Annotated in this window: 55 protein-coding genes, 4 pseudogenes and 1 other annotated feature (1 of these 60 running past the window's edge); of the genes and pseudogenes, 11 read left to right on the forward strand and 48 right to left on the reverse strand. The window is 28.7% G+C overall.

The window, feature by feature from the left end; all coding sequences use genetic code 11:
* Nucleotides 1–237: 237 nt before the first annotated feature.
* From KQI30_RS07735 to aspS, 5 genes are all read right to left on the reverse strand, one after another.
* Nucleotides 238–786 carry an NADH peroxidase gene (locus tag KQI30_RS07735; RefSeq protein ID WP_216462731.1) on the reverse strand — a complete coding sequence of 183 codons (549 nt, stop codon included), beginning with the start codon at nt 784–786 and terminating at the stop codon, nt 238–240.
* A gap of 1024 nt (nt 787–1810) precedes the next feature.
* Entirely contained in the window at nt 1811–3250 is a 1440-nt protein-coding gene (gatB, locus tag KQI30_RS07740; RefSeq protein WP_216462732.1) for an Asp-tRNA(Asn)/Glu-tRNA(Gln) amidotransferase subunit GatB, read from the reverse strand.
* A 14-nt stretch (nt 3251–3264) separates the two neighbouring features.
* Nucleotides 3265–4698, reverse strand: coding sequence for an Asp-tRNA(Asn)/Glu-tRNA(Gln) amidotransferase subunit GatA (gene gatA, locus KQI30_RS07745; protein WP_216462733.1), 1434 nt, complete (start codon nt 4696–4698; stop codon nt 3265–3267).
* A gap of 12 nt (nt 4699–4710) precedes the next feature.
* Nucleotides 4711–4992, reverse strand: a complete 282-nt coding sequence (gene gatC, locus KQI30_RS07750; RefSeq protein WP_216462734.1) for an Asp-tRNA(Asn)/Glu-tRNA(Gln) amidotransferase subunit GatC — start codon at nt 4990–4992, stop codon at nt 4711–4713.
* 23 nt (nt 4993–5015) lie between these two features.
* Nucleotides 5016–6302 carry an aspartate--tRNA(Asn) ligase gene (gene aspS, locus KQI30_RS07755; protein WP_216462735.1) on the reverse strand — a complete coding sequence of 429 codons (1287 nt, stop codon included), beginning with the start codon at nt 6300–6302 and terminating at the stop codon, nt 5016–5018.
* A gap of 74 nt (nt 6303–6376) precedes the next feature.
* Nucleotides 6377–6631: a binding site (T-box leader), on the reverse strand.
* Between the two features lie 157 nt (nt 6632–6788).
* On the opposite strand from aspS, the gene KQI30_RS07760 reads away from it, so the two are divergent.
* On the forward strand, nt 6789–7250 hold the full coding sequence (locus tag KQI30_RS07760; protein ID WP_216462736.1) for a UPF0158 family protein: 462 nt from the start codon (nt 6789–6791) through the stop codon (nt 7248–7250).
* 50 nt (nt 7251–7300) lie between these two features.
* Here KQI30_RS07760 and KQI30_RS07765 read toward each other — a convergent pair whose 3' ends face one another.
* Complete coding sequence (locus KQI30_RS07765) at nt 7301–9382, reverse strand: methyl-accepting chemotaxis protein (protein WP_216462737.1); 2082 nt, start codon at nt 9380–9382, stop codon at nt 7301–7303.
* A 652-nt stretch (nt 9383–10034) separates the two neighbouring features.
* Here KQI30_RS07765 and speD point away from each other — a divergent pair.
* Together speD and speE are read left to right on the forward strand one after the other, a co-directional pair.
* The gene (gene speD / locus KQI30_RS07770; RefSeq protein WP_216462787.1) at nt 10035–10448 is read left to right on the forward strand and encodes an adenosylmethionine decarboxylase; all 414 of its coding nucleotides are present in this window, start codon (nt 10035–10037) and stop codon (nt 10446–10448) included.
* 16 nt (nt 10449–10464) lie between these two features.
* Nucleotides 10465–11307: a polyamine aminopropyltransferase gene (gene speE, locus KQI30_RS07775; protein ID WP_216462788.1), complete on the forward strand. Its 843-nt coding sequence runs from the start codon at nt 10465–10467 to the stop codon at nt 11305–11307.
* Nucleotides 11308–11357: 50 nt separating this feature from the next.
* On the opposite strand, the gene KQI30_RS07780 is transcribed toward speE, so the two are convergent.
* On the reverse strand, nt 11358–12335 hold the full coding sequence (locus KQI30_RS07780; protein WP_216462738.1) for an Rpn family recombination-promoting nuclease/putative transposase: 978 nt from the start codon (nt 12333–12335) through the stop codon (nt 11358–11360).
* 299 nt (nt 12336–12634) lie between these two features.
* On the opposite strand from KQI30_RS07780, the gene cplR reads away from it, so the two are divergent.
* The gene (gene cplR / locus KQI30_RS07785; protein ID WP_216462739.1) at nt 12635–14278 is read left to right on the forward strand and encodes an ABC-F type ribosomal protection protein CplR; all 1644 of its coding nucleotides are present in this window, start codon (nt 12635–12637) and stop codon (nt 14276–14278) included.
* 86 nt (nt 14279–14364) lie between these two features.
* Here the strand turns inward: cplR and KQI30_RS07790 are convergent, their stop codons facing one another.
* From KQI30_RS07790 to KQI30_RS07800, 3 genes are all read right to left on the reverse strand, one after another.
* Nucleotides 14365–14907, reverse strand: a complete 543-nt coding sequence (locus KQI30_RS07790; protein WP_216462740.1) for a tRNA (mnm(5)s(2)U34)-methyltransferase — start codon at nt 14905–14907, stop codon at nt 14365–14367.
* A 15-nt stretch (nt 14908–14922) separates the two neighbouring features.
* Nucleotides 14923–15711 carry an HAD family hydrolase gene (locus KQI30_RS07795; protein WP_216462741.1) on the reverse strand — a complete coding sequence of 263 codons (789 nt, stop codon included), beginning with the start codon at nt 15709–15711 and terminating at the stop codon, nt 14923–14925.
* A 167-nt stretch (nt 15712–15878) separates the two neighbouring features.
* A complete protein-coding gene (locus KQI30_RS07800; protein ID WP_216462742.1) occupies nt 15879–16607 on the reverse strand; it encodes a hypothetical protein in 729 nt (242 codons plus the stop codon).
* A gap of 198 nt (nt 16608–16805) precedes the next feature.
* Here KQI30_RS07800 and KQI30_RS07805 point away from each other — a divergent pair, with 198 nt between their 5' ends.
* Nucleotides 16806–18548 carry an ATP-dependent metallopeptidase FtsH/Yme1/Tma family protein gene (locus KQI30_RS07805; RefSeq protein WP_216462743.1) on the forward strand — a complete coding sequence of 581 codons (1743 nt, stop codon included), beginning with the start codon at nt 16806–16808 and terminating at the stop codon, nt 18546–18548.
* 43 nt (nt 18549–18591) lie between these two features.
* Here the strand turns inward: KQI30_RS07805 and KQI30_RS07810 are convergent, their stop codons facing one another.
* The 9 genes from KQI30_RS07810 to KQI30_RS07850 form a co-directional block, all read right to left on the reverse strand.
* Complete coding sequence (locus KQI30_RS07810) at nt 18592–19587, reverse strand: DUF4003 family protein (RefSeq protein ID WP_216462744.1); 996 nt, start codon at nt 19585–19587, stop codon at nt 18592–18594.
* A gap of 153 nt (nt 19588–19740) precedes the next feature.
* On the reverse strand, nt 19741–20643 hold the full coding sequence (locus KQI30_RS07815) for an ATP-binding cassette domain-containing protein (RefSeq protein ID WP_216462745.1): 903 nt from the start codon (nt 20641–20643) through the stop codon (nt 19741–19743).
* A gap of 225 nt (nt 20644–20868) precedes the next feature.
* On the reverse strand, nt 20869–20988 hold the full coding sequence (locus KQI30_RS07820; RefSeq protein ID WP_253287435.1) for an HTH domain-containing protein: 120 nt from the start codon (nt 20986–20988) through the stop codon (nt 20869–20871).
* A gap of 10 nt (nt 20989–20998) precedes the next feature.
* Nucleotides 20999–21862 carry an EamA family transporter gene (locus KQI30_RS07825; protein ID WP_216462747.1) on the reverse strand — a complete coding sequence of 288 codons (864 nt, stop codon included), beginning with the start codon at nt 21860–21862 and terminating at the stop codon, nt 20999–21001.
* Nucleotides 21863–22173: 311 nt separating this feature from the next.
* Nucleotides 22174–22569, reverse strand: coding sequence for a YbaN family protein (locus KQI30_RS07830; protein ID WP_216462748.1), 396 nt, complete (start codon nt 22567–22569; stop codon nt 22174–22176).
* Nucleotides 22570–22580: 11 nt separating this feature from the next.
* Nucleotides 22581–22880, reverse strand: a complete 300-nt coding sequence (locus tag KQI30_RS07835) for a nitrous oxide-stimulated promoter family protein (RefSeq protein ID WP_216462749.1) — start codon at nt 22878–22880, stop codon at nt 22581–22583.
* 13 nt (nt 22881–22893) lie between these two features.
* Nucleotides 22894–24564 (reverse strand): amino acid ABC transporter ATP-binding/permease protein, encoded by a 1671-nt coding sequence (locus KQI30_RS07840; protein ID WP_216462750.1) that lies wholly within the window; start codon nt 24562–24564, stop codon nt 22894–22896.
* Nucleotides 24565–24568: 4 nt separating this feature from the next.
* A complete protein-coding gene (locus KQI30_RS07845; protein WP_216462751.1) occupies nt 24569–26368 on the reverse strand; it encodes an ABC transporter ATP-binding protein/permease in 1800 nt (599 codons plus the stop codon).
* Between the two features lie 41 nt (nt 26369–26409).
* Entirely contained in the window at nt 26410–26850 is a 441-nt protein-coding gene (locus KQI30_RS07850; protein WP_216462752.1) for a DUF4405 domain-containing protein, read from the reverse strand.
* Between the two features lie 205 nt (nt 26851–27055).
* On the opposite strand from KQI30_RS07850, the gene KQI30_RS07855 reads away from it, so the two are divergent.
* Nucleotides 27056–28168: a hypothetical protein gene (locus tag KQI30_RS07855; protein ID WP_216462753.1), complete on the forward strand. Its 1113-nt coding sequence runs from the start codon at nt 27056–27058 to the stop codon at nt 28166–28168.
* Between the two features lie 250 nt (nt 28169–28418).
* Complete coding sequence (locus KQI30_RS07860; RefSeq protein WP_216462754.1) at nt 28419–29678, forward strand: hypothetical protein; 1260 nt, start codon at nt 28419–28421, stop codon at nt 29676–29678.
* 284 nt (nt 29679–29962) lie between these two features.
* Here KQI30_RS07860 and KQI30_RS07865 read toward each other — a convergent pair whose 3' ends face one another.
* The 5 genes from KQI30_RS07865 to KQI30_RS07885 all read right to left on the reverse strand — a co-directional run bounded on the left by KQI30_RS07865 (nt 29963) and on the right by KQI30_RS07885 (nt 35327).
* Nucleotides 29963–30742, reverse strand: coding sequence for an ABC transporter ATP-binding protein (locus KQI30_RS07865; RefSeq protein WP_216462755.1), 780 nt, complete (start codon nt 30740–30742; stop codon nt 29963–29965).
* On the reverse strand, nt 30739–31719 hold the full coding sequence (locus KQI30_RS07870) for a FecCD family ABC transporter permease (protein WP_216462756.1): 981 nt from the start codon (nt 31717–31719) through the stop codon (nt 30739–30741). Before KQI30_RS07870 ends, KQI30_RS07865 begins: the two co-directional genes overlap by 4 nt.
* A 2-nt stretch (nt 31720–31721) precedes the next feature.
* Entirely contained in the window at nt 31722–32588 is an 867-nt protein-coding gene (gene isdE, locus KQI30_RS07875) for a heme ABC transporter substrate-binding protein IsdE (RefSeq protein WP_216462757.1), read from the reverse strand.
* Nucleotides 32589–32604: 16 nt separating this feature from the next.
* Nucleotides 32605–33279, reverse strand: a complete 675-nt coding sequence (locus tag KQI30_RS07880; protein ID WP_253287436.1) for an NEAT domain-containing protein — start codon at nt 33277–33279, stop codon at nt 32605–32607.
* A gap of 98 nt (nt 33280–33377) precedes the next feature.
* Complete coding sequence (locus KQI30_RS07885) at nt 33378–35327, reverse strand: NEAT domain-containing protein (RefSeq protein ID WP_216462758.1); 1950 nt, start codon at nt 35325–35327, stop codon at nt 33378–33380.
* A 239-nt stretch (nt 35328–35566) separates the two neighbouring features.
* Here KQI30_RS07885 and KQI30_RS07890 point away from each other — a divergent pair, with 239 nt between their 5' ends.
* Nucleotides 35567–36262, forward strand: a complete 696-nt coding sequence (locus KQI30_RS07890) for a helix-turn-helix transcriptional regulator (protein ID WP_216462759.1) — start codon at nt 35567–35569, stop codon at nt 36260–36262.
* A 206-nt stretch (nt 36263–36468) separates the two neighbouring features.
* Here the strand turns inward: KQI30_RS07890 and KQI30_RS07895 are convergent, their stop codons facing one another.
* Complete coding sequence (locus KQI30_RS07895; RefSeq protein ID WP_216462760.1) at nt 36469–37167, reverse strand: hypothetical protein; 699 nt, start codon at nt 37165–37167, stop codon at nt 36469–36471.
* A gap of 351 nt (nt 37168–37518) precedes the next feature.
* On the opposite strand from KQI30_RS07895, the gene KQI30_RS07900 reads away from it, so the two are divergent.
* The gene (locus KQI30_RS07900) at nt 37519–38418 is read left to right on the forward strand and encodes a metallophosphoesterase (protein WP_216462761.1); all 900 of its coding nucleotides are present in this window, start codon (nt 37519–37521) and stop codon (nt 38416–38418) included.
* A 207-nt stretch (nt 38419–38625) separates the two neighbouring features.
* Complete coding sequence (locus tag KQI30_RS07905; RefSeq protein WP_216462762.1) at nt 38626–38892, forward strand: hypothetical protein; 267 nt, start codon at nt 38626–38628, stop codon at nt 38890–38892.
* Here KQI30_RS07905 and KQI30_RS07910 read toward each other — a convergent pair.
* From KQI30_RS07910 to KQI30_RS07925, 4 genes are all read right to left on the reverse strand, one after another.
* Nucleotides 38882–40234: a hypothetical protein gene (locus KQI30_RS07910; RefSeq protein ID WP_216462763.1), complete on the reverse strand. Its 1353-nt coding sequence runs from the start codon at nt 40232–40234 to the stop codon at nt 38882–38884. The genes KQI30_RS07905 and KQI30_RS07910 overlap by 11 nt on opposite strands.
* Nucleotides 40231–40755 (reverse strand): RNA polymerase sigma factor, encoded by a 525-nt coding sequence (locus tag KQI30_RS07915; protein WP_216462764.1) that lies wholly within the window; start codon nt 40753–40755, stop codon nt 40231–40233. The genes KQI30_RS07910 and KQI30_RS07915 overlap by 4 nt, the downstream gene beginning before the upstream one ends.
* A 140-nt stretch (nt 40756–40895) precedes the next feature.
* Nucleotides 40896–41528: a FlxA-like family protein gene (locus KQI30_RS07920; RefSeq protein WP_216462765.1), complete on the reverse strand. Its 633-nt coding sequence runs from the start codon at nt 41526–41528 to the stop codon at nt 40896–40898.
* Between the two features lie 121 nt (nt 41529–41649).
* Nucleotides 41650–41976, reverse strand: coding sequence for a thioredoxin family protein (locus tag KQI30_RS07925; RefSeq protein ID WP_253287437.1), 327 nt, complete (start codon nt 41974–41976; stop codon nt 41650–41652).
* A 94-nt stretch (nt 41977–42070) separates the two neighbouring features.
* On the opposite strand from KQI30_RS07925, the gene KQI30_RS07930 reads away from it, so the two are divergent.
* Nucleotides 42071–43006, forward strand: coding sequence for a M28 family peptidase (locus tag KQI30_RS07930; RefSeq protein ID WP_216462766.1), 936 nt, complete (start codon nt 42071–42073; stop codon nt 43004–43006).
* 311 nt (nt 43007–43317) lie between these two features.
* Here KQI30_RS07930 and queF read toward each other — a convergent pair whose 3' ends face one another.
* From queF to KQI30_RS08025, 19 genes and pseudogenes are all read right to left on the reverse strand, one after another.
* On the reverse strand, nt 43318–43821 hold the full coding sequence (gene queF, locus KQI30_RS07935) for a preQ(1) synthase (protein ID WP_216462767.1): 504 nt from the start codon (nt 43819–43821) through the stop codon (nt 43318–43320).
* Nucleotides 43822–43825: 4 nt separating this feature from the next.
* On the reverse strand, nt 43826–44482 hold the full coding sequence (gene queC, locus KQI30_RS07940) for a 7-cyano-7-deazaguanine synthase QueC (RefSeq protein ID WP_216462768.1): 657 nt from the start codon (nt 44480–44482) through the stop codon (nt 43826–43828).
* Between the two features lie 11 nt (nt 44483–44493).
* Nucleotides 44494–45087 (reverse strand): GTP cyclohydrolase I FolE, encoded by a 594-nt coding sequence (gene folE / locus KQI30_RS07945; RefSeq protein ID WP_216462769.1) that lies wholly within the window; start codon nt 45085–45087, stop codon nt 44494–44496.
* A gap of 6 nt (nt 45088–45093) precedes the next feature.
* Nucleotides 45094–45762 carry a putative 7-carboxy-7-deazaguanine synthase QueE gene (queE, locus tag KQI30_RS07950; RefSeq protein WP_216462770.1) on the reverse strand — a complete coding sequence of 223 codons (669 nt, stop codon included), beginning with the start codon at nt 45760–45762 and terminating at the stop codon, nt 45094–45096.
* 1 nt (nt 45763) lies between these two features.
* Nucleotides 45764–46192, reverse strand: coding sequence for a 6-pyruvoyl trahydropterin synthase family protein (locus KQI30_RS07955; protein ID WP_216462771.1), 429 nt, complete (start codon nt 46190–46192; stop codon nt 45764–45766).
* Nucleotides 46193–46395: 203 nt separating this feature from the next.
* The gene (locus KQI30_RS07960) at nt 46396–47046 is read right to left on the reverse strand and encodes a DUF5105 domain-containing protein (protein WP_216462772.1); all 651 of its coding nucleotides are present in this window, start codon (nt 47044–47046) and stop codon (nt 46396–46398) included.
* A gap of 138 nt (nt 47047–47184) precedes the next feature.
* Nucleotides 47185–47901 carry a DUF5105 domain-containing protein gene (locus KQI30_RS07965; RefSeq protein ID WP_216462773.1) on the reverse strand — a complete coding sequence of 239 codons (717 nt, stop codon included), beginning with the start codon at nt 47899–47901 and terminating at the stop codon, nt 47185–47187.
* Nucleotides 47902–47933: 32 nt separating this feature from the next.
* Nucleotides 47934–48605 (reverse strand): DUF5105 domain-containing protein, encoded by a 672-nt coding sequence (locus tag KQI30_RS07970; protein ID WP_216462774.1) that lies wholly within the window; start codon nt 48603–48605, stop codon nt 47934–47936.
* Between the two features lie 318 nt (nt 48606–48923).
* On the reverse strand, nt 48924–49604 hold the full coding sequence (locus KQI30_RS07975) for an SMI1/KNR4 family protein (RefSeq protein WP_216462775.1): 681 nt from the start codon (nt 49602–49604) through the stop codon (nt 48924–48926).
* A 14-nt stretch (nt 49605–49618) separates the two neighbouring features.
* A pseudogene (locus KQI30_RS07980) lies at nt 49619–49981 on the reverse strand (HNH endonuclease); the annotation flags it as partial.
* A 133-nt stretch (nt 49982–50114) separates the two neighbouring features.
* Entirely contained in the window at nt 50115–50657 is a 543-nt protein-coding gene (locus KQI30_RS07985) for an SMI1/KNR4 family protein (protein WP_216462776.1), read from the reverse strand.
* 14 nt (nt 50658–50671) lie between these two features.
* Nucleotides 50672–50839, reverse strand: a pseudogene (locus tag KQI30_RS17525) (HNH endonuclease); the annotation flags it as partial.
* Between the two features lie 135 nt (nt 50840–50974).
* A complete protein-coding gene (locus KQI30_RS07995) occupies nt 50975–51517 on the reverse strand; it encodes an SMI1/KNR4 family protein (RefSeq protein WP_216462777.1) in 543 nt (180 codons plus the stop codon).
* A 14-nt stretch (nt 51518–51531) separates the two neighbouring features.
* Nucleotides 51532–51696, reverse strand: a pseudogene (locus KQI30_RS17530) (HNH endonuclease); the annotation flags it as partial.
* A gap of 129 nt (nt 51697–51825) precedes the next feature.
* Nucleotides 51826–52371, reverse strand: a complete 546-nt coding sequence (locus KQI30_RS08005; protein ID WP_216462778.1) for an SMI1/KNR4 family protein — start codon at nt 52369–52371, stop codon at nt 51826–51828.
* Between the two features lie 14 nt (nt 52372–52385).
* Nucleotides 52386–52550 (reverse strand): annotated as a pseudogene (locus KQI30_RS17535) (HNH endonuclease); the annotation flags it as partial.
* Nucleotides 52551–52688: 138 nt separating this feature from the next.
* Nucleotides 52689–53231, reverse strand: coding sequence for an SMI1/KNR4 family protein (locus KQI30_RS08015; protein ID WP_216462779.1), 543 nt, complete (start codon nt 53229–53231; stop codon nt 52689–52691).
* Between the two features lie 14 nt (nt 53232–53245).
* Complete coding sequence (locus KQI30_RS08020) at nt 53246–57391, reverse strand: transglutaminase domain-containing protein (RefSeq protein WP_216462780.1); 4146 nt, start codon at nt 57389–57391, stop codon at nt 53246–53248.
* Nucleotides 57392–57462: 71 nt separating this feature from the next.
* On the reverse strand, nt 57463–57671 hold the final stretch of the coding sequence (locus tag KQI30_RS08025; RefSeq protein ID WP_216462781.1) for a lectin-like domain-containing protein. Its footprint extends 5809 nt past the window's final position; only the last 209 of its 6018 coding nucleotides appear in the window; the start codon falls outside the window, past its right edge — the gene reads right to left on this strand; its stop codon occupies nt 57463–57465.

The raw sequence follows: 57671 nt of genomic DNA on the forward strand, positions 1-57671 counted from the left end.
ACCACCGCGAGTATTACCATACTTAATTCCAAGATCTAAACATATTTGACGACAACTTCTAGTTCCTGAAATATAATCTTTTGATGCCTTGATTTTATCTTCAAAAGAATATTTATATTTTTTTCCCATAAAAAATACCTCCAAAGTAGATTTTGGTTATTTACCATGTCTACTTTAGAGGTATCATATCATATTGCGAGAGCCTCATCTTTTTTAATAGGTTATATAATATTAAAACTATTTGTTAGTGAAGTATCTTTCTAATAATCCCTTGAATGCCATTCCATGTCTAGCTTCATCTTTGCACATTTCATGAACTGTATCATGTATAGCATCTAAATTTTGTTGTTTTGCAAGTGTTGCTAATTGCTTCTTACCTTCTGTTGCTCCGTATTCAGCTGCAACTCTAGCTTCTAAGTTTGCTTTTGTATCTGCTACTACTACTTCCCCTAATAATTCTGCGAACTTAGCTGCATGTTCTGCTTCTTCAAAAGCAATTCTCTTATATGCTTCTGCTACTTCTGGATATCCTTCTCTGTCAGCTTGTCTACTCATTGCTAAGTACATACCAACTTCTGTACATTCTCCAGTAAAGTTAGCTCTTAATCCTTCTAATATTTCTGGATCTACACCTGCAGCCACTCCGATTCTGTGTTCATCAGCCCATTTTAATTCTCCAGCTTGTTCTTGGAACTTATCAGCAGTTGCATTACAAATTGGGCAAAATTCTGGAGCTGCATCTCCCTCATGAATATATCCACATACTGTACAAATAAACTTTTTCATAACTAAATTCCCTCCATAACATTTTATTTAACTTTTTATATCTCAATTAAATTATTTACTTTTTTCCTTTGTGTTTGAAATTCTTTTGTTTACATTAACTATTATATAATAATTATTATCCGCTATCAATAGTTTTTATAATATTTTTATATTTTTTTTAATTTATTTAGTTTATTTTCTTTATATAAATATCGTCATCCTCATTATGATACGCAGTCAAATAATGTATTAAAGTTAAAAAAAATTATTGTTCTCTACTATAATTATACATCTATATAATTACACTCTCTTATATATATTTTACCCTTCACTAATTATACACAGTATATAAGCTTTAATTATATATGATATCCAAGGAGGTGTTGCCTTAACAAATGAAAAGTTGTTAACGATACCTCATTTTATTATGGCACAAGGTAGGGCACAGGTTAGATGGCACAAGGCACAAGTAAGGTTAATTTTCCCCTGTGGTCAAAATATCATATATTCAATTCGCAATTCAGACAGTTCTCAATTCACAATGAATGTTAATTTTCCCCTGTAGGGAAAATATTATAGTCCTGCAGACGGCCAGTTACAATTGTATTTATAGATATATCTAGTGCATATGTAAAACTATTATACTTAAGTGTGTTCAAATTATAAGTTCCTAGTACAAGCTATATGAAGGTGCAACCTTCATTAGCCCCCCGTAATAGTTATATATCAAATATAAATATCTTAAGGAAACTATCTTATTCTATACACAAAATTGTGCCAATTAAAATCTCAGAAATTCCTCAAAGGGAATTTCCTCCACCACTGTGCCTTGTGCCCTCATACCTGTGCCCTGATATCTACCTGTGCCTTGTGCCTTCATACTTGTGCCCTGCACTTCTATTTTGCTGAAAAAACTGCCGTACTCTGATCTCTGACTCCTTTGTGCGACAGCCCCCACTACAATTGTGAATTTTAAAAAAGGCTCTCGCCTACAAATTTTTATTTGTTATTGCGACAGCCTAAACCTTCTAACACCATACTATCATTACATTTCTTGAAGCTTTTTATCAATCATTTCCTTAGCCACTTTAGGATTTGCTTTTCCTTTACTCATTTTCATCACTTGTCCCATTAGGAATGATGCAGCTTGAGTTTTTCCAGCCTTGAAATCTTCCACTGACTTAGGATTATTAGCAATTACCTCTAACACCATTTTTTCTAACTCATCAGAAGAACTTATTTGCATAAGACCTTTCTTTTCAATTATATCCATGACATCATCATCAGTAACAAATAATTCATCTAATACTTCCTTACCAGCTGTAGTACTTATCTTACCAGCTTCTATAACCTTAATAAGCTCTGCTAATTTTTCTGGTAAAACAGCTATATCTTTTGATTCTAATTTCTTTTCTTTTAATATTCTTAGGATATCTCCTAAAATCCAGTTTACTGCTATCTTTGGTGTTGCTCCTTTACCTACAACCGCCTCAAAGTAAGTAGCAAGACCCTTATCCCCTATAAGAATATCTACTTCTTTTTCACTTAATGAATATTCTTTTAAAAATCTTTCTCTCTTTTCATCTGGCATTTCTGGAAGACTATTTTTTATAGCTTCAACTTGTTCACTACTTATTATAATAGGTGCAAGATCTGGCTCTCTGAAATATCTATAATCATGAGCCTCTTCCTTAGTTCTCATTGGAATAGTTTTTCCTTTTCCACTATCCCATCTTCTAGTTTCTTGAACTACTTTATGACCTTCATTAAATTGATATAATTCTCTTTGTCTTTTTTCTTCCTTTTCTAACGCCTTTTGAAGTTCCCTAAAAGAGTTAATATTTTTAAGTTCTACTCTTGTTCCAAACTCTTCTTGTCCTACTGGTCTAAGTGATATATTAGCATCACATCTTAATGACCCTTCTTCCATACGACAGTCAGATACATCAGCATATTCTAATATTCCTTTTAAAGTCTTCATAAATGCAACAGCTTCACCAACTGATCTTATATCTGGTTCTGTTACTATTTCCGCAAGTGGTACACCAACTCTGTTATAATCTATTAATGAAACTGGTTCTCCTTCAACGTGAACAAGTTTTCCAGCATCTTCTTCAATATGAATTCTATTTAATCTAACCTTTACATCTTTACCTTCATAATTAAATTCTACTAATCCATTTGAGCATATTGGAATATCATATTGTGATGTTTGATATGCCTTTGGTAAGTCAGGATAAAAATAATTTTTTCTATCCATTTTATTATATAAATTTATATCACATCCAAGTGCCTTTCCTGCCTTGATTGCTAAATTAACTACTTCTTCATTTAATACAGGCAATGTTCCCGGTAACCCCATACATATTGGACAAGTATTTGCATTAGGCTCTGCTCCAAACTCTGTAGAACAAGAACAAAATATCTTTGTCTTAGTTTTTAATTCTGCGTGGATTTCTAATCCTATAACTGTTTCAAAATTCATAACCCTGTCCCCTCCTATAAATCTAGAGCTAATGCTTTTTCCAAGCTATAAGCTACCTTAAATATTTTTTCCTCTGAGAAATGATCCCCAATCAATTGAAGTCCTATTGGTAATCCTTCTTTACTTACTCCACATGGAAGTGATATAGCAGGATTTCCTCCTAAATTAACATTGATAGTATATATATCTGCTAAATACATAGCTACAGGATCATTATTCTTTTCACCTATCTTAAATGGTAATACTGGAGATGTTGGTGATAATATTAAATCGTATTTTTCATATACTTTCTTTAATTCATATCTTAATTTTTTTCTAAACTTTTCTGCCTTATTATAATAAGCATCATAGTATCCTGAAGATAAAGTATAAGTTCCAAGCATAATTCTTCTCTTTACTTCATCTCCAAATCCTTCAGTTCTACTTTTCTCCATAAGTTCATCTACAGAATCAAATTCACTAGTTCTATATCCATATCTTATTCCATCATATCTTGATAAATTTGAACTTGCTTCTGATGAAGAAATAATATAATATGCAGCAAGTCCATCCTTAGATATAGGAAGAGAAAATTCTTCTACTTCTGCTCCTAATGATTTTAAAACCTCTATACTGTTATACATACAAGCCTTTATTTCTTCATCTAGTCCTTCTGCTAAAAATTCCTTCGGAACTCCTATCTTCATTCCCTTTATACTATCTTCTAATGCCTTAGTATAATCTTTCTTCTCTAATCCCTTAGTTGTAGTAGAATCAAAATCATCTTCTCCTGCTAATATATTTAGCATATAAGCACTGTCTTCTACAGAAGTCGTAAATGGTCCTATTTGATCTAAAGATGATCCAAAAGCAATTAATCCAAATCTTGATACTAATCCATAAGTTGGCTTAAGCCCTACAACACCACAATAAGCTGCTGGTTGTCTTATAGATCCACCAGTATCTGATCCTAATGAAACAGGTGCCATCCCTGCTGCAACTGCTGCTGCTGAACCACCAGATGATCCACCTGGAACTCTAGTGATATCTCTAGGATTCAAAGTTTTCTTAAAAGCTGATGTTTCTGTAGATGAACCCATTGCAAACTCATCCATATTTGTCTTACCTATAATAATTCCGTCCTCTTTAATTATCTTTTTTATTATAGTTGCATCATATGGCGGTACAAAATCTCCAAGCATTTTTGATGCACAAGTAGTTTTAACACCTTCTGTACAAATATTATCCTTTATTGCAATAGGTATTCCTGCTAAAGCTCCTGTAGCTTCACCTTTCTTTATCTTTTCATCTATAGCTCTAGCCCTTTCTAACGCCTCATCAGTACAAAGAGTTATAAAAGCACCTATAGTATCTTCTTTCTCTTTAATTGTATCTATATACTCTTTAACTAGTGCTTCACTAGTTATTTCACCAGACTTTATTTTTTCAACAGTTTCCGCTATACCCATAACTTCTGCCCCCTATTCAATAATTTTAGGAACTCTAATATAAGTGTCCTGCATATCCTTAACATTTCTAAATAAATCCTTACAATCAAATTCTTTAACTTCATCTTTTCTTACAATTGGTTCTAATTTTTCTTTTTCTAATTCACCATCTATATCTAAATCCATATCACTTAGATATTGAAATTGATCTAATATACTTTCAAATTCACCTGCAAATTCTTTTGCTTCATCATCTGAAAAACTTAATTTAGCTAACTTAGCTATATACTTAACTTCATCTATACTAACCTTCATTTTATTCACCTCTAACAATTATTTTAAGGAGTCAATCTCTTTATATCTCTTGGGAATAATGCCGCTTCTCTTATATTTGATAATTCCAATACCTTCATTGTAATTCTCTCAAGACCTATAGCAAATCCACCATGAGGAGGCATTCCATACTTAAATGTATCTAAATAGAATGCAAAGTCTTCTAACTTCATTTTTGCTCCTACAATTCTTTCCTTTAACATTTCATAATCATGAATTCTTTGACCACCAGTAGTTATTTCTAGGCCTTTATAAATTAAGTCAAAACTCTTTGTAAATCCTGGATTTTTTTCATCTTCCATAGTATACATTGGACGTTTACTTACTGGATATTCTGTTAAAAATACAAAATCACTATTATACTTTTCTTTTATATATTTATGAAGTAATGCTTCTCCTTCATGGTCAATATTACCTACTGGAGATTTCTTGCCGTACTTTTCAAGTAACATCTTTTGAGCTTCTGCTAGTGGAATTCTTGGAATCTTAAGTTCTTCTGGAACTTCAACACCATAAAGTTTTAACTCTTCACTACATGTTTCTTTTAGATGCTTAAACATATATCTTAAAAAGTCTTCTTCTACATCCATTAAGTCACTTTCATCTTTAATAAATCCCATTTCCACATCTAAACTTACATATTCATTTAAATGTCTCCATGTGTTATGAAGTTCTGCTCTATAAGCATGTCCAACTTCAAACACCTTCTCAAAACCTGCCCCCACCATCATTTGCTTATAAAATTGAGGACTCTGTGCAAGAAAAGCTCTCCTGTTAAAATAATTTACAGTAAACATTTCAGATCCACCTTCTGTACCTGAGTTTATAATTTTAGGTGTATGAATTTGCTCAAAATCATGACTTTTAAAGTAATCTTTAAATGCTTCTTCTATTTCTCCTTGAACCTTAAATATTGCTTTAACCTTAGGAATTCTAAGACTTATTGTTCTATAATCAAGTTGAGTTTCAAGACCTGTTTTATTTTTATAACCTTGAATCTCAAAAGGCAATTTATCATAATAAGTTTTACCAACTATTTCTATAGATGAAACTTCTATTTCAATTCCTTTTAAAGCCTTTTCATTTTCCTTAACTACCCCAACAACTTCAATGGAATTTTCTAATCTTAATCCTTTTATTTGTTCCTTTTCACATACTAATTGTATTATCCCTGATTTATCTCTAAGCATTATAAATGCAATATGACCAAAATCTCTTATTTTGTGTACCCAACCTCTAAGTAACACTTCTTCCTCTGACACTTTTAAATCTTTAATATACACTCTTTCCATATATAATTAGCCCCCTTTTTTATTTTTGTTATATAATAAAAAAATCTCATCCCTGTATATACCATATAGATATATACAGGGACGAGATTTTAAAATACCGCGGTGCCACCCCATTTGACTTATTAAAGTCCAGCTCAAAGGTACAGATTTTACTCGATACCCTTCACTTGTAACGGCGTGATCCCGTCTAAGTCTACTCTTCCCATCATATAAGAATTTCGGTTAGCTACTCCAAAGTGTTCTTCCATTCATGACTTGTACAGATATCCCACCATCATCTGCTCTCTACAACTTATCAACGAATTTACTCTCTTTATCATAGTATTTATAAAATTACGATTTCTTTACTATATTGATTATTATATGCTTATTATTTTAATAAATCAATATATTTTCTTATTTTTTATTGAATTTTTATTATATTATTGATAGTTTGAAAATATATGTTTATTATATTAAATATACATAAAATATTGAGGTGAATATATGAAAATTAACTTAAATGAATTAATAGAAGCTATAGAAGATATATCTGATGAAATAGAATCATTTTATAATAAAAAAACAGAAACTATAGTTACATTATTTAATGATAATCTTCCTTTTGATGTTTTTGAAGCTATGGAAAACTTAGAAAACTATCCGGATTGGATTCAAGATGGCATAAAATCCAAATATGATATCGAATGTAATCCAGAGAACTACATATCTCTTCCTGAAAAATATGATATTAATGATTATAGTATCATGGAAAACTTTATTTATTCTATTGAAGATAAATCTACTAAAGAAAAATTACTTTCATTAATATCAGGTAAAGGTGCCTTTAGACGTTTTAGAGATTTTGTAGAAAATAATGATTTAATTGATAATTGGTATAAATTCAAAGAAGAATCTTATAAACAAATTGCTATAGAATGGTGCAAATCTAATAATATATCTTATTAAAACAAAACTGGCAAAACTTTGTATTATTTAAGTTTTGCCAGTGATTATATTTATTCAATAATAAATTTTTCTATAGTCTCTTCTAAATTTTTAACTACTTCACTTAAATCATCTGCAACTGATTTAACATTTTTTACATGATATAACTGTTCACTTACTGTCGTTGATGTTTCTTCTGTTGCCGCTGCTGATTCTTCACACACCGCAATAACCCCATGAATTGATGCTGTTACATCTTCTTTAATTTCATCAATATAATTAATATCTTCAATTAAACTTTCAACTTCGCTAGTTAATTTAATAAATGACGTTTCAATATTTTCAAAAACCTCTTTTGATTCATTCATTGAATTACTCATATTATCAATAGTACTTGTTGATTTTTCCATATTAATTTTAGTATTGTTAATTTCTTTAACTATCTCATTAATTATATTTGCTATCTGCTTTGTAGCATCTGCTGTCTGTTCAGATAACTTTCTTATTTGATCAGCAACAACACCAAAGCCTTTTCCTGCATCTCCAGCTCTTGCTGCTTCTATTGCGGCATTCAATGCTAATAAATTAGTTTCTTCAGATATACTATTAATAGTTGAAACTATTTCACCAATCATATCTGATTTTTTAGCTAATTCATTTATACTCTTATTAGTGTTATTTCCTATTTCTATAGTAGCTTCGATATCACTAACTAATCTAGTAATTGAACTACTACATTTTTTATTATTTTCTTTAGATTCATTAAATTCTCTCTTTACACCCTCTGTTACTTCAATTATTTCTTCTATCTTACCTGTTAAATTTTCTAGCTTCTCTGCTCCACTTTGAGCATCATTAGATTGCTCCTCTGCTGCTTTAGCTAACTCTATCATAACTTCATTTATACCATTAGCAGTATCTGATAATACTTCTGTTGCACTATATAAATTATCACATTGTTTAGTTGTATTATTAGAACACTCTTTAATCTCGATAAGTGATGTTCTTATAGCTGTAGTTAACTCTACTAACGCATTATTCATAATAGCAACTTCACCTTCAAAAATATTTCCAGTATTCTCTTCATCACTTTCTGCAAAATTTAAATTTTCAGCCTTTTCTTTTAATAAATTTGTTAAAAATTCAACAGGTCTACTTATCTTTCTTACTATTACTATTGCTAAAATAGAAACAAGTATACACAATATAGTAGTTATAGCAACACAAACTAAGATTCCCCTATTAATTATTTTAAGAACATCTTTTTCTTCTGCTATTACTCCCATTATATTTCCATTGTATAATTTCGAAAAGGCAACAATGCATTTTTTGCCATCTTGTTTTACTTTTATAGCTTCTTCATTAACTTCTAACAAGTCTACATTACTTGAGTACACATTTTTTATATTTTCTTTTTCATTATAATTTTTATTTACAATAAAATTTCCTTCATTATTCATTAAAAATGCATATCCATTATTAAATACAGTAACTTCATTTATCATATCTTTATAGTCATCAAAAAATAAATCCACCGCTACTACTGCAATAAGAGTATCTCCAATATATACAGGCTTTGTATATGCCATTCTCATACTATCAGAACTGTCATCAGTATGTGGATCACTCCATATCGCTTCCTTCCTATTAACAGGATTATAATACCAACTCATATTCTTTTCTTTGTTACTTTCATTAAAATCTGTTTTTGAAAATTTATTTAATTTGCTTACTTTATTGCTATCCTTATCTTTTTCATAGATTAATTGGATAGCTTCTGATGTAAGTTCTGGATTTATTATAATAGCTGTTCCTAAGAAACCTTTGTTATCTTCTACAATATTTTTTACATAAGTATCTAATGAACCTATATATTTCTTTATATATTCATCACTACTATCTAATTGATTTAAATCCATTGTACTTCTTACAATATTTTCAATATTATTAACTACCGTCTCTGTATTACTTAATACTTCATTTACTTCTTTTGTTTTATTTATAGATATCTGTAATAAATACTTTTCAGCCTCTTGAGCTATTATATCCTTGCTAACATAACTCATAAATAAAGTAATTATTGTTGCTGTAAATACACAACATCCTACTATTGATAAAAATATTTTTTTTGATATACTTTCAATTTTTTTCATTTTTCATTCTCCCCCTCAATATTATTTCTCGTTTTTTTTTACTTTTTTCTTTAGCTCTTTACATTTTTTCGCGTAAAAATTCCATAATATTCCACATACTCTTGCTTACATAAACTTTAACGCAAAATAAAAAAATTAGGCTTATACTGCTATAACCTAGTTTCTTATTATTATTAAATTTCTAACTTAAATGGTACTGTAGTAATCGCTATATGATTTCTACGAAGTAACCCTTTTTCTATAAGGTGAATATCTTATTTCAAGCTTGATATCTTCATTTAGAAGCTTCCATTTCTTTTTTATCTTCTCTAATCGACTTGCTTTGTAATGTTTTTCCTATTAACTATCTTTTCAAAGCCCCATATATGTTATTTAATACCATATTTATTATTTTTTTTTGCATTATCATCTTATCATTTAAACTTTTATGCAGAAAAACAATATATTATAAACATTTAAAATCATTGACTAGTAATAATTTTCCTGTTAAAATATTATACGGTAATTATTTAATATTTATTAACAATAAGTTTATTTATACTAAACTTTTATTAATTTTTAGGAGGTTTTATGAGTAGTGGTTTTTTACTTTTAAAATATTTATCTGTTGCATAGAAATAATTTTAATTTACGGGGGGATTTATTAATGAAAATTGAACAATTAGGTAGACACATTTTAGTGGAATATTATAATTGCGATAAGGAGATTCTAAAAGATCATGAACTTATCGAAAAACATATGAAGCAAGCGGCGATTGAAGCTAAAGCAACAATTGTACAAAGTTGTTTTCATAAATTTAATCCCTGGGGTGTCAGCGGTGCTGTAATAATCCAGGAATCACATCTTACTATTCACACTTGGCCTGAATTTGGCTTTGCATCTGTAGATTTATTTACTTGTGGAGATAAAGTTAATCCATGGGATGGGTTTAAATATCTTGAAAAAGCTCTTAAATCTGAGCGAAGTGAATCTACAGAAGTTGCTAGAGGGTTGATAGATAAAATAAAAACTTTTGGCAATGGATCTTATGATAACATTGAAATGAATTACAAAATGGAAGGATAAGGTGAATATTATGAATATGGAATTATGGTATACAGAAAATCAAACTGACAACGTAAAATTTTCTATGAAGGTTAAAGAGCATATCTACTCTGGACAAAGTGCCTTTCAAAAAATAGATGTATTAGACACTTATGAATTTGGAAAAGTCCTTGTTATAGACAACTGGACAATGATAACAGAAAAAGATGAATTTATTTATCATGAAATGATCACTCATGTTCCTATGTCTGTTAATCCTAATATAAAGAATGTTCTCGTTATCGGTGCTGGTGATGGTGGTACTGTAAGAGAGCTTACAAGATATAATACAATTGAAAAAATTGATATGGTTGAAATAGATAAAATGGTAGTTGATGTTGCTAAAGAATATCTACCATTTACATCAAATAAATTAGATGATCCAAGAGTAAATTTATTCTTTGAAGATGGAATAAAATTTGTAGAAGGAAAAGAAAATCTATATGATTTAATTATTGTAGATTCTACAGACCCTATCGGTCCTGGAGAAGGCTTATTTACAAAAGAATTTTATACCGACTGCTATAATGCATTAACTGAAAAAGGTATATTAATTAATCAATGTGAAAGTCCATATTATCCAAACAACGCTAGAGAGATGACTAGATCATTCTCTAAACTAAATGAAATCTTCAATATTTGTGAAGCCTACCAATATCATATGCCAACTTATGCATCTGGCCATTGGATTTTCTGCTTTGCATCAAAAGCATTACATCCAACTAAAGATTTCGATGCTACAAAATGGAATGAACTTGAACTAGCTACTAAATACTATAATACAGACTTACATCTAGGTGCTTTTGCTTTACCTAACTATGTAAAAGATTTATTAAAATAATAAAAAGTTGCTAAGGAATACTTTAATTCTTTAGCAACTTTATTTATATTTTACTGATTTCTTAAATTACGTACTTCTTCTATACTTAATCCAGTTTTAATAGCAATTATTTCATCTTCTAAAACATCCAAAAGATTTTTTGCTATGTGTACCCTACTATTTTTTTCTCCTTGCTCTATTCCTTGTTTTATTCCCTCTTCTATACCTATTTTTAAGCCCCTTTTCTCTGCTTCTTCTTTCATCTCCTCAAGAATAAATGCGTTACTAGATACCATTGACTCCACATCCCTTCTATCTGCTTCTAATATTTTTATAGCTGATTCTGCCAACTGATCTGATACAGTATTTCTAATCCAATTCTTTATTGCTAAAATCTCTGTCTTACTTAATCCATCAAAAAATAATGCTATTGCCTTTATTCTTTGTAGAAATTCTAATGCATCTATTTTTTGGTCTAAAAGAAAAATAGCTGAAGTAACATTTTTACTTTTAACTAATTCTTCTTTTGTAAAACCATTATTAACATCTACTACATCATATGTAAAATTTAACAAAGAAGATTTGAATAAATTTTCATTATAAATTATTTTTCTAAATTCATTTGGTACATCCCAAATTTCTGAACCATTATATAAAACAATAGGAATCACTGCTGGAATTTTTAAATTTCTATCATGTTTACTATGTTTCGCATTTTTAGCATCATCTCTTAAAATTTCACACATATAAAATAGTAATCTTAATGGCATCCTATAATCTACCGTTGATTGAAATTCTATTAATATATAAAATATTATATCAACATCGTTTAATGTAGCTTTATATACTACATCACATTCTGTTTCTTCATAATCTGCTGTAACAAAAGACTTAGTAACAAAAGATAATTTGTCTGCTGTTAACTCTTCTGCCCATTCTTCTTTTAATAGTCTCTTAAATAAATCAGCTGCTACTTCTTTCTTTGAATATAAATCTTTATAACTCTTATCATGAATATGGTGTATACTTTTCTTTATATCATTTGACATTAAATTCATTCCTATCTTTATCTTTAGTAAAATTATTGTCACTAATTATAAAAATTATACCATATTTTATTAAGCAGAATAATATGGTATAATAAAGAAAAATATTATGAAAGTTACGAGGTATTTGGAACAATGAGAATGTAATTTCTTTTTAGATTTAAACACAATAAATTTTTTTAAGCCTTTATTAAAAGGTATTATTGTTGTGTTTGTTTTTAGAGAGTAAATTGCACATTGTACTACTATACCATTTTTTTTGCGCAATTTTACTCTCTCCTAAATATTAAGGAGGGATTTTTTTGTTATTAATTAAAATAGATAAACTAAAAAAATATTATGAAGATAAATTAATTTTAGATATAAATGACTTTGAGATTTCATCTGGAGATAGAATAGGTTTAATTGGAGAAAACGGTTGTGGAAAAACAACTCTTATAAAATCAATTTTAGGATTAATTACTATTGATGATGGTAGTATTTTCTTAACTGATAGTTATTCATATATAATCCAAAATGAAGATTCCATTGATACGTTATCTAAAAATGAACTTAATAAAAATATAAATGCACCTAAAGAATATAGAAATTATCTTTCTGGTGGTGAAAAAGTCAAAATCAGAATAAGCAATGCTTTAAAAGAAAATAAAGAATTACTTATAGCTGATGAACCAACATCTAACTTAGATAGAGACAGTATATGTAATCTTGAAAATACACTAAAGAATTATAATGGGGCTTTACTCTTAGTGTCTCATGATAGAGATTTTTTAGATAGTCTTTGTAATACAATTGCAGAAATTGAAAATGGGAAGATTAATATCTATCCAGGAAATTACACAAATTATTTAAGCCTTAAAAAATCGGATTTTGCAAGAAAAGAAAAAGAATATAATTCTTATATCAAGGAAAAAAATAGATTAGAAAATGCCATTACCGTTAAGGAACATTTAGAAAATAGAATTCAAAAAACTCCGAAACGTATGGGAAACTCTGAAGCAAGACTTCATCGTAAAATGGGTGGTCAAAAAGGAAAAAAGAAAATTGATAATGCAATAAAAAATATTCAGAAAAGAATAGATCATTTAGAAATTGTAGAGAAACCTACTACTTCAAAAGAAATTAAAATAACTGTTCAAGAAAACTTAGATTTAGTTACTAAGACACCTATTTCAATAAAAAATTATAATTTATATGCTTCGTCTAAACTACTTATAAAAGATATAAATTTCTCTATAAAAAAAGGTGATAAGGTCGGTATTCTTGGTAATAATGGTTGTGGAAAAACACTTCTATTAAAAGAAATTATTAAAAACGCTGATGAAAATATCAAAATAAATAGCAAAGTTAAAATAGGATACTTTGACCAAAATCAAAAAATTTTGAATGATGATACAAATATTTTAAACAATATAAAAGTAGATTCTTCTTATGATGAAAGCTTTATAAGAATTAATTTAGATAGATTTGGTTTTAAAGGTGATGTGGTTTATAAAAATGTATCATCATTAAGCGGTGGAGAAAAAGTTAAAGTAGCACTTTGTAAGATCCTTCTCAGTGATAATAATTTACTGATCCTTGATGAACCAACAAATTATTTAGATATAAAATCTATTGAAAGCCTTGAAACTGCACTTTCTAATATGAATAAAACATTAATACTAGTTTCTCACGATATAAAATTTGTTGAAAACATCTGTAACCATCTTATATTTATAGAAGATAAAAAAATCAAAGACTTCCGTGGTTCTTATAAAGAATATATTGAATCATCTACTAAAAATATTGATATATCAGTACGAAAATCTCTAGAAGAAAAAATGCTTTTAGAAAATAAAATGTCCGAAGTATTATCTCTTCTTTCTCTAGAAAAAGATTTATCAAAAAAAGAAATCTTAAATAATAAATATCTTCAATTAATAGCTGAAATAAAAAAGTTTAACTAATCAAAAATAAGGGACTAAAGTTTTATTACCTAATAACCTTAGTCCCTTTCTATTACCATCTATAAAAAATGTATGCATTTCTATTATTACTTTTTCTCAATTACTAAAAGCATAGGTGCTACTTCACTTCTATTTAAAAAACAATGCTCCATTACGCCATATTTATTTTTAGGTAGTGATTTAAGATACGGTATAATACAACCTTCTTCTTCTTTACCTTCAGCATGTCCTCTATATAAACAGATAGTCATAATCCCACCAGAACTTAAAATTTCTAATCCTGCTTTTATACTTTCTAACGAAGTTTCATGTAATGTAGTAACTTTCTTATCGCCTCCAGGCAAAAATCCTAGATTATACATTATACAATCAACAGGTTCTTTTATATATTGTTTTAATAAGTGATGTGAATCATTTATTACTTCAACATTTTCTATATTTTTATTCATATAAGTTTTGCATGGTTCTTCTTGTATTTCAAAACTATATACTTTTTTAAAATTGTCTTTAAGAAAATCTGTATCATGTCCATTTCCTAAAGTACCATCAACAGCTACATTTTTCTCTTTTAAAAACTCTGTAATTATATAATGAGATATTGTACTTATATCTCCAACATAATTAAACAAACTTATCACCTCAAATTATCTTATAAGTTCTTTTATAGCTTCTACTACCCCATTTTCATCATTACTTTTTGCTATAAATCTTGCAACCTTTTTCAAATCTTCATGAGCATTTTTCATGGCATAACTATAGTATCCACTACTCATCATTTCTAAATCATTTAAATAATCACCAAATACTGCTGTCTCTTCATATTTAATTCCTAATAGATCTTGTATCTCCTTTATAGCTACCCCCTTATTTACATTCTTAGCTGTTATATCAAGCCATATTTCTCCTGACACTGTAACTTGAGCCTTGTCTCTATATTCAGTAAAATAATTATTACTATTTTCTTCAGCACCTTTAAAATCGCATATAGTAACTTTCAATATATCATCATCTACAGTAGTTATATCATCTACTATCTTATACCTTTTGTAATATTTTGATACCTCATTTACTAATCTACTATCATCACTTTCTATATAAGCAGAATTTTTTCCACATAAAACTGTATAACCCTCATCAACTTTTCTTGCAATACTAACAAGTTCCATTGCCAATTCTCTATCTAAAGTATTTGTAACTATCTCCTTACCTTTGTACATTACAAATGTTCCATTCTCTGCAATAAACATCATATCATCTTTTATATTATCAAAAGTTTCTAACAAACTATAATATTGTCTTCCACTAGCCGCTGCAAAAATTATATTTTTTTCTTTCATTTCCTTAAAAACTTCATAAAATTCTTCATGTATTTCCTTTTTGCTATTTAATAAAGTACCATCCATATCAGTAGCAACAAATTTTATCTTTGCCATCTAAATTCCTCCTACCTAATTTCCTCTTTAGATAATTACAGTTGTATTGTTTATTATTGTTTATTATTATTTTATATTATTCATTTGCTATTTTCAATATCAAAAATCTTCAACAAAATAAGGCTATGCATTATGACTAACTAACCAATAACACACAAGCCTCATTCTCAAATTGCTCTAATTGTACTTACTATAGATGCTACATCGCTACTTAATTGCATATATAATTGAAAATTAGGATCTTCATCACTTATTGACATTCCAGGATACGCTCCAATTGTATACGTAACTCCATTTGAAACTACTTCTCTTCTGCCTCCAACTCTATCTAAATGATTTCCATTATCATACTGAGTTAAATCATTAGTTATTAAAAAGAACAATCCATCACCATAAGTAACATTTTTTAAACACACCATTAAATTAGTGCCATCTTCAACAACAGTATATTTATTTTCCCAATTTGCTGGAAAGTCTATCGCCAATTTAAAGTTATTACTTATATAAGTCGTTTGTTTAGGTGATTGTTGTGTCTTTCCAATTTGTTTCACAATATTCGTTTGTTGTTTTTCCTCTTCTCCTTTGGTAGTAGATTGTACAACTTTCTCTTCTTTATCTGCCTTACCTTCACTATTAGTATCTTCGTTACTTTTCTCATTATTTTGTACTTCAACTTTGTTTACTACTACTTCATCATTTTTTACTTCTTTTACTGAATATTCTCTATTGTTATTTTTAGAATTAATTAATATCGTATCTTTAGCTTCACTTTCAGTATTATAATTAAGTATAAATAATGTTAAAATTACAAAAAAGAAAATCATACTTATACCACTTATAATTGCTATCTTCTTTTTATTACACTTTGTAATATAGTTTAAAATTTTCTCCTTCATATTTTTCTCCTTTCTTACATATTAGACTATACTACTACATTTTTCTATTTTCAACATTTTTATACATAATCTTTGCTTATTTAACTTTTATCCAACACTTCCCTTGGAATAACTTATGAAAAAAATTAGACTTTATATTTTAAAAGTGTATAATACATTTCAAGTGCTCTATAAAACCTTTTTAGGAGGTGCCTATAAATGCATAAATTAAAAAAGAATTCTATTCTTATTCCTATATTTACAGCAATATTCTCATTGATATTTATGATAATAATTGCTTCTAATACTACAACTTCCATTATTAAAAATTATTCTAGCTTTATTGAAGATTTAAATTCTCATAATATATCTACAGTAATAATGGATACATCCTCTACTATGACTGTAATTTTAAATAGTGGTGAAAAATATTCTACCGATAACCCCCACAATGATAATTTAAAAGAAACATTACTATTAAATAATATAAAAGTAAAAGATGAAACTATTCCTCCACTTATAAAAACATTACCTTCAGGTATTTTTGTATTATCATTACTAACAATAATGTTTATGCTTATATCAAAAGCTCGTAATGGTTCTGGCTCTATAACATCTATTGATGTAGAAGACTTTAGTAAAAATAAAAAAGCTGCTTTAGATTTTAACTCTGTAGCTGGCAACGATGAAGCTAAAGAAAGTTTAATGGATATTGTAGATTTTCTGAAGAATCCAGAAAAGTATCAAAAATATGGTGCAAGAATGCCTAAAGGTGTTATTCTTTATGGTTCTCCTGGTACTGGAAAAACATTGCTTGCCAAGGCAGTAGCTGGTGAAGCTGGTGTTCCATTTTACGCTCTAAGTGGCTCAGACTTTGTCCAAGTATATGTTGGTGTCGGTGCCGCAAGAATAAGAAATTTGTTTAAAAAAGCAAAATCTCATGGAAAAGCTGTAATTTTTATAGATGAAATTGATGCTATTGGTAAAAAAAGAGGCAATAGTAAAGGTGGCGGGAATAATGATGAACGTGATCAAACTCTTAATGCCTTACTAACAGAAATGTCTGGATTTGGACAAGAAGAAGGTATTGTGGTTATTGCAGCTACAAATAGACTCGATATGTTAGATGATGCATTACTTAGACCTGGTAGATTCGATAGACATATTGAAGTATCTCTCCCTGATGTAAATGCTAGGGAAAAAATACTTTCTCTTCACTTAAAAAATAAACCTCATAATGATTTAGATATAAGAGCTATTGCAGAAAAAACAGTTTATTTCTCTGGTGCAAAATTAGAAAGCTTAGTAAATGAAAGCGCTATTCTTGCAGCAAAAGATAATAGTGATACTATAACTAATAATCATATAGAAACAGCATACTCTATTACACTAGCTGGATACGATAAAAAGGAAAGAAGCTATCTAAGTAAAGAAGACAAACTTCTTACTTCTTATCATGAAGCTGGTCATGGATTAGTTTCAATGGTTTTACTCCCAAAAGATAAAGTATCAAAAATAACGATAATTCCTACTACAAAAGGTGCCGGCGGTTATACATTAACTATTCCGGAAGATAAAAATTATCATAAGATGGATTATCTAAAAAATAAAATTAAAGTATTGCTTGGTGGACGAGCTGCTGAAGAAATTATATTTGGAAAAGACAATATATCCACAGGAGCCGAAAATGATATTTCTCAAGCTACTGATATAGCCTTAAAGATGATTTCAGAATATGGAATGGGTGAAACCCTTGGTCTTCTTAAATTATCTAGTGTTGGTTCTCTTTATGGAAGTTATGGAAATCCTGTTATTGAAGAATGTAAAAAACTTTTGGATAATTTATATGAAGAAACATTAGAATTATTACGTGAAAATAAAGATATTTTAGATTCTCTTGCATTAGAATTATTAGAAAAAGAAACTTTATATGATACTGAACTTGAGAAATTTGTTTCTTAAATAAAAAGTAGTGTGAATAACAATCACACTACTTTTTTATTTATTAATTTGATGATGCTGAAGCCGCTGCTGCTGCACTTGCACAAGCTGCTGCTGTTGCTGCTTGCATAGCTGTAACTATAGTTAAAGCAGTATTATTTGTTGCCTCAATTATCTTCATATTATCAATATCTTCTATCTTTAACTGATCAAGATATTTAGAACAAACTAAAGCAGCTACAATCATGCTTCTTATTTCTGAATTTAATGAAAAAGTGCCAAAACCACTATGAGATTTCAACTCATTTAGCGCCATCATGTACTTATTTGAAAAACCTTCAAAATCATTTGTAACAAAGGTAATTACTGCAAGCAAAGGCAATGCATAATTTCTAATATTTATTCTTTTTCCCTTTAGTACATTATTTAATAATATTACCTTTTCACATTTTTCTTCAGCTGAACCATTACCTAAAGATAAAATATGAGAAAGTGCTTGAAGGTTATTATTGCCCCAAAAACCATTAGCTTTTAATATATTGTAACATTTCTCAATTTCTTCTAAAGTTTCCTCTACATTATTTGATGTTGTTGCAATCATAGCTGCTGCAACATAATCATCACTACCTGTCAAAAAGAAATGATTTTTTTTCATTATCTCATAAGCTTTTCTCATTCTTCTAATGGCATCATCATAAGTAACTCTTTCTTTTGCATTATAAATTACCCATGCTGCTAAAGTTAAATATTGTCTTCCTATAAACTCATTTTTCAACTTATCGTAAATTATCATTACTTCTCTTAATGCTTCTTCTGGTGAATCTTCTAAAGATAAGTTGGTAGCATTAGTAAGAAAATTATTCCCTTTAAAATTAGAAAATATAGAAGTGTTATTTTTAATTAAATCTCTGCAATAATTAATTTTTGAAACATCTGCAACCTCGTCTCTTAATGTAACAGATAATGCATTGCATTTTTTAAATATATTGCTTTCAAATAAACCTTTTATATTGTCAAAATTATTAGCATTTTTCACCATTAAATTTATTTTATATATCATATATAATGAGCCCCCTTTATTTAAAAGGTAAAATTAAAGTTTTTATATAGTATTATTTACCTTGTATTACACATTATATAGTATCTAATACCATATTGCAATAGTTTTTTTATTTTTTTCCATTAACATCTTCAAATACAAATAGCTATTCTCCTAAGCTATATAGTAATCACTTTTATCCATTAATTCATCAAAATTTCCTTCAGCAACAATATCCCCACCTTTAAATGCGATAATACGCTTAAAGTTTCTAATTGAATTTAATCTATGAGCTATGAAAATCACAGTCTTATCTTGTTTTAATAGACCCATAAGCAGCTTTATTATTGTTGACTTTCCTGACCCACTTTCCCCTATAATAGCTACCTTTTCACCACTACTAATTTCAAAATTAAGTTTACTAAAAATATTTCTCTCACTATAACTAAAAGATAAATTTTCAACAGATATTTTTCCATTTAGCTTTGTTATTACATGTCCATCTTTCAATTGCTTATCTTCTAGCGAATCAAGAAAGCTCTTAAAACGATTAAAAGCTACCTTATCTAATTTATATTGCACAAACAATACATTAAATATAGCCACAGGTGTATATGCATTATCAACTAAAGTGATTAATGCAATTATTGATCCAATAGAAATAGCCTTAGTCTTCCATACATATATGATAATTCCTATCTTTATAAACGTAACTAATAATGCAAATATCGTAAAAAAAGCCTCATGAATAAGATTCATTTTAACTTTATATTCAATCAATTCCGATTTAGCTGACATTGTCTTTTCTATTTCTTTTTTAAATGTCCCACTAATCCTAAAGACAACCATCTCCATAAATCCTCGCACTAAGCAATGATTTATTTTTTCCTCATTACATAAAATATTCTCTTTAAATTTATATAAAATCTTTAATAATAAGTTTGTAACTATAAAAACTACAGTATATCCTGCTAATATAATATAGGTAATCGTTTTACTAATAGACCATATAAAAATTAGACTAAAAATTATTGATGGTACTAACTGTCTTATAACAGTAAAGTAATAGTCAAACAATATTCCTTTCCCCGCCATTGCCCTATTATCTATTCCTTGTATAAGCTTTTATAATAACTTGCACTTAAATTATTTAATAATGAAATAAAAACTCCTGTTAATATATAAACTACTATTAATATTTTATTTTTACCTCAGTACAATCTGCTAACAGATCAATTCAACTGTACTGAGTAGTTATCTCGATACTACTGATTCAAGAATTTCATATCCTCCATCTGCACCTTAACTTGATACTACTGGTATTCCTGCCATACAAAGCGTATCTATATCTCTAATAATAGTTCTCACAGAAACCTCAAACCTATCTTTTAGTCTCTGTGCTGTTGTTCTATTTTGTAACATAGACATTAATCTACAAAAACACCAATAACATTGTCCCAATAGTAATAAGTGCTAGTCCAAATCCAGATTTTTTAGATATTTTCTCTTTAAGAATAAAATATGAAAATGCTATTGTTACTAAAATGCTCAACTTATCTATAGGCACAACTACTGCAGCTTCTCCATCTTGCAATGCCTTATAATAACATATCCATGATGACCCAGTTGAGATACCTGAAAATCCAATGTACCACCAACTTTTTTTATCAACATTTTTTATCTCCTTATGTTCTCCTTTATAAAAAACAATAAGCCACGCCATAATAAGCACTACTATTGTTCTTATTGCAGTTCCCAAATTAGACTCTACATTTTCAATTCCTATCTTACCTAAAATAGAAGTTAAGCTAGCAAAAATTGCAGAAAGTACTGCATATATAAGCCAACTTTTCTTTTCAACATGTCCCTTTTCATTTTCCTTTTTCTCTATCATTAAATAAGTCCCTACCCCTATTAAAATCATTGAGAAAAACTTATATACAGATATATTTTCTCCAAGCAAAATGAAAGCTAAAATCATAGTTAAAATTGTACTAGATTTATCTATAGAAACCACCTTATTTACATCACCTAATTGCAACGCCTTAAAATAGCATATCCACGATGCCCCAGTAGCTAGTCCAGATAGTATTAAAAAAGTAAAAGTATATCCACTTATATTACCTATACTATCATATGACCCAACTACAAATACCATCATCCACGCAAATATTAATACTACTATAGTTCTTATTGCTGTTGCTAAATTAGATTGTACATTTTTAACACCTATCTTAGCTAAAATAGCTGTTATACCAGCAAAAAATGCTGATCCAAAAGCATATGCAATCCACATATTATCATCTCCCTTATTTATATTGTAACAGTTATGTCTCTTCATTTTTATCCTTTTCATAAAAATGGATCTGATACGAGAGTATAGCAGCTTTTTCAGTAAGTTTGATAGATCAAAAGCATGGCACAAGTATGAGGTCACAAGTCACAGGTAGATATCAAGGCACAGTTACTAAAATATTTTCCCTTTAGGGAAAATTAACCTTACTTGTGCCCTGTGCCATCTAACCTGTGCTCTGTTTTCTGCCATAATAAAAGGAGGTATCGCTAACAAATTTTCATCTGTTAATGCGACACCTCCTTTTATATTATTTATCCTTCTGCTTCAATCTCATTAGGATTAATTGTTCTTATTTTAAATATAAAGTAATACAACTTAAAAGAAACTACTAAAATTAGTGTAATTCTCATCATTAAGTTATCAACCATGATAAAAGGTATTGCTATCATAGTATCAGCAAAAGCCAATATTACTATTTTCTGCTTTAATGTCATCGCCCTCTCTTGAACAAATGACTCTAAATGCTTTTTATATATCTTAGTACTAACAAACCAGTTATTAAACCTATCTGACCCTTTTGCAAAACATACCGATGCTAATAACAAAAATGGTGTTGTCGGTAATACTGGTAGTACTACACCTATTGCTCCCAATGCAAATGCTATAAATCCTACCGTTACATATAAAACTTTTTTTATTTTATTCATTCCTAACCTCATTATTTATTTAATGCATGTTTTATTAATTCCACTGGATTATAAATTATAAGTCTTGGACCTGAAAATCTCATTACTTCCTTAATTTTAATCTTCATATCCTTTTTGTAACAATGAATTGGACACTTTCCACAAGTAGTCTTATTCTCTCCAAATTTGCAGTAGCTTAATCTCTTATGAGCATATTCTAAAAGCTCACTACATTCCTCACATAATTCACCCTTTTTATGTCCATGTTTCTTTCTACAATAAATCTCTATCATTAATTTTACTGTTTTCTTTTCTCTATCTATTTTTCCCAAATGTCGTTACACCTCAATTTACAGTTAATTTCTTATTCTGCAACTTGTACACCTTGTTACATATAGCTGTAGTTGATTTTCTATGTGATATAAGAAGTATAGTCTTATCCTCACAATTTTCTTTAATAGACTTCAATATTTCGCCTTCATTTAATGTATCTAAATTACTTGTTGGTTCATCTAAAATTAGCACTTCACCATCTTTTAAGAAGGCTCTAGCTAAACCTATTCTTTGTTTTTCTCCTGAAGAAATATTACCACCTAGTTCCCCTACCTTAGTGTCATATCCCTTAGGAAGTGTTGAAATAAACTCATGAATAGATGCCTTTTTAGCAGCTTCTATAACTTCTTCTCTAGTTGCATCTAACTTTCCAACCTTTATATTATCTTCAATAGATTCATTGAAAAGATATGTTTCTTGACTAACTAAAGTTTGTACTTTTCTAAGAGACTTTGTATTTACATTCTTTATATTACTATCATCTAAATTAACTCTACCTTCATTTACATCCCAGAATCTCATAATAAGCTTAATAAAAGTACTTTTACCTATACCACTTTCTCCAATTAAGGCAACTTTATCACCTTTTCTTATATCTATAGATGTTGAATCAAATACTTTTTCAGATCTACCAGGATAAGCAAAAGTTACATTATCATACTCAATAGATTCTCCAGTAATTTCATTACCATCTACAACTTCCTCTACTTGTGGCTTTTCATCTAAAAGCGCAAATAATCTCTCTGCACAAGCAAAAGTTTGAAGTAACGTATTAGATAAGTTACTTAATGCTACTACAGGTCCAAAAGAAGATGCTATAATTACAATTCCTACTAATGTCATAGTAAGTGAAAGATCACCTTTAGAATATTGAACAAATCCAACTACTACAAATGTTAAAATAGCAATCATTATAACTAAATCAGTTATCGCTCTAATGATACCCTCATGTTCTTTAATCTTATCAAGACTCTTATTTAACTTCTTAGAATTCTCATTAATCTTTTCTAATCTCTTATCACCATTTTTGAATAATAATACTTCTTTTAATCCTCTTAAAGAATCAAGAATATAGTTATTACTTACTCCAAACATATTTCTGTATTCTACTCCGGCATCCTTTGCTAAGGCTGAAGAAGCATATGGTATAACAAATCCAACTATTAAATAGAATATTACTGATAATGCTCCAAACCATGGATTTATTAAAAATAGTATTACTGCTATTATTGTGTTTGTCCCAATAGCTATAGCAATAGGTGCTATAGTATGAGCATAAAACACTTCTAGAAGCTCAATATCAGAAGTAATAAGTGAAATAAGATTTCCTTTTTCCTTGCCTTCTAATTTAGCCGGTGCTAATTTTCTTAAATGAGTAAATACCTTATCTCTTAATAAATAAAGAATTTTAAATGCTATATAATGCCCAGATAATTGCTCACCATATCTTAAAAAACCTCTAAGTAATGCACAAACTGCCATAACAACCATAGCGCCAGTAAAAGATATAAATGTTATATCTCCTATATATGCTCCTATAGCCACAGCGCCAAAACTTGCAATTGCAATAGCTGATAAGAAGCCTAATATGCCCATAGTTATAGTTATGAACATAATAGGAGCAAGAGGTTTTAACTCTACTATTAATCTCTTCATTATTTGGAAGCCTGATCTTCTTTTCATAACCCTATATAGCCTCCCTTATTTTTTCTAATTGATTTTGTTTATTTATCATATCGTAATAATGTCCTTCTTTTGCATATAACTCTTCATGTGTTCCACTTTCAACTAATGAACCTTTATTCATAACATAAATATTTTTTGCATCTCTAACATTTGCTAATCTATGTGATATTACTAAAACAGTCTTGTCCTTAGAAAGCTCATAAATTGCTTCCCAAATAGCCTCTTCACTTTCAACATCTATGTTTGAGGTAGCTTCATCAAAAATTATCATCTTTCTATTAGCTAAAATAACTCTAGCCAATGCTAATCTTTGTTTTTGTCCACCAGATAAATTATTACCACCTTCACCAACATTAGTATCTAATCCATCTTTTAAACTTTCTACAAAGTCATATAATCTAGCTGTCTTTAATGCTTCCTCTATTTCTTTTTCTGTAGCATCACTTTTAGCCATAAGTAAGTTATCTAAAATAGTTCCATTAAATATATAACTATTAGTAGATACTAATGCTATATTTTCATATATGTCATCTAACGCTACCTTTTCTATATCTATATTATTTAATAATATTCTTCCTTTTGTAACCTTATAATTATTTAAAATTAAAGATGCTATAGTACTCTTACCAGAACCACTTTCACCTACAATAGCTACAACTCCACCTTCATTAATATTCATATTAATATCATTTAGAACTGTTCTTTCACCATCATAACTAAACTGAACATCTTCTACTTTTATAGATACTTTATCAAAATTAATATCATTGTTACTGCAAGCAACTTTTTCTCTTTCTTCAGCATCTAAAATTCCAAACATTCTATCTGATGCTGCCATTCCATTCATAGCTATGTGAAAATATGACCCTAAAAGTCTAAGAGGTATAAAGAATTCTGATGAAAGTAGAATTATTACAATTAAACTACCAACAGCTATTTCTCCATTTCTAAATTGGAATAAAGCCATTATTGTTCCTGCTGCTGATCCTCCAAAAGCTACTAAATCCATTATAGTTATAGAATTAAGTTGCATACTAAGAACTTTCATAGTAATTTTTCTAAAGCCCTCAGCTTCTTCATTCATCTTTTTATGTCTTTCTTCATCTATATCAAAAACCTTAAGAGTTGTTAAACCTTGAAGATTTTCTAAAAACGTTCCACCAAGATCAGAATAACTCTTCCAATAATCCTTTAAAATTTTCTTAGCAATCTTCATAATTGCAATAATTGAAATTGGTATTAATGGTACTGAAAGTATAAATACCAACGCTGCCTTTAATGAAATAAAGCTAATAAATACAAATAATGTTACCGGTACTAAAAGTGAATAGAAAAATTGTGGTAAGTATTTTCCAAAGTATATTTCTAATTGTTCTACCCCTTCAACAGTAACTTGTACAACAGAAGATGTGCTTTCAACTTTGCTATATCCTCCCCCAAGCTTTAATAACTTCTTATATATAAGTTCTCTAAGTTTAATTCTTACACCAGCAGATGCTGCATTAGAAAATTTAGCATATAAAATATTACATGTATATCTTATTGCTAATAAGCATATTATCGATATAACAGCTGTTAAAAGTGATATATTACCTACTAAATTAAACTGAGACATAGCACTTATTAAATTATTATTATCAAGAACTAATCTTTGTCCTTCTGCCATTCTATTTATAAATTGTCCAATTAATAATACCGTTAATATATTGCATATAACAGCTAGCCAGTTAACAAATATAGTTAATGCAATATATTTTTTTGATTCACTACACAAGTTAATTAACCTTTTATTTATCATCATATGTTTGTTTCTCTCCTTATTATTCTAAATAATCGTCAAATTTACACTCCAAATACGTTTCTAACTTTTCCTCTAATATGCTTTCTATGTAATACAATATGGATTACAACGCCAACAAATAACAATGCTGCTGATATTTTATGAACTATAGCAACAATATCTCTATTGGCAATAGTTATGTTTGTCAAAATTGTATATGAAATTAAAATTCCTGTTATAACAGCTACCAATGCTAGTAAAAATAATACCAAGTTTAAACAATGATTAATCATAGCTTTACAGGTAAGTCGTCTATTTTTCATTCCTTTATGCATAGCCTTAAAAGTTCTTAAATTACTCCATACATGAATAATAAACATGCATAAAATAACAATTCCTAAAACTTCATGCCAAAACATTCCTGTTATCTTTATTCTCATTAAGCTAAGTAAAATTATAGCCATAATTATATCTAAAACTATTCTTATATATTTTTTATTCATATGTATCTCCTATCTATCTTTTGTTCCTTATAATATTAAATAGTTTTATAAAATTTATCTTTAACGATATTGAGAACTATTATCACTATTTTTAGTTTTTTTATAAATATATTTTTATTTGGTAACATTTTAGAAATACTTTTACTAATTTGGGTAACATATTTTTTATAAAATTGATTTGAAAAATATATTAGGAGGTACTAAAATGAAAAAAATAGTAAAAATCTTAAGTATGTCCTTGGCATACTTGCTTCTTTTATCTACTATTGTTGATAGCAATGTAGTAAATGCAAAAGAAATGTTCTCGAAAAGGAACGTAAAAAAGTATTTAAATTATTCCACTCTAAATTATTCTAATGAAAATCAAATAGAAAAAATAGTCCAATACAAAAATAAGGCTTTGGTTTTTTCTAATCATTTTCCTAATTTAAATTATAATTATAATTATAGTCTAGCCGGTGGTCATTATGACTTATATGAATTAAAAAATAATAACTATAATAAAGTATCTGATAACTTAGTTGGCAACAACATATCAAATCTAACTCGCTCTGATAATATAGTAAACTTTTCAACCTATCAATATAATTCAGAAATATTAACAAAATACTATTATGACTTTAACAACTCATCTGTAACAAAAAAAGATAGTGAAGATAATATAGTCTTAACAAATAAAAAAGTTGCTATTGAAAAAGTAAATCAAAAATATAATACTAACTATGATGCTAACGAAATACAATATTTTAATTTTAACGAGATATGTGATTATAAAGGAAATATATATACCACTTTTTCTCTATGTATCGATAAAAATTACAATTATCAATTTCATGGTGTTTACAACGATAATGTAGAATACATCTCAAATTCAATATCTGTACCTTATATATCATTTGATAATAAAAACAGACTCGTTATTCAAGAACCATCTACTAGTACCTTAATGATTATGAATAATAAACATATGATTAAAGTTAACTTACCAAAAAACTCTTCATCAAATGTTTACGTAGTAAATAATCATCTATATATATTAAATAGACACAGTCTATCTAAATATAGATATAATGCTATAACTGGTAAATGCACATTGATCAAAAACTTTAATGAAGAAATTCATAGTATACACACTGATAAAAACGGCAACTTATGGGCCTTAAAAATAGGCAATGATAGTAATATAATTTGCAAGTTATACGCTAATACCTTAATTGAAAAATACGAAATTAATAAAAATTTATATGATTTATCAATATACGATGATAACAACATTACTGCGTATAATACTAAGATGTATACTAGCATACACAAATAAAATAATTTAAAACTTTAACTTCCTTATACAGTGTCTTTACAAAGAATTCCCCCGAACTTTGTAAAGACACTTTTTATATTTCTTATACGTTTAACTGTAAATCATCTATATTATGGTTTAATTTTATATTTTTTGTATTTGTTAATACCTTGGAAACAACTTTTATATTTTTGGCAATAACATCCTATTATAATAATCCTTGTAATCATTAATACATAATATTTTTGTTTGATAACAAGGAGGAAATAACATGAAAAATTTATTAAAACTAACAAGTGTGCTTATGTCATACTTAATACTAATATTGTTTTCTATAAATGCAACTGTTGCATATGCTCAAGAAAATGCTCCAAAAAAATATATGGATTATTCAACTCTAGATAATATAATTACAGTAGTTCAATATAAAGATACAGGTTTAGCATTTTCATATGACGATTATAACTATTCTCCAAGTTCTACGTATTCTTTATATCACTTGAAGAACAACAATGCTAAAAAAATATTTGGAAATGCTAACCATGCTTATTTTTACGCTATTAATAGAAATGATAATATAGTATACTTTAAAAATAATGACCCACGCTACGTTGTAGATAGCGAATTATATCATAACTTTGATACAACTTATACTACTGCCTTTTATACTCATGCAGATGAAATAGAAAAAAATAATTCAATAAAGAAAGTTGTTACTAAAAAAGTAAATAAAGAATTTAATTCCAATTATAATAGCAATAATATAGAGTCATTTTCTTTTGAAGAAAAATACGATTTAAAAGGTACTAAATACACTACCTTTATTATGAGACCACAAGAAAATAATCCAAATAATTTCTTTACAGGAGTTTATAATGACAACTTTCAATATCTAAGTACAAATACAATATCAGTTGACTTTGACAATAAAAATAGACCATTTATTACTGAATATAATGGAGAATCAGTAAGTTTAATAATTGTAGATAATAAAAATCTACTTAGATTTTCTATTAATGAAAATATTCAATCCAATATATATGTAGTAGATAATCATTTCTACTTCTTAGGTGAAGATTTTACTTTAAATAGCTATAGTTTTAATGGAAATAAATTTTCTTTAGATAAAAAATATACAGGAAGTATAAAACAACTTACAACTGATAAAGATGGTAACCTATGGGCATTAAAAAATGCAGATGGTAGAAAAATTGTTTCTAAACTAGAAAATAATGAACTTATGGAAAAATATGAAGTTAATAAAGATATGACTAATTTATCAGTATATGATGATAATAATATGACTGTATATACTATAGATAAATTTACTACTATAAATAATACCGAAGACAATAACTGTAACGATACTAACGATACTAATGATACTAAAAATAATACTAATAACAATGATAAAAATAATATAAAACGTCTAACTCAAACTGGTTCCCCTATAAATACTAAAACACTTTTAATTTTAGCATCACTTTTAACAACATTAGGTGGCACAGTATTTATTAAGAAAAGGCTCTAACTAAATTTTTTATATAAAAAAGGAGGTGTCGCATTAACAAATGAAAATTTGTTAGCGATACCTCCTTCTATTTCGATTAATTTTCCCCAAAGGTAAAATATTATAGTCCTGCCTACGGCTAGAGTTACAATCACTGTGCACTGTGCACTGACAACTGTATACTGATATATACCTGTGCCTTGTGCCCTCACACTTGTGCCATGCATCTGTGCCTTGACATTCTATTTTGCTGAAAAAACTGCCGCACTCTGATCTCTAACTCCTTTGTGCGACAGTTCCTTTCATTAATTATTAGTTAATTTTAAAGGAATAAAATACTTTTCACCTTGATGTTCTTGTATAAATCCACCAATGTTATACACTTCATTTAGTAGTTTCATGTTTATAACCTCATTAGATTTTCCACAATCAATTACTTTTCCCTTTTTCATAACAATTATATTATCGCTATATTTTATAGCTTGATTAATATCATGAAGTACCATAACGACGGTTAAGTTATATTCCTCATTTAATTCTTTTACTAATTCTAATATTTCAATTTGATGATATATATCTAAATAAGTAGTTGGTTCGTCTAAGAATAGTACCTTACTTTTTTGAGCTAATGCCATGGCAATAAAAACCCTTTGACGTTCACCACCAGACATACTCATAACAGCTTTATTTTTTAAACCTTGTAATCCTGTCTTTTCTATAGCCCACTCTACTATATTATTATCCTCTTCATCATTTCCTCTATAATGCTTTCTATATGGTGTTCTACCATAAGACACTAATTCTTCAACAGTTATGTCTTCTGGTACAGAATTTTGTTGGTGAACTGTAGCAATTTCCTTTGCTAAATCTTTATAAGATAACTTCTTTATGTTTTTATTATTTATCCACACTTCTCCATTACTAATTTTGTTTAATCCACAAATTATACCAAGTAATGTAGATTTTCCACTTCCATTTGGTCCAAGTATTGTAGTAACTTTTCCTTCTTCTATATTAACATTAAGATTCTCTATAAAAGATTTATTTTTTTCGTACGCAAATTCTATATTCTTTACTTCTATCATTTTAAGTTACTCCTTTTTAAAAGATATAAGAAGAATGGTGCTCCTATTATAGCCGTAACTATTCCTACTGGTATTTCGTAAGGTGCCATAAGAACTCTTCCTATGGTATCTGAAAATAATACTAAAATAGCTCCAACTACACCACTACATGGAATTAAATATTTATGATCTGAACCAACAAGAATTCTACAAATATGAGGAACTACAAGACCCACAAAAGAAATAACCCCTGCTATAGCAGTTGAAATACTAGCTAAAAATACAGCTGCTAATGTCACAATTATCATATACAAATCAGCATTTACCCCTAAGCTTTTAGCATTTTTACTTCCAAGCATTAATATATTACATTTTCCACTTAATAATAATGCTAATGTAATACCAATTATAGAGTAGATAACTAATATAAATACGTTATTCCATGTTACTGTAGCAAGACTACCCATCATCCACTTTTGAATATTAGCAGAACCAAGTCCAGCACTAATAGTAAACATAGAAGAAAAACCACCTAATAATGCATTACAAGCCGCACCTGCTAAAACTATTCTTATAGGAGATAGCCCCTTATTAAATGCCATAAAATATACAATAATACAACTTATTAATCCACCTAAAAATCCAAACAATGGTCTTAGTGTTACAACACCAGGTACAAATACCATAAAAAACACTGTTACAGCACAAGCTCCTGAAGATATACCTGTTATATATGGATCTGCTAATGGATTTCTAATAACAGCTTGCAATAATACCCCTGCTATAGATAAATTAGCACCAATTAAAACTGCAATAATTACCCTTGGCATTCTTAAATCTTTTATTATACCTACATTGCCTTCGTTACTACCTAATAATATTCCTTTTATTAATTCACCATAACTAACTTCTAAACTACCTAACTTTAACGATACTAAAATCATCATTATTAACAATATAAACGAAGCCATAATGAATATTAATCTTTTTTTCTTCATCACTATTCTCCAGCAACTATCTCTCTTAATATGTCTAGACCTTCTATTACCTTAAGATTTGCGCTCATTCCAAAATAAGTATTATCTAAGTACACAATATTATTATTTTTTATAGCCTCTATACTTTGCCATGCTGTATCACTTTTAAATTCCTTTTCTAAAGCCGCCTTTGTTTGCTCTGGCATAGCATGCATCATAACTAATACTTTTTTCGGATTTAACTTTGATATTTCTTCCTTACTATAAGTTACATAAGAACTCTTATCATCTTTAACTATATTATTACCGCCAACTATCTCCACCAAACTTCCTATATAAGACTTTGGTGTAGCAATCATTGTAGATCCCGGTGCCGCAAAAAGCACAAGAACATCTTCACCTTTTGTATCTGATTCTTTAAATTTATTTTCTTTTTCTTCAATAGAATTTATTAATTCTGTTGCCTTATCATTTTTATCAAAACGTGTTCCTAATGTTTTGATAGCATCTTTCAGTCCATCTAAACTTTCAAGAGATACAAATTCACTTGGAATATTGTTATCCTTAAAAAGATTTATATAATCTGAACCTAATGTATCTACAGATACCACAACGCTAGGATTTAATGACTTAATAATCTCTAAATCTGGACTCATAGGATTTCCTACTTCTGTAGCACCTTTTGTGCTTTCAGGTAACTCATAAGATGTTGTCGGTACTCCTACAACCTTAACGCCTAAAGCATCTAAGATTTCAGTAACTGCTACTGATGTCGCTACAACTCCATAAGCTTCATTCTTAGCTTCTTTACTATCACTGCTACCACAACCAACTAATGCAATTAACATTAAAATTGATATAAGTAAACTGACAATCTTTCTATACTTCATATTTTATTTCACTCCACTATTTTTTTAACTTAAACTTTAATGCTGTTACTCCTGCAGCTATAACTACTATTGCACCAATAACAATAACTGCTGTCTTACTGTTTGACTTATCTTTATTATCTTTTGAAACACTTCTAGGTTCTACTAAAGATGTTACCTCTACCTCGTCATTGCTTACTTCTTCAACATTTGCTTCCTCAGCATTAGCATCTTCAGTATTATCTTCTTCCTCGATAGCTTCTACTAAAGTCATGTTTTCATAATCAGGAATTATAGAAAATTCTACATCTCTTCCCATTGGATCAACATATATTTTTGCTTGCATATCTACATCTTTTGATGCTGCCTTAACTTGCACCTTTATAGTTCCAGCATCCTTATTTTCCTCTACTATTTCAACAGGAACTTCTTGTCCATCAATAACTATTCTGTAATTATTCATATATGATGTTCCAGAAAAACCAATAGTAAACACTACTTCTGATTTTGTGATCTTAACTAACATAGTATCATCTAAATAACTTCTAGACATAGACATACCTAGTTCTGATTCATGATAAACACTATTTTTAACTTGATATACTCCACTCTTAACATCTTCGCTTCCATAAGCTAATGTAGAAAAAGCAATTGTTAGCATTAATGCTAGAAATCCAACCATTATCTTTTTTATATTTTTAACTATACTCATTTTTACTTCTCCTATTTCTATAAATTGAATAAAGCTGCCACACTCCTTCATTTGTGTGACAGCCCCTACATATCACTATCTTAGTGTGATAAAACTAATTATTTTCTCTTTATTAAAACATACCCTGCCCCTAAAAGTATTGTTCCTAAAGCCGCTGCTGTTTCAGGATTTATTGGGCTACCTGTTTGAGGTAATGTTCCATTTTCAACATCATATTCCTTAATGAAAGTTAAAGTATTTTCTAATAATTCAACAGAAAACTCAACGTTTCTAGACATCGGAACTACATAAGTACTAACTTTGATAGAATCACTTAATTTTGATACCTCAAATCTTACTTTTACTTCATCTCCACTATTAGTTATAGTAGCATTAGCTTTCTTACCATTTACATAAACAACATGTTTTTGCATAAATTCTTTTCCAGTGAAAGTTAAAGTAACAAAGTACTTACCATTTACTTCTTCAACATAAGATGTATCATTTAAATACTTTCTAGCCATAGCTTGTCCAGTAGCATTTTCATGAGTAACCTTATTTTTAATGGAGTAAAGCTTTCCTTTTACTATAACAGGTGCTGCATTAGCTTCTGTATTGGTACCTGCATTATTTGAATTATTATTAGTAGTGCCACTTGTAGTATCATTTGTAGTTATGTCGTCTGCTGTACTACCACTTACTAATTTAAGAGTATCATTTTTTAATGCTACACCAAATTCAACATTTCTGCTCATTGGTGCTACATATGTACTTACTTTTATATCTTCATTTAAGCTAGCAACTTCAAACTTAACTATTGCTTTACCATTATTATTTGTAACTGTTGCATTTATCTTATTTCCATTTACATATACTTCATGATTGCTCATATATTCAGTACCTGTAAAAGTTAAAGTAACAAAATACTTACCTTCAATTACTTCTACCTTAGATATCTTTTCTAAATAGTTTCTTGCCATTTGATATCCAACAGGATTATCATAAATAACATCATTTTCTATTGTATAGATTTTAGTACCTACTGATTCATTTCCTGTATTTACATCACCAGGTTTTGTTGACTCCTCTGGTTTACTTGTTTCTGGAGTTGTATTTTCTGGCTTATTTTCTTCAGGTTTACTTTCTCCTGGGTTACCTGTTTCTGGAGTTGAATCTTCTGGGTTACCTTCAGTGTTATTATCTCCACCTGTAACTTTAACTGGAACCTCTTCAGTTTTTGAATCTACTATTTTAAATGAATCTTGTAATAAGTTAACTCCAAATTCAATATCCTTTTCCATAAAGCCCATAGATACTTTAAGTTTAACTTTTATTTCATCACTTAAGTTGTCCATATTGAAAGTTAATTTAGCTTCATCATTTTCAACTACTTTTTCTATTTCTGTATTTTCACCATTTACAGAAACTTCGTAATTCTTCATTAAGTTAGCACTTGTAAGAGTTAATGTAACTTTGTTTTTGCCTTCTTTTTCAACTACATTAGACTCTTCTTTTAAATATCCTCTTACCATTTGATATCCAAAGCTACTACCATAGACAACATCATTTTTAATAGTAGCAATGTTAGTTACTACTAATTTCTTTAGAGTTGTTGTATCATTTGAAATTGTAAATGCTTGTGTATGATTCATCCCTTTAACGCCTACTTTTACCCCAATTTTTGACGCTAATGATGGCACTGAGAAAGTAAGTGTTTTTTCTTCCTTATTCTCTACTGCATCTATTTTTTGCCCTGCTAATGAAACTTCAATATTTTCAAGCATATTATACATTTTTTCATTTAATGTTAATGTAACATTGATTTTTCCATTCTCAACTTTGATTTTAGTGTCTTCTCCCACAATTTGTCTTGCCATAGCTTCACCATGAGAGCTATCTGATCCATATGAAGTCTTATTTTTTATAGTATAATTACCATCTTCTAAATTTGAAACTGTATTCTCAATCTTTGTTAATTCTTGTGCATTTGCTATTTGTACATTTGTCGTTAATACCGCCGTTGATATCATAATTGCAGCTAAGATGCTCGTAATCTTCTTTTTTATCATAAATGTTTTCCCCCTAAATATTAAGTTTATATTTGACTTTTATATATTTTTCTTAGATAATTATAGTTGTAATTGATACTGATTATCAAGTGTATTTGAATATTTTTCTAATTGATATTAGTTTTCATTTACCTTAGATATAATATCATACTTTTTACGACAATATTTTAAATATATTTATATATTTTTTTATTATATTTAATAAACTTGTCAAACTATAATCTTGAAAGGAGCTATTTATGAGTACTTCATTATCATCAATAACGGATTTTTTTAATTTTTTCAATCTTCCTATATCCATATTAGATAATAATTTTTCAATTATATATAAAAGATGCTATGAAGAAAAAGAACAACAATTATTTGATGAACTAAATATAATTGAAGACTTAAAAAATCTCAATTTTAAGCCTTCTAGAATACAATTAGATTATGAAGATGATATTACTATTACTACTATTTTATTTTACGACAATAAAAAACCTATGTTCTTAGTCATAGGTCCATATAAATCAACTGATACTAACGCTAATTTTGTTACTAACTCAGATTACCTTTATCACTTAACATCTTTAATTACAAATATATTAAACATAAATTCAGCAAATATAACTTCACCAGTAGTTTCAAGAGCTATTGATTACATAGAAGAAAAATATTCTGATTCTATAACTATGGATGATATTTGTTCAGAATTTAATATTAACAAATGTTATTTCTGTTCTGTATTTAAAAATAAGACTGGAACAACCTTTGTAAATTACTTAAATAATTATCGAGTAGAAAAAAGTAAAGAGCTTCTACAAAGCACTTCTTTATCATTACTTGATATATCTATTGCCGTTGGCTTTAACAATCAAAGTTACTATAGTACAATTTTTAAAAAGTTTGTTGATATGACACCTCTAGAATATAGATATAATTTTTCAAAATAAAATAATTAATTCAAAATGCTAATGAAAGTTACAGTTTCATATAGCTTGAAAATATGTTTTTTTACAATACTAATATATAGTTTAATAACAACACTTAATTATAATAGTTTTATATATAAAAAAATGAGCTGAAGCACAACGTGCAACAACTCATTTTTTAATTCTCTACACCCTTATATACCTTTATTAAAAATCAAATATAATTATTATTGATTTATTGTAACATTAAAGCTTCCATCTATTCCTTCTACTTCTGTTACACCATTCTCTTTATTAAAATTGTTAATATCTTCTTTTAACTCTGCTATAGTATTATTTGCATTCTCAATTTCTGCATTAGCTGCTTGTAGATTATTTACTAAAGTTTCATTTTTTTCTTGTAAAGTTGCTTTTTCTGCATTTAAACTATTAATTTGATTTTTTTGCTCATTAACAGTCGTTTGTAATTGAGTATTTTTTTCTTGTAAATCTTTAATTTGAGCTTTTAGTCCATCTCTTTCCGCTATTAAATTAGCCTTGTCCTTTTCTAATTTGCTTATTTCATGTTTTTGCTTAATAATAGTAAGATCTTTAATCATTGCTTCCATTTTTAATTTTTTAATTTGAGAATCTTTTTCTTTAATAGTATTATTTAATTTTTTAACCTCAGCATTTAAATCTTCTATAGATTTATTTTTGTTATTTATTCTAGTATTTGCTTCATTTACCTTATTTGTTGCATTTTCTTTTAACTTGTTATAAGCATCTTGTAATTTGCCTTCATATTCTTTATGCTGATTTACTATAGCTTTTGTATTACTAAATGATTCTTTTACTTGTCCAGCTTCATTAATATTAAAAGCAGTAACTCCTCCACCTACAACTGTTGCCGATATTAATAACCCCATTAACATATTTCTTAACATTTTATTTTCCACCTTTCGTTTCTTATATATAAATTTTCATTAGTTTACTTTTGCAATTTTTTCTTGCTGCGTTTGTATTATATAAAATTTTTTTATAGCTTTTCTACAATTTTTCACATAACAGGGTTTTAATTTCCTATTCGTATTTTTTTTCTTTTTTCTTCAATTATGAATAAATATATTAACTTTATGAATGAATATTGATAAATCTGTATTTATTATTTATAATATTGAATTTTAATAATAAATAATTATTACATAGAATGGAAATTATTAAAAACTAATTGTCCCATATTCTAATAAGAGGTATATTCTAATAAAGAGGTGAATTTTTTTAATTATGGAGGCGTTATGAGTATAGTAAGTCGTATTTCAAAAGTCTTTTACTCTTCCGAAGAAATTACTTTTAATAATTCTTCAAAATTAGTTTTCATAAGTGATTGTCACCGTGGAGATGGTGGTTTATCAGATAATTTTTCTAAAAATCAAAATATCTATTTTTCTGCCTTAGAATATTACTACGAACAAGGCTTTACTTATATTGAACTTGGAGATGGAGATGAACTTTGGGAAAATAACAAACTTTGCAATATAGTCAATGAACATTACGATATATACTGGATATTATCAAAATTTTTTAATGCTAAAAGACTATACTTGATATATGGAAATCATGATAAAGCAAAAAAAGATAATAAATTTTTAGAAAAGAACTTATTTAGTTGTTTTGATGAAATCAAAAATGTAAAAGTTCCATTATTCCCTGGAATAAAAGCTCATGAAGGATTAATTTTAAGACATCAAGAAACAGATGAGAAAATTCTTTTAATCCATGGACATCAAGGTGATATCTTTAACGATAAATTTGGTTGGCTTAGCAAGTTTTTAGTTCGGTACCTTTGGAAACCATTGGAAATATTCGGTGTTAATGATCCCACTAGTACTGCTAAAAATTATGTAAAGAAAGAACGTGTTGCTAAGAAGTTAACAAATTGGGTCGAGAAAGAAAAGCACATGCTTATATGCGGTCATACACATAGACCTATGTTTCCCGCAGTAGGACATGCTCCTTATTTTAACGATGGCAGTTGCGTTCACCCTCATAGCATTACTGCCTTAGAAATAGTTAATGGTTTAATAGTATTAGTAAGATGGCAAATAAAAACTAAAAGTGATAGATCTTTATTTATAGGGCGAGAAATTATAGCAGGTCCAGAACGTATCGAAGAATACTTCAAGTATTTCCATTAATCATATATACTTATAGAAAAAAAGCTGTTACTTACGAATTTAATCGTTATCTAACAGCTCCTTGTTTATTTCAATAGTGTCCCATTAATACTTATCGTATAAATCTTATAATTTTTTAATCTAAATATGATCTTTTCCATATTTACATATTTTTCTTTTCAATCTATAATTTTAATATCGTAATTATATTTAAAGGAGATTCTTTTTATGAATTCAGCATTTATACTTTTATCACTATTAATATTAACTTTATTATATGCAAATAAAATGCTAAATAAAAAATATATATCAGAAGAAAATCTTATGTTACGATTTCTTTTAAAATCACTTTCTGTATTTGCAGTGCTTTCATTTCTATTCTCTCACTGGATTTTATCTTTAATCTCCTGCATCATACTAGTAGCACTAGCAATATCCAAAGAAAAAACTTTAAAATTATTAAAAAATATTTCTAATATTATCTTTACTCAATAGTTTTTCCATTAATACTTATGGATTGAACTTCATCTACTTTTATAATTTCATCTCCTACACATTTAAGTAATATTCCTTTTTCATCATCCCACATCTCTGAATCTAATTTTTTCACAGTTCCATTTTTCATATTTAATACTACTTCCATTTTAGGTACATTGTCATACTGATAAGTTTCTTGTCCGTACATTGTAAGTCCTAATGGAGTTAAAATCATCTTATTTATCTTAATATTATCTTCTTCAATATTACATTTATATTCTTTCTTTTCATCTATAGCCTTTAACTTAAACTTAGTCTTCCAGTTTCCTTCAATATAATTTTTACTAGATTTCATGTATGCTGTTATCTTGCTTTTATTTATATCTATACTTTTCAAATCATAAATAAATTCTTGACACTCATATCCATTAATGTAATTTCCCATATTATCTCTATCATCACTTTGAAGCAATCTTCCTTCTTTACTTATACCAAAATATACGCTTCTATATGGTACCTCTTCTCCATTTTCATCATTAATAAAGAAGAAGCCATGGTCGTCAATACCAGTACCTGTCCACTTTGTTTGTATATGAAATTCGCCATCAATTACCCCCATGTTAGTTATATGCATAAAGTCTACCCCTGGCACTGCTATATTTTTATCCTCTAACGGTAATATTTTTTCTATACCATTTCTATATAATTTTTTATAGTCAGCTCCTCCTGATCCACTACTAGTCTCCTCTTTCAAAGTACAAAACTTTTGTTCTTCTGTATAAAAGTCACTTATATTAATTCCTGTATCAATATCCTCTAGCTCTACACCACCACTGATAAATGAATTTAATGTAAATACAATATCCTTATTACTTAATTTCTTTCCTCCATTTATCATAACTCTCATTGTAGCAGTTTTAGTACTTTCATCATAATTCACCAGTTCTGCTCCAAATGTATCTCCATTGCTAAATGAATAGTTATAAAAATCTGTACTTCCATCCACTCTATTGCCCTCTAAATCTTGTATATTAATATATATTACAGCCATATCATCATCATTATAAGCTGCTACAACCTCTGTTTTTATACCTTTATCCTCTGATGTTAATTGTATCGGATACAAGTAATTTCCTATTTCATCTTGAACCTTAGATATTAACCTATTAAAACTTGGTATAGTTGCACCCATACCCCCCACTGATACAAACATAGTCAACGCTATAGCTAATGCTATACATCTTCTAGTTCCCTTATATCTATTAGTTTCTTTTCTTATATTTATATCTATTTTATATCCTGGAGTTTCTATACTATTTAAAGCATCCTTAATTAATAATTCATCTTTATCAAAATTCATTTTGTTACCCCCAATCTTTCATAATAAGAATTAGTATCCATTAGAGCCTTAGCTAACTTCTTTTTCGCTCGCTCATATCTTTTTCTAAGAGTAGTTGCTGATACACCATAAATATATTCCAACTCACTATAGCTCTTTTCTTCTATAACCCTACTAAAGACTAAAGCTCTATCAGCTATTGTTAATGATTTTAATGCCTCTTTTATATCCTCACTAATATAACTTGTATCCTCTTCATTTTCTTTTAAAAAAAATAGTACTTTTCTTTTTCTCATTGTATCAATAGTAGTGTTATATGCTATTTTATAAATCCAAGCCGACAATGATGTCCCTGGCTTATATTTTTTTCTTTTACTATATGCCTTAATAAAAGTCATCTGTACAATATCTTGAGCATCATGATAATTTCCTGTTATACTATGACAATATTTCAATAAACCTTGTCCATAAAGTTCAATAGCATAATTTATTTCTTCATCGCCACCGGTAACAAATGACTCTTCTAGTTCCTTTTCATCCACTTTTCTCACCCCTATATAAATTATTGAAAATTAATCTTCACCCTTATAACGTTCTTTCCTTTAACTTTGTGACAATAAATTTAACTTTTTAACAATAAAAAAAAGATATTAAGCTTTCAACCTAATATCTTAATACTTTTCTATGCTCTAACATCTATTGAGTGATATCCTTCTTTTAAGTTTTTAGAATTTTCTTCCGCTATATCCTCTTGTTTTTCATCTATATCTTTTTTATCTACAGTATTATTAATATCTTCAATATCCTTATTTATATCTTTCATTATATCACTTACTTTATCATTTATCTTAGCAAGCCTTGATTCTTTACCTTCCGTATTAATTCCCCTACTTTTATCCATCTTTATTTCACTCTTTAACACTCTTGCTTCTCCTTCTATTGAAGTTTTAACAGTGTTAGTAGTCTTTATCTGTTTCATAGTATTACTTGCACTAATAAGACCTTCTGCAGAAAATTCCGCAGTATCATGTAAATTAACTTTATTGTTACTTACATTATCTTCTCTTTTTTCTCTTTGAATCTCTATCTTTCTTTCCATCAGTTGTTTATTCAAATCTTGTAATTGTTGTTGCAATTCTTTTCGTCTCTCCATCTTCTGATCATCTGATAGATTTTTGTTTTCCGATAATTTTTGAATTTGATTTTGAACATTATCAATCTGTTTCTCAATTGCTTGTAATTGATTATCTTTAGTAGTCCCCATACTCATTTGCATTTGCTTATTATTTGTTCCATCAATACTTCCAACCTTCATAAATAAGTCTCCCTTATATCCACACACATTTTTATCTTATAAGTTCTTTTTCGTATCAAATCATTTTCTCTAAAGTATTTCAGGTAAAATATTTGCATAAACATTGTGATACAATTTATCTCTAGTTAAACAATAAATTATTATATCTTTCAATACTCTTCTCGAATTCTAAAAAGTCAATATTTCTACCTACCCTTATAGTCTCCTTTCCCTCAATAAAAAGTAATAAAATCGGCAATGAAAATACTCCATACCTTGCCGCTATATCTACATTTTCTTCTCCATTTATCTCATAACAATTAACATTCGAATACTCTTTCAAAATCTCCTCAATCCTCTTTTTTATAACCTCACAAGCACCACACTCGGTACCTGTAAAATATATCACTGTAATTATATTTTCATTTATTAAATTATCAATATTATCATTCTTTTTAATTTCTATCAAAACTTATATCTCCTTATAAATTATTATCTTCATATTATACTGTAGTGTTCTCATATATTTATATATAATTCACTATTAGAAAGGAAAGATTTATTTGAAAAAAAGATTCGTATTACTTTTAACTACGATAATTCTACTGATGCCACTAATATCTTGCGTAAGTAAAACAAATACTAACGCATCGATAAAAAATATACAGTTAACTAACGCTAAAAAAGTACTTAATGAAAATTATCAAGCTAAAATAATTAATAAAAAAAGTGTAATTGAAACTTTAACATCAGATGAGTTTGAAGGACGCGCTATAGGAAGTAATGGCAATAAATTAACAGAGGACTATATAGATAAATTGTTTAAAGATATAGGATTAAATTCACTTTTTAATAATGGATATAAACATAAATATAATGCAACCTCTAGTAATATAGTTGGTAAAATAGATGGTGTATCTAATAATGCTATAATTATTTCAGCCCATTTTGATCATATAGGATATCAAGACGGAAAAATAATAAGAGGTGCTATTGATAATGCTTCAGGAGTATCAGTTTTATTAGAGGTCGCAGAAATTTTAAAGAATACATATTCATTAGAGAATCCGGAATTTGATATAGTTTTTGCTGCATTTAATGGCGAAGAGTCAGGAAGAACGGGAAGTACTAAATTTGTACACGATATAATAGGCAAGTATGATAATTTAATAGATATAAATATAGATTCAGTAGGTTATATAAACGGCGGAAAAATAACCTTTTTAAATAATGAAGGTTATAACAATTTAAATAAATTCATGAAAGAATCGTTAGAAAACAATGGTTTAGAAGTAACATTAGATAATAAAATATTAGGAAGATCTGATAGTGATTCATTTAAGAGACCAGAAATGAAATCAATATGTATAATAGAAGAAAATATAAAAGAAGTAATTCATAGCGAAAAAGACACCCCTGCTGTAGTAGATTATTCAAAATTAGATAGTATTTCTGACTCAATCATAGAATTAGTTGAAAATATTACATACACTGACTAAAAATGCAAAAAGCAATCCCATTAATATATGAAAATTTGTGAGCGATAATTTCTTTTATTATGGCACAGGGCACAAGTAAGGTGTTTTCATAGTTACTATAGATACAGAAATTATATTATAATTCGTAATCTAAGCTTCATGAAAGTGCAACTTTCATGAGCTTTCTGTAACTACTTTTATATCAACTATGCTCTAAGTAAGAAACATAGTCTAACTTATAACATTCAGCTCAACACTTAAAATTTCAGAAATTCTGCAAGAATTTCATCTATACCTGTGCCCTGTGCCCTCATACTTGTGCCCTGCTCTTCCTATCTGTTATCTACCTTTTCCGGATACATATCATGATTCATCATTCTATAGTTTGCCATTTCTTCAAATTTAGTTCCTGGCTTACCATAGTTACAATATGGATCTATGCTTATTCCGCCTCTTGGAGTGAATTTACCCCATACTTCGATATATTTAGGATCCATAAGTTTTATTAAATCCTTCATTATTATATTCATACAATCTTCATGGAAATCACCATGATTTCTAAAGCTAAATAAATATAACTTTAATGATTTACTTTCTACCATCTTTACTGATGGTATGTAGCTTATATAAATTGTAGCAAAGTCTGGTTGACCAGTTATTGGACAAAGACTTGTAAACTCTGGGCAATTAAATTTTACAAAATAATCATTGTCTGGATGCTTATTATCAAAAGTTTCTAACACATCTGGATTATATCCATATTCATATTTTGTTCCTTGATTCCCTAAAAGAGTTATTCCATCTAATTCTGATCCTTGTCTTCCGCTGTGACTCATGTTTTTATTTCTCCTTTTTGCTTTCTAAGTATTTTTCAAGACCATGTTTTCTTAACTTACAAGCTGGACATTCTCCGCATCCATCGCCAATAATACCATTATAACAAGTAAGTGTTTTTTCTCTAACATAATCTAATTTTCCAAAACTATCTGCCATTTCCCAAGTTTGTGCCTTATCTATCCACATTAATGGTGTATGTACCACAAACTCATAATCCATAGCTAAATTTAGTGTTACATTAAGAGACTTAATAAATACATCTCTACAATCAGGATATCCACTAAAATCTGTTTCGCATACTCCTGTTACGATATGTTTTGCACCCTTAACCTTAGCAAGCACAGCTGCAAAAGTTAAGAAAAGCATATTACGTCCCTCAACAAAAGTTGATGGTAGACTGCCGTTTTCTCCTGCCTTTACTTCTATATCCTTACGAGTAAGAGCATTTGGTGCTAATTGATTTAATAGTTCCATATCTAAAATATGATGTTCAATTCCTAAGTCTTTTGCAATATTTTTAGCACATTCTATTTCTAAGCTATGTCTTTGATTGTAGTTAAAAGTAACTGCAATTACTTCATCAAATTCCTTAAGTGCCCAAAATAAACATGTAGTAGAATCTTGACCACCACTAAATACAACTACCGCCTTTTTATTCATACATCTCACTCCTATTTCATAATTAATAAAGCTTCTTGTCTTAACATATCATCCTCTTGGAATCTTCCAGTGAAAGTTGTTGTTGTTGTAAGAGTTCCTGGTTTCTTTATACCTCTTGCAGTCATACAACTATGTTCTCCAGTTATAAGCACTCCTACATCTTCTGTTTCTGTAACCATAGAAATTATCTCAGCTATATCACTACCAATACGTTCTTGAAGTTGAAGTCTTCTTCCTACCATATCAGCAATTCTTGCAATTTTGCTAAGACCAATTATTTTATCTTTTGGAATATACACTACAGTAACCTTCATGTTGTACATAAGTGCTAAATGGTGTTCACAATAACTATGAATAGGAATATTACCTACTACCACCATATTTTTATATGTTTCACCAACATAATCTTCTTCTTCAAAAGTTGTCCCAAACATATCAGCAATCTCTCTATTACTGTAATTCATTCCTTCAAAGACTTCCTCATACATTTTTGCTACTCTTTTAGGTGTATCCAATAACCCTTCTCTATTAGGATCATCACCTAATGCTATAATAATTTCTCTTATACATTCTTGAATCTTATTTGTATCTATCTTCTTAGCCATAGTTCTCTATACCCCCCTAGCATCCTTATGCCATATTATCTTATGAAGTTGAACTTGTAGCCTAACATCGTTTAACTTCTTGTCTTTCATAAACTCTACTATTTTATCCATTTCAATCTCCCCTAATACAGGGCTAAAATATACTAAACATTTAGAAGTTAAATCATATTCCTTGATTATATTATAAGCTACTTCTAAATCCTCATTACTTCCTACTACAAACTTATACACATCTCTCTTTTCAACATTTTTTAGATTTTCTAAGTTCATATTCTTTGTCATACCACTCTTTGGTAGCTTAAAATCTACAATATAGCTTATATTTCCACCTTTGAATTTTTTCTTAAATGGTAATATATCTACAGAACCATTTGTCTCTATATGAACAAGCAACTGATTATCTTTATCTAAAAGTTCTAAAAGTTCATCTATACCTTCTTGAATAAGTGGTTCTCCACCTGTAAGTGTAACATTTTTCACACCATTAGCTTTTATATAATCATAAATTTCCTTTGCCGATAAAACCTCTGTTGTATTTTCCTTATTCCATGAATAAGTTGTATCACACCAAGAACACCTTAAATTGCAATGTTGAAATCTTATAAATGTTGCTAGTTGTCCTGATGTTGGTCCTTCTCCATCTATAGATAAAAACTTTTCTATTATATTAAACATGTTATTCCTCCGAATATATACAACTGTTAGTAGGTGTTTCAAATAATTCTACTTCATATATAGGAAAACCTTGTGCTTTTAGTTTATTGAAAATGTCTCTAGACATCTCCTCTGCAGTAGATCTATATGGAACAAACACTATATCAAAATTATTTGGTAATACTTCTAACTGCTTTGCAAGAGCTTTTCCTTCTTCATTTTCTTCTATTATAAGTTTATGATCAAAACTCTCTGCAATATCTTTAAGTGCGTTTTTAAAGTTTGTAAAATCGTCCACCATACCACGACATTGACCTTCTTTTTGAAGTTCTTTTGCCTTTAAAGTGGCTACTAATCTATATCTATGTCCATGAATGTTAGCACACTTTCCTTTATATCCACTAAGATAATGTGCCATATCAAATTGTACTTCACTTCTTATTTTAAACATATTTTTAATTACTCCTTACAAATAAAAAAGGTTTATTTTATTACACAAAACTAGCATAACAAAATAAACCTTAACTTTTAATTCTAAGTTAAAATTATTTGCCTAGTTTTGTTTAAGGACAGGATGGTCTTAACGAACTGTCCGTATTTTATTATTACTATTATGTTATAACATACTATAGAAGGATATGCAAACTTAAAATATTATTCATTAACAAGAACAATATTCCCCATACTTTTCTCAAATTTATCTTCATCATTAATAATCCATACTCTTCCTTCTCTATGCATTTCATATGTTTCTTCATAAACCTTATCGGAAATTTTAGCTTCTTCATAAATTTTTATTAATCCATCAACAGCTAAATCTACGGCATCATCCTTATTTTGAATTGTCCTATTTTTAACTTCTTCCTCCATATACTTATACAAATCACTCTCCATATTAGTAAGGTCTAAGTAATTATATGAAATCTTAACTTGTGCTTTATCGTCATCTTCTGATACTTTCTCAATTTTAAATTCAACTTTATCAATAGCCCGTAAAGCTGCCTCATAAATTTTATCTATTTGATTATCTGAAATATTCATTTCTGATTGAGTCGCCTGATCTAGTAGCATATTTTTTATTCTAATTTTACTACTAACATATAATACATTTTTCTCCGACTCTGATCCTATAAAATCAATTACATCATCATTATCTTTCATACAACTTACGTCAATATAAACTTTCATACTCTCTTCTGGATTAAAACTTTTCTGTATTTTAGGTAATGGTATCTCACATGCAGTTAATAAAATAGATATCATGATACTTATTATTAATACACTAATTTTTTTTATATTTCTCACAAATCATCTTCCTTCCCTTTCACTTTATAGTAATATCGTACATTTATTTAATGTTTTTACCATTTTAAATAAAAAATTACACACAAAAAAAAACTGTCATACTATTTTTTGTGACAGTTTATATGCAAATATTTTTTTCTAATTACTCATCAATGAATCAATACCTTCTGTGAATAACTCCATCTCCTCTGGCATCCAAGACATTGCCCCTTTTTCAAATGTAAAAATAGCTTCGTTTTTTTCTGTTGATGGCTTTGCTTCTTTTAATCCCTTTACTATGCTATTGACATACTTTTCAAGACACTCTTTTTTTAACTTATCACTATTCTTTTCGCCATCCTTTATATCTTTAAACGCTTCTTCCGCTGCTGCTTCATCTATCGCTTCTGCATCTATATAATTCATTGATATTTTAACCTCAGCACTATCTCCATCTTGAGAAACTACTTCTGTAGTAATAGTGACCTTCTTAATAGCCTCCATTTGTGCTTCATATATTTTTTCTAATTGTTCATCAGTAGCTTCAACACCTGATCTGGCAAAAGAACTTTGTATATCCTTTTTTCTTTCTGCCTTTTCTGTTTCTATTCCTTCCTTTGCAGTTTCACTACTAGCACCAAGTTTTCTAAGAGCTGCTTGATCATGCTTTACATAATACTCTGCTAAAAGCTTAGCACTCTTTTCTAGAGACACCGTCCCCATACATGAAGTTAACGATAAAATTAATGTAAAAATCAAAAATATCGCTATAATCGCTGATACTATTCTTTCTTTAGTAAATACTTTTTCTTTCTTAACTTTTTTATTTACATTCTTATTATTTAAGTTCTTTTTACTTACTTTTTTCTTTGACAAATTGCCTTCCCCCATAACTTCTATACTTTAGCTTATTTAGTTATTAAATTATCTATAGTAGTTGCAAACATATCATTATTTGCTGGAAACCACCCATTTCCAGCTCTAGTGAAAGCAACTTCCTCTTGATAAAAATCACTAGATGGTTCTACACTTTCAAGTTCTTCTATAAAACTATCCATATATATCTTGGATTCCATCTCTATATAATCAGCTTCTTCACCTTCTACAGTTCCTAATGCTTCCTCAACCTTAGATGATGCCTTATAACTTATTTCAGTAAACGGAATATTATTAGCCTTAATACTCACTATAGCTATATTTTTATCCTGAGAAACAAGTTTCGTCTTTACAGTTAATTTTTTTGATGCTTTCATAATGGCATTATAATATTGTTCTAATTTGTCATTTCCTACAGAATACCCTAATGCATTTATATTGTTTTTCATTACTTTTATACTTTCTTCCTTACCTTTTCGTAATGCGGCTTGTATCTCCTCATCACTCATCCCTAGTTCTTTTACTCCAGATTTATCACCATATAGATAAAATTGTGATACTATTTTAGCACTTTCCGCCGGTGATATAACTTCATTAGTTTTATTTCCTAATAAATCATCTGCAATATAATAAACAAATAAAAGTACAAATCCAATAAGAAATATAGTAATAAGTTTATAACAAAATTTCACTATTTGTTTCATATATTTCTATCCCTTCAAATAAATTGATACAGTCTATTTGTATCTTCGCAAACTTTTACCATTGTTATTTTATTAGATTATATATTATATAAGTGAAATTTATAATACTTTTTTAAATATTCTTTTTAAAAATCATTTTTAATGCCTTAATTTATTATATCAAATATTTTTTAGTGAATTATCATGATAACAATTCACTAATCTTTATATCAACATTTCTGCATAAAAAATAAAGCCAGAAGTGCTCACTCCTGACCTTATCATACATATGTTACTTTTTTTAATACTCTAAAAGAAAAACTTCACCTTGAATTAATACTATTCAAACCCAATAACTATCCATTCATCAACAACATCCCAAAAATTAACGTTATATGTAGGTTGGCTAGACGTAAACCACACTGTAGCATTATCATTATCACAATTTTTTAAATCCGTTGCTACATATCCTCCCATACCTGAATTAAATGTAGCAAATGTTGACTCTAAATTTATTCCTAAATCTTCTTCTAATTCATCTAATATACCCCATTCATCTTCTTCAAAATATCTAACCTCTTCAATAGGTACAATTCCCATACTCTCACTAGCATAATAAAAAAAACCATTATGTATATTTTCGTAAAATCTTTTTATTGATTCTGGTACCTTAGTCCAATCTATCTTCAATTTATTTATATCAACATCTGAAAGAATACCTTCGTAATATAATATCCTATTTTTTTTTGACTTTATACTATACAATAAAGAATATCTTTCTTCATATTTTATTAATTCTACATTAACTAAATTACTCTTTAAATAATTAATTGTATTACTAAGTTGTGGAAATATATTTTCTTCCCATATAGAAATAGTATCTTTAATTTTTTCATCTATGGCAGTTTTTTTAAGTATAGATTTCCATTTATCAGGCACCTCATCTAACAAATCTACATTTTCATTTATAAGACAAACATTTTTATGATATTTATTTAAATATGCAAGTTTTTCTTTCATTTTGACACATCCTTCTATTTACCGTTATATTCATCAATCATTTTCTGTATAATACTCTCTAATTGTCTCTCTTTCGCAATCATTTCTCTTCTAAAAGATTCCCTAATATATATACCTTCTTTTTTATATATTATCCATTCTTCATAAGTTTTACTTCCTTTAGATTTATTAGCTCTTTCCGTTAATCCTACAAAATTATCACTATAATTTAAATTTTCTTTACTTTTTTCTCCCCATAAACAATTACCACCATTATGTTTTAATTTTGCGTGTATATTTTCTTCTACTAGCTGCATTCTTCCAGTTTCTTGATGGTGGTACCATGTATATCCTTCTATTTCATCCTTTCCACCTTTTATATCATCAATTTGCTTCTCATTAAATTCTTCATCTTTTAAACATTATTCCATTATATTCATATAATATTTTACCATTTTAAACTTATTTTGTGTGTCCTACAAAAATAAAGCCAGAAGTTCTCACTCCTGACCTTATTAGTTTAATTAACTTCTAATCTATAGGCGGTGTTATCTTATCTAAAAACTCTGAAAATGAATCTGCTACCTTATACAAAGTTAAATCTTGCCATTCTGCCACTGTTCTTTCTTCTAATTCATCTTCATCTAACTCATCTTCTATTATTGATTCTCCATGGTCAAGAAACACAATAGATGGTTCTGTATCATTATCTCTATAATCAAAGAAATAGTGATTTCCTCCTCCATCATCTGCAAATGGAAATATCTTTTCCGGTTCTGGTAAACATTCTTTAAAAGCTTCATAAGAATGAACTATCTCCCAAGTTTCAATCCCATCACATCCTTCATAATCTGCAAGTCTAACTCCAGCTCTTCCACCATGCCACTTAGGTATATCTATTCCACAGTGAATATATAAAACTCCATCAATTTCCATCCTTACTGATGCTCCATGATGTGCTTTTATTATTTCAACATATTCTTTAGGAAACTTTATATTCCATAGCTTCTCTAATTCTATTATCTTTTCATTTGATAATTCTTCATCCCAGTTCCATAACACTTTTTTTTCCATACTACTAACCTCTTCTAATCTTCTTTACTCTTTTCTCCCCATAAACAATCACCACCATTATGTCTTAAATTTTCATGAATATTTCTTTCTACAAGTTGCATTCTTCCTGTTTCTTGATGGTGGTGCCATGTATATCCTTTAATTTTTTCTTTTTCACTTTTTATATCTTCAATTTGCTTTTCATTAAATCCTTCGGCTTTTAAACATTATTCCATTATACTTATACAATATTTTACCATTCTTTAACTTGCTTTTGTGTATCTTACAAAAATAAAGCCAGAAGCTCTCACTTCTGACCTTATTAGTTTAATTAACTTCTAATCTACAGACGGTGTTATCTTATCTAAAAACTCTGAAAATGAATCTGCTACTTTATATAAAGTTAAGTCTTGCCACTCTGCCACTGTTCTTTCTTCTAATTCATCTTCATCTAACTCATCTTCTATTATCGATTCTTCATGATCTAGAAACACAATAGATGGTTCTGTATCACTATTTCTATAATCAAAGAAAAATATATTCCCGCCTCCATCATCTGCAAATGGAAATATCTTTTCCGGTTCTGGTAAACATTCTTTAAAAGCTTCATAAGAATGAACTATCTCCCAAGTTTCAATCCCATCACATCCTTCATAATCTGCAAGTCTAACTCCAGCTCTTCCACCATGCCACTTAGGTATATCTATTCCACAGTGAATATATAAAACTCCATCAATTTCCATCCTTACTGATGCTCCATGATGTGCTTTTATTATTTCAACATATTCTTTAGGAAACTTTATATTCCATAGCTTCTCTAATTCTATTATCTTTTCATTTGATAATTCTTCATCCCAGTTCCATAACACTTTTTTTTCCATACTACTAACCTCATCTAATCTTCTTTACTCTTTTCTCCCCATAAACAATCACCACCATTATGTCTTAAATTTTCATGAATATTTCTTTCTACAAGTTGCATTCTTCCTGTTTCTTGATGGTGGTGCCATATGTATCCTTTTATTTCTTCTTCTCCCCCTTTAATATTATTAATTTGCTTTTCATTAAATCCTTCATCTTTTAAACATTATTCCATTATATTTATATAATATTTTACCATTTTTCACTTACCTTTGTGTATCCTATAAAAATAAAGCCAGAAGCTCTCACTCCTGACCTCATTACTTTATTAACTTGTTTGATCTTCATCTGGTGTTATCTTATCTAAAAACTCTGAAAATGAATCTGCTACCTTATACAAAGTTAAATCTTGCCACTCTGCCACTGTTCTTTCTTCTAACTCATCTTCATCTAACTCATCTTCTATTATTGATTCTTCATGTGGTAAAAATACGATGGTTGGTTCTATATCACTATTTCTATAATCAAAGAAAAATATGTCGGAATCACCTGCAAATGGAAATATTTTTTCAGGTTCAGGTAAACATTCCTTAAAAGCTTCATATACATCAACTATTCTCCAAGTTGTAATATCTCCATATCCATCATATCCCAATAAATATACCCCTGATCTTCCACCACGCCAGTTAGGTATATCTATTCCACAATACTTATATTTTATTCCATCAATCTCCAATTCTGCTGATGAACTAGAATGTTTTCTTATTATTTCTACATATTCTTTTGGAAATTTTATATTCCATAAATTTTCTAATTCGATTATCTTTTCATTTGATAATTCCCTGTTCAAATCCCACAACACTTTCTTTTCCATAATACTCACCTATTCTAATTTTCTTTACTTTGTCCTCCCCATAAGCAATCACCACCATTATGTTTAAGGTCTTTATGAAAAGTTTCTTCTACAAGTTGCATTCTTCCACTTTCTTGATGATGATGCCATGTAAATCCTTCTATTTCATCCTTTCCACCTTTTATATCATCAATTTGCTTCTCATTAAATCCTTCATCTTTTAAACATTATTCCATTATATTTATATAATATTTTACCATTTTTTACTTACCTTTGTGTATCCTATAAAAATAAAGCCAGAAGCTGTACTCCTGACCTTATTACTTTATTTAACTTGTTTAATCTTCATCTGGTGTTATCTTATCTAAAAACTCTGAAAATGAATCTGCTACTCTATATAAGTTAAATTCTAGCCACTCTGCTACTGTTCTTTCTTCTAATTCATCTTCATCTAGCTCATCTGCCTCTATTGATTCTTCATGATCTATAAATACAATAGAAGGCTCCTTATCATCATCTCTATAATCAAAGAAATAATAATTTCCCCCCCCATCATCTGCAAATGGAAATATCTTTTCCGGGTCTGGTAAACATTCCTTAAAAGCTTCATGTGACCAAACTATACTCCATGTTTCAATACCAGCATATCCTTTATAGTCTAAGAGTCTAACTCCTGCTCTTCCACCATGCCACTTTGGTATGTCAATTCCACAATGAATATACCTAATTCCATCTATTTCTAGCTCCACTGATGCTCTATGATGTGCTTTTATTATTTCTCTATACTCCTTTGGAAATTTTATATTCCATAGTTTTTCTAACTCAATTATCTTTTCATTTGACAATTCTTCATTCCAATCCCACAACACTTTCTTTTTCATACTACCAACCTCTTCTAATTTTCTTTACTCTCTTCTCCCCATAAGCAATTACCACCATTATGTTTTAAACTTGCATGTATCTTCCCTTCTACAAGTTGCATTCTTCCACTTTCTTGATGATGATGCCATGTGTATCCTTCTATTTCATCCTTTCCACCTTTTATATCATCAATTTGCTTCTCATTAAACCCTTCATCTTTTAAATGTTCTTCTATTGACTTTCCGAGCTTTTCCGCTTCCTCTGTCTTTATTCTTCTAAATTCTCTTGTAGCCGCTTTCATATGTTCTCTTGATTTCATATTACTTAAACCTTTTTCTTTTACTACAGCATCACCTTTTATATTTATATCGACTTTTACATATTCACCTTTAAACACTGGATATCCTATTGGATCTATTTCAATTTCATATTCTATGTTATTGGCATCCTTAACTTTAATTTTATTACCTGCATTTTTAGAATTTTTTAATGTGTTATCTCTAGCACCAGATGACTTACTTAGGTATGAATCTGTTAACTCTATTACTTCTTTTACTGATTCTACACTGCTATAACCCCATTGTTCTATATCTACTCTACCCAACTCAATTTGTTTAATAAATTGTTCAGAGCTTAAATATCCTTTTGGTACAACTCTTGCTTTTATTAATTTAGATCCATCTTTAATTCTAATTACAGTACCACTTTCTTTTATTTTAAGTTTACCACTTGCAACATCTTTTGCAATACTTTCACCAAAAACATCTTTTATACTTATTTCTGAGCCTATTTTAGTTGCATAATATTCAAAATCAGTAACCCCGTTAATTTCTGATTTTTTAATAATTAGCATTTCACCATCTGCTAATGCAAATTGTGTTTCTTCAAATGTACAACCAAGGCTTTCTCCTAAGTCATATATCTTCAGTTTAATTGATTGAAATAACTCTTGTTTTGCTTCTTTAATAGATGTCTTAATTTCTATTATTTTATTTTCTACTTTTTGTGCCTTATCAAAAATTGTATCAGGTATTTCACTATCATTTTTAGACTGTTCAAATACAAATTTTTTCAATGTCTCTGGAAGTTCAGAATTTATTTTACCATCTTTGTAGAACTTAGATATTGTCTCACAGTAATTTCTAAATCCTTTAGCAGATAAACTTTCTGAAGCTTCCCTTAATTCTAATTCAGTCATTCCTGCTTCTTTTGCTTTTTTAGCTGCTTTTAATCCTTCATCTAATTCATAGGTACCATTCCTTTGATAAAGTTTTTCAACAGTTTCCACTTCTAATCCCAATTCTTTTGCTTTTGATTCTATTACCTGGCCTCTTATTTTATTATACAATTTACTTTGGGGAGCCTTTCCCGTCATCCATCTGCCACCAAAAAACATACCAACTATCTCTGCAATAGCATTACAATATGTCTGACTATTAATTCGTCCTTCTGCTAGCCATATATTTAACTCTACCAAAATTATTGCACAATCTATAAGCATATATATAGAAATTAATGCTAAAATTGTTTGAGCTACTAAAGCTATCATTGCTGAAGCAAAAGGTACTAACAATGATATTACTATAAATGGTATTGCAAAAACTGCTCCTTCAAGCCAACCCAAAAAGAAATGACCTATTACCTCTATCCAATTTACTGTAGAAAAATCTATGGCACCTTCTCCACCAGCATGTCCACCAGCAATCATATATCCAGCTGCTCCAGTGTCATTGTCCATTACTATATATACAGAACCTGTCCAATCATAATAGCTAATTTCATTTTTAGGTATTGTTACTTCTTTTCCTGAATTTACTTCATTTACTATTTCATTTTTTACATATTCGCTTACATTTAAAAGCGGTAATACTTCATTTATATTTTCTTTAGTTACTGAGTATAATGTTTCTCCTTCTTCTGCTGCCTTATTTAATATTGATACTGTTGATACTGCTGGAAGTCCACACATTTGCTCTATTATTGAACTTTCCATTGCAGATGCTATCATTCCTGTTTTTATCATGTAAGTCTTTTCTTTTTCTTTATCTCCATCTCTACTTACTACAGAATGTGCATCTCCTCCAATATCTACATAAACAGAACCTAATTTTAAATCTACCGGTGTACCATATAAGTATTTTACTGTAGGCTTAAATCCTGATATACCAAAGCTTAATGATCTTGTATCTTTTACCCCACTCATTTCTGCAGAGATTCTATTCATACTATCTAATTCACCAAAGTAACTCTTAATTATTCCATTAAGAATTTCTCCGGCAACGTCATCACTATAATAGTCTTTTTCATCTGCATTCTCTTCTGCTTCTTTCATCCTTGATTGTATATTAGTTATTTCATTTTCAGATATTGCACCATAATCTAATCCTAATGCATAATATCCTCCTGCTGTTAATACAGCAGTAACTCTTTGACTTGATAATCCTACTCTATCTAACAATATACTAAAGTTTTCTACTTGCCCTAAACCTATAGCTGACCCTTCTGCTATAACTTCTCCATCAGCCTTTATTACAGGTTTAACTTCAACTAGGTAAGCAGGTGTATCAAAAACACTGCCATAATTACTTATTATCTCTTCATCACTATCTGTAGCTGGAATCCAACTTAATGTTAATTTCTTACCATATAATTCTACAGCAGTCTTATTTAAAGAAAGTTCTCCTCCAATACCATAGGTATCACTAACTTCTATACTTACTTTTTCTCTCTTATTATTATCTATTTCACTACTTCTGCTATCTATTGATACTAAAGTATTAGGAATACTAAATGGCAATAAATCTATTTCTTCAGGAATTATTTCTAATCCACCAACAACATCAATTAGTCTTTTTCCTTCAAGAGTTTCTTCATTTATATACTTTTCAAGTTGAGATTTTATATCATCTGCGACATATTTTAAATCATCATTATATATATTCTTTACTCCAAAAGTATCTTCTGTTTTTACACCACCATAATAAAAATCATCTGCAATATCACTTGTTTCAATATCTTTCTCTACTGAACTTATAGTACCTTCTACTTTTTTATATTTCTTAAATGATGGATCAAATGGTATCCACTCTTTTTCATCAGTAACTTCACCTTGTCCTCTATATTCACATAGTGAACAATAAGCTTCTACCCAAACATGATCTATTCTTATCTTAACAATTTCTCCTCCGCTAGTTATAGCTGTTGTCTTATTCCCCATAGCTGCTAACATATCTGCCGCAACTTTTGGTGTTTCTGCTCCTGTCCATGCCATTGCATTTTCTACAGATACATCTACAGTTCCTGTTACATATTTAGCAGGTATATTTTTACTTCTAAGTAATGCTATTAAAAGTGAACTTTGATCATAGTCATTACCTGCTAATTGTTCCAAAGCTCCTGTTGCTCCTTTTCTAGAGCCTGCATAAGCTTCAAAATTTACATTATTTCTTACAAACTTATATATATCTAATGGATTATTACTTAATTCATCAGATTTTTTCTTTATAACCTCTGTTATCTTTGTATCTAGAGTTTCTTTTAAATACTCCTCATTATCCTCAGTAGCTTTGTCTAAAGAATATTCGATTGGATCATTGCTAATTGCAGTAGCTTCTTCTGTACCATATTCTGCTTCTTCATTATTATGAGGTAATGCATCATCACCTAAAGATTTATATGTATTTTCATCTTTTCCAAAAATACTTTCATCATCTAATACTGCTAATATCTTATCTTTATCATCACTATTTATAGCTTCTTCTATTTTGTCTTTACTATTTACCAAATCTTTAAATTGATTCTTTACCTCTGTTAATCTAGACTTAGCTACATCTAAATTATTTTTATCTAAGTATTTTTCAATATCTTTAAATTCTTTATTTATCTTATCTTCATTACTTTCAATAGCTTCTAAAGTTTCCTCTAAAAACTTTTTACTCTCATCTAAATTATCATTTTCTATAGCATCTTTACTTTTTTCTTTATTATCTGATACTGTTTCTTGAAGACTACCTAACTTTGTTCGCTCTACAGTAGTTAATGTTTCTTTATCGCCCCATAACTTTTTACTGCTATTTTTTATTTCTCTCCATACTTCACTAGGTGAACTACAATTTATAGTCATAATCACTATTAATGTTAATGCAATAGATTTAAAAGTAACCTTCCACTTATCTTTCATATTTCCCTTCCCTTCTTTTATCATGGAGAATAGACTATTCTATTCTCCATACAATATGGTTCATTTTTAAGTTATCTTGTTATGTCTATCTCAAAATCATCAATAAAAGTATTTTGATTGTATCCCCCAGTTGCTCCACTGAATCCAGTTCCCGTATAAGTAGTATCTAGTGTTCCTTTATAGTCAATTACAAGTAAAGAATCTACATATACTTGTACACTTTCACTAGTTACACTTACTTCTACATCATGCCATTGCCCATCAGCTATTTTTGATGTTA

Source organism: Clostridium bornimense (genome assembly GCF_018917145.1).
Taxonomy (GTDB): domain Bacteria; phylum Bacillota; class Clostridia; order Clostridiales; family Clostridiaceae; genus Clostridium_AN; species Clostridium_AN bornimense_A.

Excerpts from the sequence above, each read along its gene's own strand:
- KQI30_RS07735 (WP_216462731.1), bottom strand. The coding sequence starts at position 786 with ATGAAAAAGTTTATTTGTACAGTATGTGGATATATTCATGAGGGAGAT.
- gatB (WP_216462732.1), bottom strand. The coding sequence starts at position 3,250 with ATGAATTTTGAAACAGTTATAGGATTAGAAATCCACGCAGAATTAAAA.
- gatA (WP_216462733.1), bottom strand. The coding sequence starts at position 4,698 with ATGGGTATAGCGGAAACTGTTGAAAAAATAAAGTCTGGTGAAATAACT.
- gatC (WP_216462734.1), bottom strand. The coding sequence starts at position 4,992 with ATGAAGGTTAGTATAGATGAAGTTAAGTATATAGCTAAGTTAGCTAAA.
- aspS (WP_216462735.1), bottom strand. The coding sequence starts at position 6,302 with ATGGAAAGAGTGTATATTAAAGATTTAAAAGTGTCAGAGGAAGAAGTG.
- KQI30_RS07760 (WP_216462736.1), top strand. The coding sequence starts at position 6,789 with ATGAAAATTAACTTAAATGAATTAATAGAAGCTATAGAAGATATATCT.
- KQI30_RS07765 (WP_216462737.1), bottom strand. The coding sequence starts at position 9,382 with ATGAAAAAAATTGAAAGTATATCAAAAAAAATATTTTTATCAATAGTA.
- speE (WP_216462788.1), top strand. The coding sequence starts at position 10,465 with ATGGAATTATGGTATACAGAAAATCAAACTGACAACGTAAAATTTTCT.
- KQI30_RS07780 (WP_216462738.1), bottom strand. The coding sequence starts at position 12,335 with ATGTCAAATGATATAAAGAAAAGTATACACCATATTCATGATAAGAGT.
- KQI30_RS07795 (WP_216462741.1), bottom strand. The coding sequence starts at position 15,711 with ATGGCAAAGATAAAATTTGTTGCTACTGATATGGATGGTACTTTATTA.
- KQI30_RS07800 (WP_216462742.1), bottom strand. The coding sequence starts at position 16,607 with ATGAAGGAGAAAATTTTAAACTATATTACAAAGTGTAATAAAAAGAAG.
- KQI30_RS07805 (WP_216462743.1), top strand. The coding sequence starts at position 16,806 with ATGCATAAATTAAAAAAGAATTCTATTCTTATTCCTATATTTACAGCA.
- KQI30_RS07810 (WP_216462744.1), bottom strand. The coding sequence starts at position 19,587 with ATGATATATAAAATAAATTTAATGGTGAAAAATGCTAATAATTTTGAC.
- KQI30_RS07820 (WP_253287435.1), bottom strand. The coding sequence starts at position 20,988 with ATGTTACAAAATAGAACAACAGCACAGAGACTAAAAGATAGGTTTGAG.
- KQI30_RS07825 (WP_216462747.1), bottom strand. The coding sequence starts at position 21,862 with ATGTGGATTGCATATGCTTTTGGATCAGCATTTTTTGCTGGTATAACA.
- KQI30_RS07830 (WP_216462748.1), bottom strand. The coding sequence starts at position 22,569 with ATGAATAAAATAAAAAAAGTTTTATATGTAACGGTAGGATTTATAGCA.
- KQI30_RS07840 (WP_216462750.1), bottom strand. The coding sequence starts at position 24,564 with ATGAAAAGAAGATCAGGCTTCCAAATAATGAAGAGATTAATAGTAGAG.
- KQI30_RS07845 (WP_216462751.1), bottom strand. The coding sequence starts at position 26,368 with ATGATGATAAATAAAAGGTTAATTAACTTGTGTAGTGAATCAAAAAAA.
- KQI30_RS07850 (WP_216462752.1), bottom strand. The coding sequence starts at position 26,850 with ATGAATAAAAAATATATAAGAATAGTTTTAGATATAATTATGGCTATA.
- KQI30_RS07855 (WP_216462753.1), top strand. The coding sequence starts at position 27,056 with ATGAAAAAAATAGTAAAAATCTTAAGTATGTCCTTGGCATACTTGCTT.
- KQI30_RS07860 (WP_216462754.1), top strand. The coding sequence starts at position 28,419 with ATGAAAAATTTATTAAAACTAACAAGTGTGCTTATGTCATACTTAATA.
- KQI30_RS07865 (WP_216462755.1), bottom strand. The coding sequence starts at position 30,742 with ATGATAGAAGTAAAGAATATAGAATTTGCGTACGAAAAAAATAAATCT.
- KQI30_RS07870 (WP_216462756.1), bottom strand. The coding sequence starts at position 31,719 with ATGAAGAAAAAAAGATTAATATTCATTATGGCTTCGTTTATATTGTTA.
- isdE (WP_216462757.1), bottom strand. The coding sequence starts at position 32,588 with ATGAAGTATAGAAAGATTGTCAGTTTACTTATATCAATTTTAATGTTA.
- KQI30_RS07880 (WP_253287436.1), bottom strand. The coding sequence starts at position 33,279 with ATGAGTATAGTTAAAAATATAAAAAAGATAATGGTTGGATTTCTAGCA.
- KQI30_RS07885 (WP_216462758.1), bottom strand. The coding sequence starts at position 35,327 with ATGATAAAAAAGAAGATTACGAGCATCTTAGCTGCAATTATGATATCA.
- KQI30_RS07890 (WP_216462759.1), top strand. The coding sequence starts at position 35,567 with ATGAGTACTTCATTATCATCAATAACGGATTTTTTTAATTTTTTCAAT.
- KQI30_RS07895 (WP_216462760.1), bottom strand. The coding sequence starts at position 37,167 with ATGTTAAGAAATATGTTAATGGGGTTATTAATATCGGCAACAGTTGTA.
- KQI30_RS07900 (WP_216462761.1), top strand. The coding sequence starts at position 37,519 with ATGAGTATAGTAAGTCGTATTTCAAAAGTCTTTTACTCTTCCGAAGAA.
- KQI30_RS07905 (WP_216462762.1), top strand. The coding sequence starts at position 38,626 with ATGAATTCAGCATTTATACTTTTATCACTATTAATATTAACTTTATTA.
- KQI30_RS07910 (WP_216462763.1), bottom strand. The coding sequence starts at position 40,234 with ATGAATTTTGATAAAGATGAATTATTAATTAAGGATGCTTTAAATAGT.
- KQI30_RS07920 (WP_216462765.1), bottom strand. The coding sequence starts at position 41,528 with ATGAAGGTTGGAAGTATTGATGGAACAAATAATAAGCAAATGCAAATG.
- queF (WP_216462767.1), bottom strand. The coding sequence starts at position 43,821 with ATGAGTCACAGCGGAAGACAAGGATCAGAATTAGATGGAATAACTCTT.
- queC (WP_216462768.1), bottom strand. The coding sequence starts at position 44,482 with ATGAATAAAAAGGCGGTAGTTGTATTTAGTGGTGGTCAAGATTCTACT.
- folE (WP_216462769.1), bottom strand. The coding sequence starts at position 45,087 with ATGGCTAAGAAGATAGATACAAATAAGATTCAAGAATGTATAAGAGAA.
- queE (WP_216462770.1), bottom strand. The coding sequence starts at position 45,762 with ATGTTTAATATAATAGAAAAGTTTTTATCTATAGATGGAGAAGGACCA.
- KQI30_RS07955 (WP_216462771.1), bottom strand. The coding sequence starts at position 46,192 with ATGTTTAAAATAAGAAGTGAAGTACAATTTGATATGGCACATTATCTT.
- KQI30_RS07970 (WP_216462774.1), bottom strand. The coding sequence starts at position 48,605 with ATGAAACAAATAGTGAAATTTTGTTATAAACTTATTACTATATTTCTT.
- KQI30_RS07975 (WP_216462775.1), bottom strand. The coding sequence starts at position 49,604 with ATGAAAGAAAAACTTGCATATTTAAATAAATATCATAAAAATGTTTGT.
- KQI30_RS07985 (WP_216462776.1), bottom strand. The coding sequence starts at position 50,657 with ATGGAAAAAAAAGTGTTATGGAACTGGGATGAAGAATTATCAAATGAA.
- KQI30_RS07995 (WP_216462777.1), bottom strand. The coding sequence starts at position 51,517 with ATGGAAAAAAAAGTGTTATGGAACTGGGATGAAGAATTATCAAATGAA.
- KQI30_RS08005 (WP_216462778.1), bottom strand. The coding sequence starts at position 52,371 with ATGGAAAAGAAAGTGTTGTGGGATTTGAACAGGGAATTATCAAATGAA.
- KQI30_RS08015 (WP_216462779.1), bottom strand. The coding sequence starts at position 53,231 with ATGAAAAAGAAAGTGTTGTGGGATTGGAATGAAGAATTGTCAAATGAA.
- KQI30_RS08020 (WP_216462780.1), bottom strand. The coding sequence starts at position 57,391 with ATGAAAGATAAGTGGAAGGTTACTTTTAAATCTATTGCATTAACATTA.